The 56,606-nt window shown below is 66.1% G+C and carries 61 protein-coding genes, 1 tRNA gene and 1 pseudogene (1 of these 63 running past the window's edge); 53 read left to right on the top strand and 10 right to left on the bottom strand.

Annotation, left to right across the window (positions count from 1 at the left end):
- Positions 1–320: 320 nt before the first annotated feature.
- The 10 genes and pseudogenes from MSB02_RS00005 to MSB02_RS00045 all read left to right on the top strand — a co-directional run bounded on the left by MSB02_RS00005 (position 321) and on the right by MSB02_RS00045 (position 7,669).
- Complete coding sequence (locus tag MSB02_RS00005; protein WP_267193174.1) at positions 321–743, top strand: hypothetical protein; 423 nt, start codon at positions 321–323, stop codon at positions 741–743.
- Positions 736–897, top strand: coding sequence for a DUF2200 family protein (locus tag MSB02_RS00010; protein ID WP_267193175.1), 162 nt, complete (start codon positions 736–738; stop codon positions 895–897). The genes MSB02_RS00005 and MSB02_RS00010 overlap by 8 nt, the downstream gene beginning before the upstream one ends.
- Positions 898–1,010: 113 nt before the next feature.
- On the top strand, positions 1,011–1,568 hold the full coding sequence (locus MSB02_RS00015; RefSeq protein WP_267193176.1) for a carbonic anhydrase: 558 nt from the start codon (positions 1,011–1,013) through the stop codon (positions 1,566–1,568).
- Between the two features lie 93 nt (positions 1,569–1,661).
- On the top strand, positions 1,662–2,018 hold the full coding sequence (locus MSB02_RS00020; protein WP_267193177.1) for an iron chaperone: 357 nt from the start codon (positions 1,662–1,664) through the stop codon (positions 2,016–2,018).
- Positions 2,019–2,163: 145 nt separating this feature from the next.
- Entirely contained in the window at positions 2,164–2,667 is a 504-nt protein-coding gene (arr, locus tag MSB02_RS00025; RefSeq protein ID WP_267194087.1) for an NAD(+)--rifampin ADP-ribosyltransferase, read from the top strand.
- Positions 2,668–2,689: 22 nt separating this feature from the next.
- Positions 2,690–3,046 (top strand): hypothetical protein, encoded by a 357-nt coding sequence (locus MSB02_RS00030; protein ID WP_267193178.1) that lies wholly within the window; start codon positions 2,690–2,692, stop codon positions 3,044–3,046.
- A gap of 114 nt (positions 3,047–3,160) precedes the next feature.
- Positions 3,161–3,886: an alpha/beta hydrolase gene (locus MSB02_RS00035; RefSeq protein WP_267193179.1), complete on the top strand. Its 726-nt coding sequence runs from the start codon at positions 3,161–3,163 to the stop codon at positions 3,884–3,886.
- Between the two features lie 66 nt (positions 3,887–3,952).
- Positions 3,953–6,751: an esterase/lipase family protein gene (locus tag MSB02_RS00040; RefSeq protein WP_267193180.1), complete on the top strand. Its 2,799-nt coding sequence runs from the start codon at positions 3,953–3,955 to the stop codon at positions 6,749–6,751.
- Positions 6,748–6,813, top strand: a pseudogene (locus tag MSB02_RS10550) (zinc-ribbon domain-containing protein); the annotation flags it as partial. The gene MSB02_RS00040 and the pseudogene MSB02_RS10550, both read left to right, overlap by 4 nt.
- A gap of 376 nt (positions 6,814–7,189) precedes the next feature.
- Positions 7,190–7,669, top strand: coding sequence for a hypothetical protein (locus tag MSB02_RS00045; protein ID WP_267193181.1), 480 nt, complete (start codon positions 7,190–7,192; stop codon positions 7,667–7,669).
- A gap of 42 nt (positions 7,670–7,711) precedes the next feature.
- On the opposite strand, the gene MSB02_RS00050 is transcribed toward MSB02_RS00045, so the two are convergent.
- Together MSB02_RS00050 and MSB02_RS00055 are read right to left on the bottom strand one after the other, a co-directional pair.
- Positions 7,712–8,569, bottom strand: a complete 858-nt coding sequence (locus MSB02_RS00050) for a HEAT repeat domain-containing protein (RefSeq protein WP_267193182.1) — start codon at positions 8,567–8,569, stop codon at positions 7,712–7,714.
- Positions 8,570–8,623: 54 nt separating this feature from the next.
- Entirely contained in the window at positions 8,624–9,001 is a 378-nt protein-coding gene (locus tag MSB02_RS00055) for a YciI family protein (RefSeq protein ID WP_267193183.1), read from the bottom strand.
- Between the two features lie 173 nt (positions 9,002–9,174).
- On the opposite strand from MSB02_RS00055, the gene MSB02_RS00060 reads away from it, so the two are divergent.
- The 4 genes from MSB02_RS00060 (at position 9,175) to MSB02_RS00075 (ending at position 11,905) form a co-directional block, all read left to right on the top strand.
- Entirely contained in the window at positions 9,175–10,125 is a 951-nt protein-coding gene (locus tag MSB02_RS00060; RefSeq protein ID WP_267193184.1) for a magnesium transporter CorA family protein, read from the top strand.
- A gap of 54 nt (positions 10,126–10,179) precedes the next feature.
- Positions 10,180–10,608 (top strand): DUF1801 domain-containing protein, encoded by a 429-nt coding sequence (locus MSB02_RS00065; protein ID WP_267193185.1) that lies wholly within the window; start codon positions 10,180–10,182, stop codon positions 10,606–10,608.
- Positions 10,609–10,797: 189 nt separating this feature from the next.
- Positions 10,798–11,286 (top strand): hypothetical protein, encoded by a 489-nt coding sequence (locus MSB02_RS00070; RefSeq protein WP_267193186.1) that lies wholly within the window; start codon positions 10,798–10,800, stop codon positions 11,284–11,286.
- 142 nt (positions 11,287–11,428) lie between these two features.
- The gene (locus MSB02_RS00075) at positions 11,429–11,905 is read left to right on the top strand and encodes a hypothetical protein (RefSeq protein WP_267193187.1); all 477 of its coding nucleotides are present in this window, start codon (positions 11,429–11,431) and stop codon (positions 11,903–11,905) included.
- Positions 11,906–11,915: 10 nt separating this feature from the next.
- Here MSB02_RS00075 and MSB02_RS00080 read toward each other — a convergent pair whose 3' ends face one another.
- Entirely contained in the window at positions 11,916–12,278 is a 363-nt protein-coding gene (locus MSB02_RS00080) for a hypothetical protein (RefSeq protein ID WP_267193188.1), read from the bottom strand.
- 187 nt (positions 12,279–12,465) lie between these two features.
- On the opposite strand from MSB02_RS00080, the gene MSB02_RS00085 reads away from it, so the two are divergent.
- From MSB02_RS00085 to MSB02_RS00195, 23 genes are all read left to right on the top strand, one after another.
- Complete coding sequence (locus MSB02_RS00085) at positions 12,466–12,972, top strand: GNAT family N-acetyltransferase (RefSeq protein WP_267193189.1); 507 nt, start codon at positions 12,466–12,468, stop codon at positions 12,970–12,972.
- A 36-nt stretch (positions 12,973–13,008) separates the two neighbouring features.
- Entirely contained in the window at positions 13,009–14,895 is a 1,887-nt protein-coding gene (locus MSB02_RS00090; protein ID WP_407653142.1) for an ABC transporter ATP-binding protein, read from the top strand.
- 132 nt (positions 14,896–15,027) lie between these two features.
- On the top strand, positions 15,028–15,381 hold the full coding sequence (locus MSB02_RS00095) for a phage holin family protein (protein WP_267193191.1): 354 nt from the start codon (positions 15,028–15,030) through the stop codon (positions 15,379–15,381).
- 14 nt (positions 15,382–15,395) lie between these two features.
- Positions 15,396–16,313 carry an RNase adapter RapZ gene (gene rapZ / locus MSB02_RS00100; protein ID WP_267193192.1) on the top strand — a complete coding sequence of 306 codons (918 nt, stop codon included), beginning with the start codon at positions 15,396–15,398 and terminating at the stop codon, positions 16,311–16,313.
- Entirely contained in the window at positions 16,310–17,236 is a 927-nt protein-coding gene (locus MSB02_RS00105; RefSeq protein WP_267193193.1) for a gluconeogenesis factor YvcK family protein, read from the top strand. Before rapZ ends, MSB02_RS00105 begins: the two co-directional genes overlap by 4 nt.
- Positions 17,237–18,163, top strand: a complete 927-nt coding sequence (gene whiA / locus MSB02_RS00110) for a DNA-binding protein WhiA (RefSeq protein WP_267193194.1) — start codon at positions 17,237–17,239, stop codon at positions 18,161–18,163.
- 117 nt (positions 18,164–18,280) lie between these two features.
- Entirely contained in the window at positions 18,281–19,282 is a 1,002-nt protein-coding gene (gene gap / locus MSB02_RS00115) for a type I glyceraldehyde-3-phosphate dehydrogenase (protein WP_267193195.1), read from the top strand.
- Positions 19,283–19,366: 84 nt separating this feature from the next.
- Positions 19,367–20,554, top strand: coding sequence for a phosphoglycerate kinase (locus MSB02_RS00120; protein ID WP_267193196.1), 1,188 nt, complete (start codon positions 19,367–19,369; stop codon positions 20,552–20,554).
- Between the two features lie 9 nt (positions 20,555–20,563).
- The gene (gene tpiA / locus MSB02_RS00125; RefSeq protein WP_267193197.1) at positions 20,564–21,334 is read left to right on the top strand and encodes a triose-phosphate isomerase; all 771 of its coding nucleotides are present in this window, start codon (positions 20,564–20,566) and stop codon (positions 21,332–21,334) included.
- The gene (gene gpmI / locus MSB02_RS00130; protein WP_267193198.1) at positions 21,335–22,873 is read left to right on the top strand and encodes a 2,3-bisphosphoglycerate-independent phosphoglycerate mutase; all 1,539 of its coding nucleotides are present in this window, start codon (positions 21,335–21,337) and stop codon (positions 22,871–22,873) included.
- 83 nt (positions 22,874–22,956) lie between these two features.
- The gene (gene secG, locus MSB02_RS00135; RefSeq protein ID WP_267193199.1) at positions 22,957–23,202 is read left to right on the top strand and encodes a preprotein translocase subunit SecG; all 246 of its coding nucleotides are present in this window, start codon (positions 22,957–22,959) and stop codon (positions 23,200–23,202) included.
- 280 nt (positions 23,203–23,482) lie between these two features.
- Positions 23,483–25,144 carry a peptide ABC transporter substrate-binding protein gene (locus MSB02_RS00140; protein ID WP_267193200.1) on the top strand — a complete coding sequence of 554 codons (1,662 nt, stop codon included), beginning with the start codon at positions 23,483–23,485 and terminating at the stop codon, positions 25,142–25,144.
- Positions 25,145–25,263: 119 nt separating this feature from the next.
- The gene (locus tag MSB02_RS00145; RefSeq protein WP_267193201.1) at positions 25,264–26,235 is read left to right on the top strand and encodes an ABC transporter permease; all 972 of its coding nucleotides are present in this window, start codon (positions 25,264–25,266) and stop codon (positions 26,233–26,235) included.
- Positions 26,232–27,221, top strand: coding sequence for an ABC transporter permease (locus MSB02_RS00150; protein WP_267193202.1), 990 nt, complete (start codon positions 26,232–26,234; stop codon positions 27,219–27,221). The genes MSB02_RS00145 and MSB02_RS00150 overlap by 4 nt, the downstream gene beginning before the upstream one ends.
- Before the next feature lie 4 nt (positions 27,222–27,225).
- Positions 27,226–28,239, top strand: coding sequence for an ABC transporter ATP-binding protein (locus MSB02_RS00155; protein ID WP_267193203.1), 1,014 nt, complete (start codon positions 27,226–27,228; stop codon positions 28,237–28,239).
- A complete protein-coding gene (locus tag MSB02_RS00160) occupies positions 28,239–29,300 on the top strand; it encodes an ABC transporter ATP-binding protein (protein WP_267193204.1) in 1,062 nt (353 codons plus the stop codon). The genes MSB02_RS00155 and MSB02_RS00160 overlap by 1 nt, the downstream gene beginning before the upstream one ends.
- 82 nt (positions 29,301–29,382) lie before the next feature.
- Positions 29,383–29,468 (top strand) — tRNA-Leu (locus MSB02_RS00165).
- Positions 29,469–29,595: 127 nt separating this feature from the next.
- Positions 29,596–30,087, top strand: coding sequence for a hypothetical protein (locus MSB02_RS00170; protein ID WP_267193205.1), 492 nt, complete (start codon positions 29,596–29,598; stop codon positions 30,085–30,087).
- 61 nt (positions 30,088–30,148) lie between these two features.
- Positions 30,149–31,042: a metallophosphoesterase family protein gene (locus MSB02_RS00175; RefSeq protein ID WP_267193206.1), complete on the top strand. Its 894-nt coding sequence runs from the start codon at positions 30,149–30,151 to the stop codon at positions 31,040–31,042.
- A 57-nt stretch (positions 31,043–31,099) separates the two neighbouring features.
- Positions 31,100–31,819, top strand: a complete 720-nt coding sequence (locus tag MSB02_RS00180) for a hypothetical protein (RefSeq protein ID WP_267193207.1) — start codon at positions 31,100–31,102, stop codon at positions 31,817–31,819.
- Entirely contained in the window at positions 31,816–33,093 is a 1,278-nt protein-coding gene (locus MSB02_RS00185) for a B12-binding domain-containing radical SAM protein (RefSeq protein ID WP_267193208.1), read from the top strand. The genes MSB02_RS00180 and MSB02_RS00185 overlap by 4 nt, the downstream gene beginning before the upstream one ends.
- A gap of 1 nt (position 33,094) precedes the next feature.
- Positions 33,095–34,264: a pyridoxal phosphate-dependent aminotransferase gene (locus MSB02_RS00190; RefSeq protein WP_267193209.1), complete on the top strand. Its 1,170-nt coding sequence runs from the start codon at positions 33,095–33,097 to the stop codon at positions 34,262–34,264.
- 204 nt (positions 34,265–34,468) lie between these two features.
- Positions 34,469–35,215 (top strand): CehA/McbA family metallohydrolase, encoded by a 747-nt coding sequence (locus tag MSB02_RS00195; protein WP_267193210.1) that lies wholly within the window; start codon positions 34,469–34,471, stop codon positions 35,213–35,215.
- Here MSB02_RS00195 and MSB02_RS00200 read toward each other — a convergent pair.
- On the bottom strand, positions 35,201–36,442 hold the full coding sequence (locus MSB02_RS00200; RefSeq protein WP_267193211.1) for a ferrochelatase: 1,242 nt from the start codon (positions 36,440–36,442) through the stop codon (positions 35,201–35,203). The genes MSB02_RS00195 and MSB02_RS00200 overlap by 15 nt on opposite strands.
- A gap of 124 nt (positions 36,443–36,566) precedes the next feature.
- On the opposite strand from MSB02_RS00200, the gene trxA reads away from it, so the two are divergent.
- Genes trxA through MSB02_RS00215 form a run of 3 tightly spaced genes read left to right on the top strand, consistent with a single transcriptional unit; the run spans position 36,567 to position 37,488 of the window.
- Positions 36,567–36,890: a thioredoxin gene (trxA, locus tag MSB02_RS00205; protein WP_267193212.1), complete on the top strand. Its 324-nt coding sequence runs from the start codon at positions 36,567–36,569 to the stop codon at positions 36,888–36,890.
- Positions 36,891–36,897: 7 nt separating this feature from the next.
- Complete coding sequence (locus MSB02_RS00210) at positions 36,898–37,092, top strand: FmdB family zinc ribbon protein (protein ID WP_267193213.1); 195 nt, start codon at positions 36,898–36,900, stop codon at positions 37,090–37,092.
- Between the two features lie 45 nt (positions 37,093–37,137).
- On the top strand, positions 37,138–37,488 hold the full coding sequence (locus MSB02_RS00215) for a DUF302 domain-containing protein (RefSeq protein ID WP_267193214.1): 351 nt from the start codon (positions 37,138–37,140) through the stop codon (positions 37,486–37,488).
- A gap of 14 nt (positions 37,489–37,502) precedes the next feature.
- Here the strand turns inward: MSB02_RS00215 and MSB02_RS00220 are convergent, their stop codons facing one another.
- Complete coding sequence (locus tag MSB02_RS00220) at positions 37,503–37,805, bottom strand: metal-sensitive transcriptional regulator (RefSeq protein WP_267193215.1); 303 nt, start codon at positions 37,803–37,805, stop codon at positions 37,503–37,505.
- 99 nt (positions 37,806–37,904) lie between these two features.
- On the opposite strand from MSB02_RS00220, the gene MSB02_RS00225 reads away from it, so the two are divergent.
- The 13 genes from MSB02_RS00225 to MSB02_RS00285 all read left to right on the top strand — a co-directional run bounded on the left by MSB02_RS00225 (position 37,905) and on the right by MSB02_RS00285 (position 51,457).
- Entirely contained in the window at positions 37,905–38,843 is a 939-nt protein-coding gene (locus MSB02_RS00225) for a cation diffusion facilitator family transporter (RefSeq protein WP_267193216.1), read from the top strand.
- Positions 38,840–39,853: an EamA family transporter gene (locus MSB02_RS00230; RefSeq protein ID WP_267193217.1), complete on the top strand. Its 1,014-nt coding sequence runs from the start codon at positions 38,840–38,842 to the stop codon at positions 39,851–39,853. Before MSB02_RS00225 ends, MSB02_RS00230 begins: the two co-directional genes overlap by 4 nt.
- 46 nt (positions 39,854–39,899) lie before the next feature.
- Positions 39,900–41,291, top strand: coding sequence for an RNA polymerase factor sigma-54 (gene rpoN / locus MSB02_RS00235; protein ID WP_267193218.1), 1,392 nt, complete (start codon positions 39,900–39,902; stop codon positions 41,289–41,291).
- On the top strand, positions 41,270–42,811 hold the full coding sequence (locus tag MSB02_RS00240; RefSeq protein ID WP_267193219.1) for a two-component system sensor histidine kinase NtrB: 1,542 nt from the start codon (positions 41,270–41,272) through the stop codon (positions 42,809–42,811). Before rpoN ends, MSB02_RS00240 begins: the two co-directional genes overlap by 22 nt.
- On the top strand, positions 42,808–44,157 hold the full coding sequence (locus MSB02_RS00245; protein ID WP_267193220.1) for a sigma-54-dependent transcriptional regulator: 1,350 nt from the start codon (positions 42,808–42,810) through the stop codon (positions 44,155–44,157). Before MSB02_RS00240 ends, MSB02_RS00245 begins: the two co-directional genes overlap by 4 nt.
- A gap of 100 nt (positions 44,158–44,257) precedes the next feature.
- Complete coding sequence (locus tag MSB02_RS00250) at positions 44,258–44,608, top strand: hypothetical protein (RefSeq protein WP_267193221.1); 351 nt, start codon at positions 44,258–44,260, stop codon at positions 44,606–44,608.
- Positions 44,605–44,826, top strand: coding sequence for a heavy-metal-associated domain-containing protein (locus MSB02_RS00255; protein WP_267193222.1), 222 nt, complete (start codon positions 44,605–44,607; stop codon positions 44,824–44,826). Before MSB02_RS00250 ends, MSB02_RS00255 begins: the two co-directional genes overlap by 4 nt.
- Positions 44,827–44,906: 80 nt before the next feature.
- Positions 44,907–45,632: a cytochrome c biogenesis CcdA family protein gene (locus tag MSB02_RS00260; protein WP_267193223.1), complete on the top strand. Its 726-nt coding sequence runs from the start codon at positions 44,907–44,909 to the stop codon at positions 45,630–45,632.
- Between the two features lie 35 nt (positions 45,633–45,667).
- Positions 45,668–48,964 (top strand): GAF domain-containing SpoIIE family protein phosphatase, encoded by a 3,297-nt coding sequence (locus MSB02_RS00265; RefSeq protein WP_267193224.1) that lies wholly within the window; start codon positions 45,668–45,670, stop codon positions 48,962–48,964.
- A 36-nt stretch (positions 48,965–49,000) separates the two neighbouring features.
- A complete protein-coding gene (locus tag MSB02_RS00270) occupies positions 49,001–49,783 on the top strand; it encodes an anti-sigma factor antagonist (protein ID WP_267193225.1) in 783 nt (260 codons plus the stop codon).
- Positions 49,784–49,862: 79 nt separating this feature from the next.
- On the top strand, positions 49,863–50,429 hold the full coding sequence (locus MSB02_RS00275; RefSeq protein ID WP_267193226.1) for a nitroreductase family protein: 567 nt from the start codon (positions 49,863–49,865) through the stop codon (positions 50,427–50,429).
- Entirely contained in the window at positions 50,426–51,136 is a 711-nt protein-coding gene (locus MSB02_RS00280) for an HAD family hydrolase (protein WP_267193227.1), read from the top strand. The genes MSB02_RS00275 and MSB02_RS00280 overlap by 4 nt, the downstream gene beginning before the upstream one ends.
- 168 nt (positions 51,137–51,304) lie before the next feature.
- The gene (locus MSB02_RS00285) at positions 51,305–51,457 is read left to right on the top strand and encodes a hypothetical protein (RefSeq protein ID WP_267193228.1); all 153 of its coding nucleotides are present in this window, start codon (positions 51,305–51,307) and stop codon (positions 51,455–51,457) included.
- Between the two features lie 40 nt (positions 51,458–51,497).
- Here MSB02_RS00285 and MSB02_RS00290 read toward each other — a convergent pair whose 3' ends face one another.
- The 5 genes in view from MSB02_RS00290 to mbhE are tightly spaced (each overlapping or abutting the next) and all read right to left on the bottom strand, a layout consistent with a single transcriptional unit that may run on beyond the window.
- A complete protein-coding gene (locus MSB02_RS00290) occupies positions 51,498–53,048 on the bottom strand; it encodes a proton-conducting transporter transmembrane domain-containing protein (protein ID WP_267193229.1) in 1,551 nt (516 codons plus the stop codon).
- Entirely contained in the window at positions 53,045–54,517 is a 1,473-nt protein-coding gene (locus MSB02_RS00295; protein WP_267193230.1) for a complex I subunit 5 family protein, read from the bottom strand. The genes MSB02_RS00290 and MSB02_RS00295 overlap by 4 nt, the downstream gene beginning before the upstream one ends.
- Positions 54,514–55,995: a complex I subunit 5 family protein gene (locus MSB02_RS00300; RefSeq protein ID WP_267193231.1), complete on the bottom strand. Its 1,482-nt coding sequence runs from the start codon at positions 55,993–55,995 to the stop codon at positions 54,514–54,516. The genes MSB02_RS00295 and MSB02_RS00300 overlap by 4 nt, the downstream gene beginning before the upstream one ends.
- Entirely contained in the window at positions 55,995–56,309 is a 315-nt protein-coding gene (locus MSB02_RS00305; RefSeq protein ID WP_267193232.1) for a sodium:proton antiporter, read from the bottom strand. Before MSB02_RS00305 ends, MSB02_RS00300 begins: the two co-directional genes overlap by 1 nt.
- Positions 56,306–56,606, bottom strand: the final stretch of a protein-coding gene (gene mbhE, locus MSB02_RS00310; RefSeq protein ID WP_267193233.1) for a hydrogen gas-evolving membrane-bound hydrogenase subunit E. 644 nt of this gene lie beyond the right edge of the window; 301 of the gene's 945 nt are visible here — the last part of the coding sequence; its start codon lies off the right edge, out of view; its stop codon occupies positions 56,306–56,308. The genes MSB02_RS00305 and mbhE overlap by 4 nt, the downstream gene beginning before the upstream one ends.

Below are 56,606 nucleotides of genomic sequence, written 5' to 3' on the forward strand. Positions count from 1 at the left end.
AGGCCTAACCCGGGCGTCGAGCAGGAAGCGCGCCCGTGTGCGGTAGACTCGGGTTGCCGGCGTTTGCCGGTGCGGGACGGTCGAAACGGGGGCCTGAGTGAGCGGGGCCTGATCGCGGTCCTCATCAACGCGGGTATCGTGGTCGCCGCTGGCACGTGTGCGTCACGACCTCGTTTCCGAGGGGACCACCTGCTCCGCGTGGCGTTTCTGCGACAACGAATCTGACGCGAATGAACTGGCTGATCGCTTGAGCCCTCATCGCTCGTCGTGTGCGAGTGCTTCGAGGTCGTGTTCGGTGACGCGTATTCAAAGGAGGAGTGATGGTGTTCGCAGGTTGGTACGCCTTCACCGTCGGTGTGCTGATGATCGTGCAATGGGCGTTCTTCATCCTCACTGGCCAGGTGCCCGAGTTGCAGTCCGAGCCGCTCCGTATCGCGTTCCACCTTGCGGCAGAGGGTGTGACCGCCGCACTGCTGATCGTCGCAGGCGTAGCGCTGCTGCGGTCGCGGCGGTGGGCCCGTAGCGTCGGGCTCGTCGCGTTCGGTTCGCTCGTGTACACGAGCATCGTCAGCCCCGGATACTTCGCGCAGCTCGGGCAGTGGCCGTTGGTGGCGATGTTCGCGGCGCTGCTCGCCTCGGCCGTGGCATGCATCGTCGCCCTCATGCGGATCGATGCATCGCCGGGGGCGGCTTCTGGGCGGGACCATGCGAAGTCGCTGCGCGAGAGGGATGCGCATGACTGAACATCGCCTGTTCGCCATGGAGTTTGCGAAGGTCTACCCACTCTACGTTGCGAAGGCCGAGCGGAAGATCCGCTATCTGGACAAGCTGATCGATGAGCTCGCCCGCGGCAAAGCGATGGACAAGATCCTGCGCCGACCCGCCGGTTCTTCCTGAGCCACTTCAGGTCCGAGGGAGACTGGCCAGACTCGTGCGCAGCTCCACGCACTACGCTCGGCCGGGGGCTCCCGGCAGGGTATGCTTCGCGTATGACACATGAAGGGGTGACGGTGGAACGAGAGCAGATTCTGCGCGCGCTGCGAGACGGCAACGAGCGCTACGTCCGCGAACGTGGCACCGAGCTGATTGGCGGCGTGCCCGGTGTGGTACCCGCGCATCGGCCGGTCGCGGTGGTCATCGGCTGTTCTGATGCGCGTGTGCCGGTGGAGCAGGTGTTTGACCAGCCACCAGGCTCGCTCTTCATCGTGCGGGTGGCCGGGCACGTGCTGGAGCCCGCGGCACTCGCCTCCATCCTCTATGCCACGCGTGAACTCGAGGTGCGGCTGGTGATCGTGCTCGGACACCAGGCGTGCGGCGCCGTGCGCGCCACCCTCGCCGGCACGACCGATGAGGCGCTCCTTCCGCTTGTGGCCCCCATCGCCGCGCGGCTTTCCACTGTGGGGGATGAGGGGTTCTGCGAAGACAGCGCCACCCGGACGAACACTCGCGCAGCGGTGGCCGAGGTCGAGGCGTACCTGCGCGAGGTGACGCCGGAGCTGGTCGGGCTCGTGACGGTGCGCGGTGCGGTGAAGTCGCTCGACAGCGGCGAGGTGGAGTGGCTGGAGTAGACTCGGACCGCGAAGCGATGCCCGCGCGCTCATCGTGCGCCCGGCCGCGTCACACGTGCGCGTTCCAGAATCGACAGGCAGGTGGTGGTTCCAGTGGCAGATGCGACAGCTGGTAGCCCGATCGACGAATACATCGCAGGATTCCCACCCGAGACGCAGGCCGTGCTCCAACGATTTCGCGCCATCATCAGCGAGTCGGCTCCGGACGCTGTCGAGACGATGAGCTACGGCATCCCCACGTTCGATCTTCGTGGCACGCACCTGGTGCACTTCGGTGGCTTCACCAGGCATGTGGGCTTCTATCCCACGCCCACTGGCACCGAGGCGTTCAAAGAGGAGCTGTCACGCTTCAAGTCGGGCAAGGGATCCGTGCAGTTCCCACTCGGCCAGCCTCTTCCGGAGGATCTCATCCGCCGTATGGTGGAGTTCAGGGTGGCGGAGCTGGGATGAGGCGCACTCGGTGAAGAACAGCGGCTGCGTGATCGAGCAATACCGGGACGGACGGCTCGTGCGGACCTTCACGCCGTCGGGCGATCAGGTTCGCCCGTGGCGCATGGAGGTCAACGGTAAGAGCTACTTGAGAACGAACGGATGGGTGCTCTCCAAGATCCTGCCGACATTGGTGGAAGGTTCCCGCGTGACCACCAGGGTGGTGCAGTGGACCCCGGTCACGCTGGACCACTGCGATCACGTGGAGGGGCCCTTCTATCACGGAACGAAGTCGGTGCTGCAGGCGGGCGACGAACTCACGCCGGGCTTCGGCTCCAACTTCCAGGACGGGCGCGTCTCCAACAACATCTACTTCTCGGCACTGATAGACACCGCCGCCTGGGGGGCGCAGTTGGCCACCGCGCTGTCCGGAGGTGAGGGCCGTGGGTACATCTACGTCGTAGAGCCTCTGGGCGCGTTCGAGGATGACCCCAACGTCACCAACAAGCGGTTCCCCGGCAATCCCACCAGGTCATACCGGACCCGAGACCCGCTACGGGTCGTCCGTGAACTCGTGGAGTGGGAAGAACACAGCGCCGAGGATCTCAGCGCGATGCTGGAGCACCTCGCCCGTCTCCGGGAGCAGGGGCTCGACACCATCGAAGACTGAAGCACCGCAGGAGGTGTGCAAGATGATCACCACGAAGGAGGGCTCAGAGCTGCAACGTTCCGATCCCGGCACGCATGGCGCGATGCCCCGAAGCGCCGCCGGCTGGTGGGCGATCGTCCTGAGTGTGATCGGCCTCGGTTCATGGATCATCCTGCCGCTCATCACGATCAACTTCCGAGACACGTTCCCGATCACAGACACGGCTCTGATGCCGATCATCGGCATCGTGCTGGTCGATCTTGCGGCGGCGATCGATCTGTTGTGCGTGCTGCGCTGGAAGGAGCGCTCCACGCTCAACATCATCGCCCTGGTGATCACGCTCCCCGCGGCGTTGTTCTTCACCTTCATCGTGGTGGGCGAGGCGTTGGGTGGCGTATGAGCAAGTCCCGTATCGTGAGTGCTCCTCTGCCGCGGGCGGCCCCCGACTATCTGCGGGATACTGTGTGATGTCATCCTTCCGCTGGTCGACCGTCCACTTCGAGACGAGGTAGCGATGCGCAGACTGCTCAAGCCCGTGCTCATCACACTGGCGGCGCTCCTTGTGCTCGCCTCGGCAGGGTTCTACGGCTGGACGCGTGTCGCGCGATACCCGGCCTTTCCCGAGGCGGCGACGCTGGCGCGATCTGCAGAGACGGAGCGTGGCTGGTACGTGTTCCAGCCCGATGGGGAGGTGCGGGGCGGCCTGGTCTTCTACCCGGGAGGACTCGTCGATCCTGCGGCTTACGCGCCCCTGATGCAGCAGGTCAGCGATCGCGGGATCCTTGCGGTCATCGTGCCGATGCCGCTCGACCTGGCGGTGTTCGGCATCGGTCGCGCCGATGACGTCATCGAGGTCTACTCGGATGTGGACACCTGGGCGATTGGCGGCCATTCGCTCGGCGGCGCGATGGCTGCTGAATACGTGAATAGTGGGGCGGACTCCATCGACGGGATCGTGCTGCTCGCGTCCTATCCTGCCGAATCCACGGATCTCTCCGGCCTTCCGATCGGAGCGCTCTCCATCTACGGGACGGAGGATGGCGTGTCCGGGGACGTCTTCGAGGAGTCGCTTCAGCGTCTGCCGGTCGATGCCACGCTCGTGGAGATCGAGGGCGGCAATCACGCGCAGTTCGGCGACTACGGACCCCAGGAAGGGGACGGGGTCGCCACCATCGATCGCACCGAGCAGCAGCGCATGACCGCCAGGGCGATCACCGTGATGGTGGAGGGGCTCGAGTAGCGCCGCCCTTGCTGGCGCGACGCGTGCGCTAGAATCGGAGCACGCGGGTGTGCGCCGGGGGTGTGTATGGCGGGTCGGGCAAGAGATTCCGGATACGCGGGGCGGCAAGCGTGGACGCCTGCGCCGCGGCGACGCACGATCACCGTGCTGGCGTGCACGTTGGCGCTCACGGTAGCCCTGACCGCGGCATTCGCCGCACCTGCGGCGGTAAGCGCAGCTGACCACGATACGGTGGGTGACGCGATATCCTCGGCTGCTTCGAGCTTCGGTGTCACCGGTCTCGATCAGAGCGTGAGCGATCTCAGCGGCCCGACGCACGAAGTGCAGATGGTGTACGACTTCCTGCACATGTGGCGGAGCGGAGGCGGCGCGTCTCCGGACGTGCTCCAGGAATGGACCGCTCACTACAGCACCCCGTCGGGTTGGCCGCTCTACATCTGCGTTTCGAGATTCGACCCCCTGGATTCCGAGGAGGCCTACCGGCTCTGGGCCTCCCGTTACGATGATGAGATCCGCGCGATCTACTCTGGCTTCCAGGGCGAGATGCCCTCAGGGTTCTCGGCCAGAGAGGTCCGCGTAGGCGATACGAAGGGCACCGAGTGGGCGTTCACGGTTCCGGGTGGGATACGCGAGAAGACGCTGGGGTGGCGTCAGGGCCCGCTGGTCATCGAGGTGAATTACGGTGAAGGCGCCAGTTCCAGCGGATTCGCCGAGCTGCTGTTCAACGAACTCGACAGTCTCGACCTGGAGGATGCCTCGCGGCCCGAATCCGCCGACGAGCCGCTCGCTCCAGAGACCCCGACCGAAGGGCTCACGGTCGGCGCCTTCCCGGGCAGCTTCAGCGCGCTGGGAGATGAAGTGCGCATCACGATCGGCCTCTCCGGAGCCGATGCGCAGGATGCCCCGGTCTCGCTCACCGGTCACGGACGCGACCTCCACGCGGTCACCGATGCAGGAGGGTCGGCGTCGTTCGTGGTGATCCACGACGATGAGAGCGTTTCCGAGTACCGCTTCCGCATCGTTGCGGGGGATCGGCAACGCGATGTGGTCATCCCCGTCCTGTCGCTTCGCATCCTGCCCGAGGATGACCCTGGGACGGGTGAGCCGTACGCTGGCGTGGTTGCCGACGGGCGGTCCACGCTGACCCTCAGGATCGAGCTCGGCGCCGATACGGAGGGTGTGCTTCGCGTGGCCCCGCCGGTCGTCGGTTCGCTCGAGGGTGACGGGCTGGCGGATGACGGGACGCTCACGCTGCAGTCTGGCGCGGTGGTGCTTACGTACGCTCCGCCCCCATACGTGACGAGCGATCATCTGGACACGGTGATCACTCCCCCGGCGCCTGGTGACACGCTCATGAGCGCTCGTGATGCGCGAACGGCATACTCCAACGGGGGTAGGATCCATATCGCGACCATCCCGCTGGAATTCACGTTCACGGGCGCGGATGGGCGCGACACCACAGTGAAGCACGACGTCCTCGTGGCGCGACCTCCCGTCATGCTCGTCCACGGATTCACCGGTGACGCGTCCACGTGGTCGCGCCTTCACTCGTATCTGGGTGAACGCGGCTTCGACGGGGTGATCAACGAGTACTACGCCGGGAACCAGGGGATCCACGACCAGGCCGAACTGCTCGGGAGGGACATAGCGCGCGAGAAGGACCGCTATGCCACGGCGGGTCTGAAGATCGCTGCGGTCGACGTGGTGGGTCACAGCATGGGCGGATTGATCGCCCGGGAGTACGTCTATGGCCTGGCGCCGCATCCCGACGACGTGCGCAAGGTCATCATGGTAGGCACGCCCAACCACGGCGCCACATTCACCGACAAGATCCTCGGCAATCTGGCGACCGAGTGGAGCGGGGCACACTCGTTGGCCTCAGAGCAGCTGTACTCCGGAAGCGCGTTCATGGCGCAGATCAACGACGGCGAGGCCGTTGGCCGCCACCTCGCACCCGGCGTGCAGTACGGCAACATCTACGGCGTACGGGATGACTGGGTCGTCACACAGTCGTCCGCCTGGCTCAACGGGGTTGCGGAGCGGCGCATCACGGGTGTCACGCACTCGCCCGCCATTCCGGTGCCCGGTACGCCGATCGCCGAGTCGGCGCAGGTGTTCGACTGGATCCTGGCCTGGCTCGGATCCGATATCCAGCGGGCCGCCCTCAAGGACACGCGGGTCGAGATAGTGGCTGGCCGAGGCGAGGTGTACCTTGCCGGGTGGGGCGACGATGGCGCGCCCACACGGAGCGAGATCGCATCGTTCCCTCGCAGCGTTCCAGCATGGCAGGACGTGGGTACCGGATCGGATAGCGGTGCCCGCATCCGCCTTTCAGTGGCCGGCCTGGCGTGGGGTTCCATCGATCTGGCGCCCGATACCCTCATCACGCTCGGCAATCTCACGCCCGAATCGGTCACCGTGCGGGTTCGGCAAGGAAGCGCGCGTTTCCGTTCGCTGAGAAGGGCTGGCGGAGGACATTTCGAGGTTGTCGTAGGCGAGGGCGAGCCGGGAGCCTGGACCGAGTTCCACCCCGACGCGAAGGTGATCGGACTCGACACCGATTTCGTGGTCTTGGCTGGAGCCACGGGTCAGGGTTCCGTGGAGGCGCTCGTGCTCGAGGGCCGCGCGCTCTTTGACGGCGGTTCTGCGGCTTCAGGCGGGGAGCGGGTCGAACTGAGCGTGCTCCAGGCCGGCGTCACTGGCGGGAAGGCGAGTGAGGTCTCCGCACTCGCTGGTGACCAATGGTGGGCCGACGCGTTCTACCGGCCGTCGTTCACTGAAGTGCTCGGCGAGTGGTGGGCCATCATCCGGTCGCAGTTCGAGTTGTGGTTCGCCGCTCTGCTTGAGGGGGATGGCGCCTCGTGAGCTTCTGCACCGCATGCGGCTCATCTATGAGCGAGACCGATCGGTTCTGCACCGCGTGCGGGGCGCCCCGCACTGAGTCGCCGGCGATTCACGGGTCTCGTGAGCGCTCCCCCCGCACGGCGCGCAGGATCGCAGTTCTCACGGTAGTATTCGTGGTGGCCTGCGCACTCGCGCTGGTCACCGGCTACACGGTGTGGTCGTCGCCGCCGCGGGTGGATCCCGCCGCCGTCGAGGTGAGGATCATCCCGTGACGTGATGGTGACCCCCCAAGGGGCGCTGTGCCGGTCATGGTATGGTGAGCCACGGATGAGCAGGGGGCACCGTTCCGCTGCTTGGTCCGCGGGACGGCCACGGCTGTGCAGACTCCAGCGGCCGAAGCATGGTTGCGTGCCATCTCGTACGAGACGCGGGGGCGTTCGTAGACGAGAGGAGTACGTCATGAGTATCCGTAATCCGATCCGGGTCCTTCTGCTGCTGGTGGCGCTGTTGCTTGCTGTCACCGCTGCGGGGTGCGGTGGTCAGGACGCAGGGTCCACATCGCCGGAAGCTTCTTCCGAGCCTGCCGCAGAGCCGGCTGAGCCAGAAGTCGTTCCCCAGGAGGATGGATCTCTCGAATTCGATGAGATCCCCGGGATCGACGGGTACGAGGTGACCGAGGAAAACGTGATGGGCAACGAGCTGTACGTCAACCTCGTGGGCGACGCCACTGAGGAGCAGGCGTTGGCTGACTTTTCCGAGTGGGCGCTTGACGAGGAATGGGCGCCGCTCGACATGGAGTTTCCCAACGTCGACCTCGTCTACGGCAAGCAGGACCGTGTCTACCCGATGAAGATATCGGTCTTCCCTCAGCCATCCACTGGCGGTGTGGAGGTCCTGGTGATGATGCCCGCGCACGGAGACAAGCTCGGCGACTGGTAGCGTTCGGATCGGGAGATGCCCGATGACAGTGCCGCGCTGTGTTCAGCGCCTCTTCTGGGCCTTGTCGAGGAGCTTCAGTCCCTTGGCGGCCTGCTTCGCAACAGACTTCTCGCCGTCGGCGGAGAGTTGCCGGAGATAGGGCCGGGCCGACTCGTCGGCTCTCTTGGCCATCTTCGCGAGCAGCTTCGCCGTGAGCAGCCGTGCGCTCACGGCGTCATCGCCGATATGCCGCGTGACGGCGTTGACCGTCAGCAGCTGGTCGCGCTCCTTGAGCATGATCTCGGCTGCCGTCGAGCCCTGCATCGCCAGGTCCACCAGCGCTGGTGCGTGTTCCGGGCGGACGTGGTCGTCCAGCTGTAGCAGGAGTGATGCAGCCTTGTCCCGCCACGCGAACTCCTGCTTGTGACGCTGCGCGGGGTCGGTCACGTCCGGGTCGACCGGCACGTCTCCCACGGTGATGAGGTCCAGAAGGGCCTCCGGGTCGGCCACATCGTGCCAGTCGGCAGTCCACCCCTTCGTGCGCTGGCCGAGGGCGACCCTCGCGATCTTCTCGATCGGCGCACTGAGGTCTCCTGCGTTCTGGGTCGCGAGAGTCGCCGCCGCCATGCCCGGCCCGATAACGTGGCCGTCGTACATCGCGAGGTCGTTGAGCGCATCGGTGAAGCCGGGATGCCCCGCGAGACTCACGCGCGCCGGGTCGGCAAGGAGCCGCGTGAGCGCAGGCACGGTCCTGTCATCCCAGTCGATCGCACCAAGGAAGACAGCTGCGGTGCCACGGACCTCCGGTTGGTGGGCCGAGCGGCTCAGCTCCACAAGCGTGTCCAGGGCTTCCGGATCGCGCTCCTCATAGGCGCGTGTCCCCGTGGCGCGTACCTCATCCAGCGATAGGCGGTCGGTCATGACGCGCTCCTTCCAGCACATGTCGCGGCCACGTGATCGCGGTTCCGGGTCGCCTCACTCCGTTGGCGATTCGTCGTCGGGCACGAACAGCCGCCGCACCTCAACGCCGCCGTCACGCGTCGCCGGATGCGCACGCGCTGCGTGCACCGCGGTGTCCATATCCGGTGCCGAGATCACATAGAACGCCGCGGGGACGAGATCCGAATCCACGAGCGGGCCGCTCCGCACCTCGTCGCCGACGATCGTGGTCGCGTCGACGCTCGACTCGAACGCGAAGCCCCGCTGTCCCGCGAAGTAGGAGCCGCCGAGCACCTTGCCGCCCAGCTCCTTGGCGAGGGCAGGGTAGCGCTCGATCTCATCGAGGTGATGCTTGGAGAGCGCCATCGGGTCTGCTGGCGGTGCAGAATACACGAGCACTCCGAACTGCGGCATCCGAGCCTCCTTACGGGTCAGGTCACACGTGTGTCATACCCGAGGCCCATGCCGCACACTCATGGGGTTCAAGAGCACACCCGGTGCGGTATGCTCGTGAGCGGCGCGGACGAGCAGCTCTCCGTGCACTGGCAGTACCCGCCCTGGCGGCAGCACGACGAGCGGAGGCGAACGTGATCCGGATCAGGCGTAAGACGTTCAGCGGCAACGAGGTCCAGGAGTTGCGCAGCCTCCCCGAGGATGGAAGCGCGTGGGTCGATGTGGTCAAGCCGTCCGATGCGGAGCTGGACAAGCTCGCGGAGATGGTGGCGGTCGACCGGGATGTGTTGCGGGCCGCGCTGGATGATGAGGAGCTGCCCCGGCTTGAGGTCGAGGAAGACTATGTGATGGTCATCCTCGACGTTCCGCAGGTGGAGCGGGACATGGAGGACTTCATCGTCTACCAGACCTACCCGCTGGGCATCATCCACACGCCGCGGGCCTTCGTGACCGTACGGCTCTACGAGAGCCACGTGCTCGACCGCTTCGTGAGCGGCGGCTACCGCGGCTTCTCCACACACAAGCGGAGCCGTTTCACCGTGCAGATCGTGCGCGAGGTAGCCGCAGCCTACGTGAACGCGCTGCGCAGCATCGACACGGCCAGCACTCGCCTCGAGATGAGCCTGCGCAAGTCGATGCAGAACGCGGAGCTGATCCAGATGCTCTCCCTCGGGAAGTCGCTGGTCTACTTCTCCACGTCGCTCAAGGCCAACCAGGGAGTGTTGCGACGCATGGCCCGCAATGCGCTCTTCACCGAGTACGAGGAAGACGCCGAGTTGCTCGAAGATGCGGTGCTCGAGACCGAGCAGGCCATGGAGATGGCCGAGATCTACACTAACATCCTCAATTCCACGATGGACGCGCTGGCGTCGGTGATCTCCAACAACCTCAACGTGGTGATGAAGGTGCTCACCTCGGCAGCGATCGTGATGGCCGTCCCCACGGTGATCGCGAGTTGGTACGGCATGAACGTGATCGACATCCCGCTCGCCGAGACTCCCGGGGCGTTCTGGATAGTGGTGGCGATCTCGATCCTCCTCGGCACGGCGATCGGATGGTGGCTGCGCAAACGGAATCTTATGTAGGAGAAGGGGCGCGAGCATCGATATGACCGGCGATCCGTTGAGAGAGGTGCACCCATGGCCGAGTTGAAGACCCAGCCCACCAACGCGAGCGTCGATGACTTCATCGCGGAGGCGTGCGGTGAAGGCAGGAGCGACGACTGCCGTGCGCTCGTGGAGATGATGTCCCGCCTCTCCGGATCCCATCCGGTCATGTGGGGCCCGAGCATCGTCGGCTTCGGGAGCTATCACTACCGGTACGCCAGCGGGCGTGAGGGCGACTGGTTCGAAGTGGGGTTCTCGCCCCGCAAGCGTGACCTCACGCTGTACATCATGTCCGGCTTCGACGGGTACGAGGATCTGCTCGCGCGACTCGGGACGTTCCGCACCGGCGTGTCATGTCTGTACGTGAAGAGCCTCGCCGATATCGACCTGCAGGTCCTTGAGGAGCTCGTCTCAGCTTCCATCGCCCACGTGCGTGCCGAGATGGACACAACCCACCGCTGAGCTGCACGAGGCAGCGGCCGTACGTCAGACGGAGGCGCCTTTCGTCATCTTGCCGCATCCAAGAGGCCTTTCAGACGTTATCGTATGCGGTGGCTCGTGCCTGCGACCTCACACGTCGGCTGGATGTGGGCCACCTGTCACCCCGGCGAATGGTTACCGTGCGCGCCGCGCACGTGCAGCGGAGGGACCGTGATCGGCATGACCGTGGCGCAGTTCTTCGATCGGGCGATCTCCTGGGAGCGAGCAGCCGAGGTCTTCTACTCAGCGCTCGCGGAGATGTTCGTCGCCGATCTTGCTGCACGCGACATCTGGCTCAAGATGGCGGCCGACGAGGCGCTTCACGTGACCCTGCTTGAGACGGGACTTGTCCACCTTGCCGACGACGAGAGGGCACAGGCGCTGACAGCGCATCAGCTCGATGTCGTTGACTCGATCGAGCGCGAGCTCCGGGAGATCCGGAGCGAGAAGATCGCCACGCTCGATGATGCGTACGAACTCGCCAACAGGCTCGAGAGCTCGGAGATCAACAGCGTCTTCCAGATGCTCGTGCTGGACAAGCTTGAGCCGGATACGCGGAGCGAGCTGGTGAGGTCGCAGTTCGAAGAGCACGTGGCACGTCTTGCCGAGTTGCGGCGCGCGTTCACACGCGAGGAGCGCAGAGCGCTCTCGTGCTCCTGAGCGGTGCGCCCGTGGACAGCCGGATGTGCGCCACGCATGCGGCCGGATCCACGCTGGATGTGGTAGCGTAGTCGGCTGTGAAGGGCCGCATCGCGGCGTTCCCGCTCCGCGCAGACCGCTGTTGACCAGAAGGGGATCGACGATGAACAAGAAGGGCCTCACCCGGGCACTCTTCCTCGCGCTCGCGCTCGTGCTTTCACTCGCGCTTTTCGGTTGCGGCAGCGACGAGGCTGACTCGTCGTCATCATGGGGTGAGTCCTCGCAATCCAGCGACACCAGCGGTACCGTCGCCGACGCGGGATCCCAGGCTGCACCGGCCGACTTCGATGACATCCCCGACCTGTCGGACTATGAGATGGTCGACGAGACCGAGATGGGCACCGAGCTGTACGTGACGTTCGAGGGCGATGCGGACCCCGAGCAGGCGCTCGCCGATTTCGGCGCATGGGCGGAGGCGAATGGGTGGACGGCGCTGGACGTCGACTGGCCCAACACCGACCTGGCGTTCGAAAAGGCCGATCGGGTCTACCCCTTGAAGATCTCGGCCTACCCACGCTCAGGCGGCTCGGAGATCCTGCTCATCATGCCTGCCGAGGGAGAGAAGCTCGGCGACTGGTAGGCTGCTCGGCTCAGGGCGTGATCATCACCGGGCCGTCGGCATCGTCGTCGCGCTTCTCGGTCGCACGGGGCCGGTAGTTCGCGGGTACGGCGCGGGCGTTCGACCATTCCACCATCGTGGCATCGCACACGGCACAGAGCACGGTCTCGCCCATGGCCACGATCGACAGCTGCGTGCCGCGCGAGAACTGCGTGAGTGCGTGCGGGCGCTTGACGAGGTCGGTCCCGCCACAGGTGACGCACCGCTCGGGCTCTTCGTCGCGAAGCCATGAACGTCCGCACGCCCCGCAGGTGATACGGATACCGTCGGGTGTCTCAGAACCGCGTATGTCGTCCGACTCGCCGCAGTCCGGGCAGGCGATCGTTCGGGCCATGGCAGACTCCTTGCGTCGTGGCGCGGCCATCATGCGTGTGTGACCCCGAGGGTACCAGCGCGATCTCTCCGCGTCTCGCAGACGGAGCAAGGCGTTGGCGACGGTCCTGCGAGTGTCGCCTCGATGCGCTACCCTGCTGGAGGCCGGTCGAACCGGTGCACGGACAGCGTCAGAAGGGAGCAGGCTTGTGATCATCCGCCTCGAGACCCCGCGCGACGTAGACTCGATACGCGATATCACCATCGCTGCGTTCAAGGACCACCCGTTCAGCAGGCAGACGGAGCACCTCATCGTCGATGCGTTACGAGAAGCGGGCGCTTTGCAGGTGTCGCTGGTCGCCGAGACGGGCGGCGACGTAGTGGGACACATCGCATTCTCGCCCGCAGTGGTGGGCGACGCGCTCACCGGTTGGTTCCTTCTAGGCCCGGTCTCGGTACATCCCGACCACCAGGGGTCGGGAGTGGGCCGCGCGCTCGTCGAGGCAGGATTGGATGTGCTTCGTTCGAGAAGCGCATCCGGATGCGTTCTGGTGGGCGACCCGTCGTTCTACGCGCGGTTCGGTTTTCAGCAGTGCGGAGACGCCACGTATCCCGGTGTGCCGGCAGACAATGTTCTATGCCTGGCACTCGGTGATGAGACGCCATCGGGCGAGATCCGTCATCATCCCGCGTTCGACGCCTCACCCGCAGAGTAGGGGAGCGCCCCTCAAGACAGGAGGCCGTAGGTGTTCGTGGTCCCGGGGTCGAACAGCCGATCGGGAGTCAGTTCGTTCAAGCTGGACCCTTCGGTCAAAGACGCCAAGGTGGCGCCAGGCACGTCCCGGCGCATCCTGGGGCTGCTGCGACCGTACCGCGCCATGGTCGCCGGGTTCCTCGTACTGGTGGCGGTCGATGCCGTTATCGGCGCCGTGGATCCGCTCATCTACCGGGAGATCATCAACCGGGGCATCCTGGGAGGCGACGCGGGGCTCGTCATCTCGCTGGCGCTCCTGATCGCGGGCCTGGCCGTGCTCGACGGCGGCGTCCTGCTGGTCCAGCGGTATCTCGGACTCCGCATCGGCGAGGGTCTCATCTACGACATGCGTACGAGGGTCTATGCGCACGTGCAGCGGATGGGACTCGGCTTCTTCGTGCGAACCCAGACCGGCGCACTGGTGAGCCGGCTCGACAACGACGTCCAGGGTGCCCAGACGGCGCTCACCAACGTGCTTTCAACGGTCATCGGCAACCTGATGCGCGTGACGCTCGTGCTGATCGCGATGTTCGCGTTGTCGTGGAAGCTCACGCTGATCGCGCTCATACTGCTTCCCGTGTTCGCCTTGCCAGCGCGCTGGGTGGGGCAGCGGATGCGCCGCATCACCCGCGAGGGCTACGACCTGAGCGCCGAGATGAACACGATGATGGTGGAGCGCTTCAACGTGGCCGGTGCGCTCCTGGTGAAGCTCTTCGGTCGACGCGCAGATGAGGAGGCCGAGTTCGCCGGGAAGGCGGCCCGGGTCCGCGATATCGCGGTGACCCGGGGAGTATACGGCCGCATGTTCTTCGTGTCGCTCACACTCACCGCAGCGTTGGGCACGGCGCTTGTGTACGGATGGGGCGGCGCGATGGCTGCCCGTGGTCTCGTCGACGTGGGTACGGTCGTCGCCCTCACGGCATACCTCAACCGTTTGTATGGGCCCCTCACGGCGCTGTCCAACATCAACGTCGACGTCATGACCGCGCTCGTCTCCTTCGAGCGTGTCTTCGAGGTGTTGGATCTACCGCTCCTGGTGAAGGACAAGCCAGACGCGGTGACTCTCGATCGCGGTCCGGCGCGCGTGGAGTTCGAGAACGTGGAGTTCTCGTATCCGTCGTCGAAAGACGTGTCGCTCGCCTCGCTCGAGTCGGTAGCCGTCACCGACCTGCCCGAAGGGCAAGCCGTGCTCCGTGACATCAGTTTCGTCGCAGAACCCGGGAAGCTCGTCGCGCTGGTCGGCCCCTCGGGCGCCGGGAAGTCGACCATCAGCTACCTGATCCCGCGTCTGTACGACACCGACAGCGGGGCCGTGCGAGTCAATGGAGTGGATGTTCGCGACGCCACCCTCGAATCGCTGCATGATGTCGTGAGCATGGTCACGCAGGACCCCCATCTCTTCCACGACACCCTTCGAGCGAACCTGCTCTATGCGGATCCCGATGCCACACCGGACGAGCTCATAGCTGCGCTCGAAGGCGCGCAGATCCGCACGCTCGTGGACTCGCTGCCCGAGGGTCTCGACACGCTCGTGGGCGACCGCGGCTACCGGCTCTCGGGCGGAGAGAAGCAGCGGATCGCGATCGCGCGACTGCTCCTGAAGGCGCCCGACGTCGTCGTGCTTGACGAGGCGACCGCCCATCTCGACTCCGAATCGGAGGCGGCGGTGCAGCGCGCGCTGAAGACGGCGCTTGCCGGACGGACCTCGATCGTCATCGCCCACCGCCTGTCCACCATCCGCGATGCCGACCTCATCCTGGTGGTGGATGGCGGAAGGATCGTGGAACACGGGGCTCACGAGAGCCTGCTGGCCGCCGGTGGACTGTACGCCGAGCTCTATCACACGCAGTTCCGCACGGAGCCGGCGGGCGACGAGGGCTCCTGAGTGCTCTAGACGACTGTCAGACGCGGGCGAACGTCCGTCGCACACGTTCTGCACCATTGAGGGTCATACCCCGCTGCTATACTCTCAGGACTGGCAGCAAAGACCCGCATCAGCGGTGAAGGGAGCAGTGCCGTGAAGTTCCTCATTCGTATGCTGTTCAGCGCCGCGGCCATCTTCGGTGTGGCCTACCTTTCCGACGGCGCGCTACTCAAGGTCGACGCCTTCTGGCCCTCCGCGGTGATCGCGGCGCTCGTGCTCGCGGTCGTGAACGCGGTGGTCAAGCCGATCGTGCACGTCCTTTCACTCCCGGTCACGGTCCTCACGCTCGGTCTGTTCTCGCTCGTGATCAGCGCAGGCATGCTCTATCTCGTGGCGTGGGTGGTCGACGGGGTCTCCACCACCGGCTTCTGGCAGACACTTGTCTCAGCGGTCATCATCGCCATCGTCACGTCGGTAGGCACATCGCTGGCTGATTCGGGCAAGTAGTCGAGGAGGCTGAGATGGCCGGAGACATCGACATCGGCGATTCATCGCCCGCGCCGGTTGCCGAGCGCGATCTGGTGCTCATCACCGGGATGTCGGGCGCGGGCCGTACGCAGGCGATCCACACGTTCGAGGACTTGGGCTATTTCTGCATCGACAACCTGCCGCCGGCGCTTCTCGGACAGTTGGTCTCGCTTGCCGCGCTGCCGGGCAGCCGCGTGCGCAAGGTCGCCGTGGTGTGCGACGTGCGCGGCGGGGCGTTCTTCGAGGAGCTCATCAGCGAGATCGACCGTCTTGAGGCCCGCGGCGAGCGGCCACGCATACTGTTCCTCACGGCCGACGACCGCACGCTCGTGAACCGCTTCAAGGAGACCCGTCGGCGGCATCCCCTTGCCGACATCGGGTCGGTCACAGAGGGGATATCCCGGGAGCGCGAGCTCCTACAGGCGGTGGAGCAGCGCGCCGATCTGCTCATCGACACCACGGACCTGCCGCCCAGACGACTGCGCGCACTCATCCGCGAGGAGTTCATCACCGCGGGTCGTGAGACCCAGTTGATGGTCACTGTCTCCTCGTTCGGGTTCAAGTACGGCGTGCCCATCGACGCGGACGTCGTGATGGACGTGCGCTTCCTGCCCAATCCGTACTACCTCGACAGACTTCGCTCCAAGACCGGACTCCAGGACGAGGTCAGGGAGTTCGTGTTCAGCAAGCCGGAGGCGGAGATCTTCCTGGACCGGTGGTATCCGCTGATCGAGTTCCTGCTGCCCAACTACCTCTCAGAGGGCAAGACCGCGCTCCACATCGCGCTTGGCTGCACGGGCGGCATGCACCGCAGCGTGGCGCTCGCGGAAGAGACGGCCGCGCATGTCCAGCGACTCGGCTACACGGTGACGGTCACGCATCGCGACATCTCGAAGGACAGGACGCGATGACGACGGGCGGCTCAGCGGTAGCGATCGGCGGCGGGACAGGGCTCCCTCTGGTGCTGCGCTGCATGCTCCGGGCCGGTCTCGAGCCCACGGCCGTGGTGACCATGGCCGACGACGGCGGCTCCTCCGGGCACCTGCGCCGGGAGCTGGGGATGCTCCCGCCCGGTGACATCCGCAACTGTCTTGTGGCGTTGGCCGATCCCGGGAGCGAGCTCGCGCCGGTCTTCCAGTACCGGTTCGCCTCGGGGGAAGGTCTGGCGGGTCATGCCATCGGGAATCTGATCATCGCCGCGCTCGCGGACCTCGAAGGTGGCTTCGGCGAGGCGGTGGAGGCTGCCGGCCGGATGCTCGGGGTTCGCGGGAGCGTGGTACCGTCCACCCTCGCAGACGTGGTCCTCTCCGGATGGGACAGTGCGGGCCGACGTGTGATCGGACAGGCCAGGGTGGCCGAGACGGAAGGTCCCATATCGCAGGTCCGTCTCGAGCCGCGCGATGCTCCTGCCTATGGCCCGGCTCTTGACGCCATCCGTGACGCCGATGTGGTGGTGATCGGCCCGGGCAGCCTCTTCACCAGCATCATCCCCAACTTCCTCGTGAGTGGCGTGACCGACGCGCTTCGCGAGAGCGACGCGCGTGTCGTGTACGTGTGCAACGTGGCGAACATGCGTGGCGAGACCCAGGGAATGGATGCCGCCGACCACGTGGACGCTCTCGTCGCGCACGGCCTGGAGGGCCTGATCGACGTAGCGCTCGTGGATATCCCTGCCGAGCCGGCGGGTCGTAGGCATGTCCTGGCGGGCGACGATCAGCTTTCGCGGATCCGGGCTCACGGCGTGCGTGTCGTGACCGCCGACCTCACCGACGCCGGTGACCCCGCGCGTCACGATCAGGACAGACTGCTCGCGGCGCTCACGGAGGTGTGGTGAATGTCGTTCACTGCCGAGGTGAAGGAGGAACTCGCCCGCATCGAGGCGGCCAAGGCCTGTTGCGCTCGTGCGGAGCTCTCGGCGCTCATCCGCGTCGAGGGGGCGCTCCATTTCACCGGCCAGGGGCGGGTACGACTTGAGATCGCCACCGAGACGGCGCCCGTGGCGCGCAAGGTGATCAAACTCCTGCACGGCACGTATGACCTTGAGACCGAGTTGACCGTCAGGCGCTCTGTGCTGCACCGGTCGAACAACTACCTGATCACCGTGATCGACCAGCCGGCGTTGCAGCCGGCGCTGACCGAGATGGGTATCATCGACCGCTCGTACGCCCCGCTGTACGAACTGCCCTCGAGGCTGGTGAAGAAGGACTGCTGCGCCATCGCATACCTGCGGGGCGTGTTCCTCGGCGGAGGATTCGTCGCCGATCCCCATGGCGACTTCCATTTCGAGCTCACCGCCGAGTCCGAGCCGATCGCCCACGATCTGGTGCGTCTGATGGCGCGCTTCGACATCCATGCCCGGGTCACCCAGCGGCGGGGAGCGTACACGGTGTATCTCAAAGGCGCCGAGCCGATCGTCACGTTCCTGGCGCTGGTGGGTGCGCACCGGGCACTGCTCCGAACCGAGGATGTGCGTATCCTGAAGGAGATGCGTAACGACGTGAACCGTCTCGTGAACGCCGAGACGGCGAACCTCCAGAAGACCGCGGCCGCGGCAGCGGGGCAGGTCGCTGCGGTCAGGGCGATCGAGCGGGCGCGAGGGTTGGAGTCGCTGCCGCCTGCATTGCGCGAGATCGCGTCGCTGAGGCTCGAGTATCCGGAGGTCAGCCTTCGCGAGCTCGGCGAGCTGGCCGACCCGCCGCTGTCGAAGTCGGCGGTCTATCATCGCATCCGGAGGCTCGAGGAGCTGGCGGAAGAGGGGTAGGTACTAGTCGGGACCGCCCGCCCGGGCGCCCCGGTGCTCACGTTTGCGGGTTACCATGCGGTACGGGCCTTTCAGGTCCGGTCAGTGACGGCACACCGTTCCAAGGAGGGGTACCACGTGACGATTCGGGTAGGTATCAACGGCTTCGGGCGCATCGGCCGCCTCGTGTTCCGCGCGTGCGAGAGCGACCCGAACATCGAGGTCGTCGCAGTCAACGACCTCACCGACGCCAAGACGCTTGCGCACCTTCTGAAGTACGACTCGGTCCACAAGGTGTTCCCTCACGAAGTGAAGGCAGGGGACGACTCGTTCACGGTGGATGGTCGTGTCGTGAAGGTGATGGCCCAGCGCGATCCCGCACAGCTGCCGTGGGGTGATCTCGGCGTGGAGGTCGTGGTGGAGTCCACCGGCTTCTTCACCGACGCCACCAAAGCCGCGGCGCACCGCGACGCAGGCGCCAAGAAGGTCATCATCTCAGCGCCAGCGAAGAACGAGGACATCACGATCGTGATCGGCGTGAACGACGGCGACTACGATCCGGCGAACCACCACATCATCTCGAACGCCTCGTGTACCACGAACTGCCTCGCGCCGTTCGCCAAGGTGTTGCGTGACTCGTTCGGCATCAAAGCCGGGTTCATGAACACGATCCATAGCTACACGAACGACCAGAACATTCTGGACCTGCCGCACAAGGACCTCCGCCGTGCCCGCGCCGCCGCGATGTCGATCATCCCCACATCCACGGGCGCCGCCAAGGCGATCGGCCTGGTGCTCCCCGATATGAAGGGCAAGCTCGACGGTATGTCGATGCGCGTTCCCACGCCCGACGGCTCCGTGGTGGACCTCGTGGCCGAGCTGGAGAAGCCGGCTACGAAGGAGCAGATCAACGAGGCGATGAGGGCCGCCGCGGAGGGTCCGATGAAGGGCATCCTGCAGTACTGCGAGGATCCGATCGTCTCGGTGGACGTGGTGGGCAACGACCACTCCTCGATCTTCGACTCGCTCCAGACGATGGTGATGGGCGGCGAGGGCACGTTCGTGAAGTGCGTGTCCTGGTACGACAACGAGTGGGGTTACTCCAACCGCGTGAAGGACCTCATCAAGATCGTCGGCTGAGCCGGCATCCCGGCGGGGCGTCCATAGCGTTATGGGCGCCCCGCTTCTCGCACGGCAGGAGACCCGTCCGTTCCAGGAGGCCCGATGTTCGCCAAGAAGACCGTCAAGGACGTCGACGTGCGCGGCAAACGCGTGCTGGTGCGTGTCGACTTCAACGTACCGATCGCCGAGGGCGAGGTGACCGACGACACCAGGATCCGCGCCGCGCTGCCTACGATCCGCTATCTGATCGACCACGGGGCGCGGGTGGTGCTCATGAGCCATCTCGGCCGCCCGAGCGGCGCACCCGATCCGCAGTACACCCTCAAGCCGGCAAGGCGCACGCTGCAACGGCTCGTCGGACGTAACGTGGCGTTCTCGCCGGAGATCGTGGGGCCTGAGGCCGAGGAGGCCGTGGGGCGGATGATCGACGGCGAGATCCTGATGCTCGAGAACGTGCGGTTCCATCCCGGCGAGAAGAAGAACGATCCCGGGTTCGCGCAGCAGCTCGCATCGCTCGGCGACATCTACGTGAACGATGCCTTCGGCGCTGCGCATCGCGCCCACGCGTCCACGGCGGGGGTGGCCGAGTATCTGCCCGCGTACGCGGGCATGCTCCTCACCCGCGAGGTGGACACCTTGAACGGCATCCTCATCGACCCCGACCGCCCGTTCGTTGCGATACTCGGGGGTAGCAAGGTGAGCGACAAGTTCGGCGTGATCGACAAGCTCATCGAGTGCTGCGATACCTTGCTGATCGGTGGCGGGATGGCGTTCACGTTCCTCGTCGCGAAGGGCCTCGAGGTGGGAGACTCGATCGTCGAGGCCGACTGGGTGGAGCCGGCGAAGCAGATGCTGGAGAAGGCGCGGACGGCGGGCGTGGACCTGGTGCTCCCCACCGACTTCGTGGTGGCCACGGAGATCGTGGACGACGCCGACACCAGGATCGTCGGCCGGGAGGAGATCCCCGTAGGGATGATGGGCCTCGATATCGGGCCCAGCACGATAGAGCTCTACAAGGGCGACATCGCCTCGGCAAGGACCATCTTCTGGAACGGGCCGATGGGCGTGTTCGAGAAGAAGCCGTTCGAGACCGGCACCCGTGAGATCGCGGTGGCGGTTGGCCGCAACAACCGGGCCCAGTCGATAATCGGCGGTGGCGACTCGGCCGCCGCGCTCAGGAAGTTCGGCCTGGACGACCGCGTCACGTTCGTCTCCACGGGCGGCGGCGCTTCGATGAAACTGCTCGAGGGCGCTGCGCTTCCCGGCGTGGACGCGCTCCAGGACAGGTAGGAGGCTGCCATGACGACCCGGCACATGCTCGTTGCGGGGAACTGGAAGATGCATACCACCTCAGGTGAGGGTGCCGTACTCATACAGGACATCGCGCAGCGAGTCGAGGAGGAGTGGAACGAGGTGGAGGTGGCGGTGTGCCCGCCGTTCACCGGCCTCAAGGCGGCATCGACCGTCATCGAGCTCGACGGACTGCGGATCTCCCTCGGCGCGCAGGACGTGCACTGGGAGGCCGAGGGAGCGTACACCGGCGCCATCTCGGCGCGGATGCTCACCGAACTCCGGTGTGACTACGTCATCGTGGGCCACTCCGAGCGCCGGGAGTTCTTCGGCGACACGGACCAGAGCGTGAACAAGAAGGTGCGTGCGGTCTTCGACGCGGGCATGACGCCGATCATGTGCTGCGGCGAGGCGCTTACGGTCAGGGAAGCCCTCGAGACGGAATCGTTCGTGCGCGCCCAGGTGACCGCCGGCGCCGCGGGCCTCACATCAACCGAGGCGCAGCGCCTTGTGATCGCCTACGAGCCCATCTGGGCGATCGGCACCGGGCGCACACCCACCCCGGAGGCTGCCAACGACGTATGCCGCTCGATCAGGGCCACCATCGGCGCCATGTACGGCCCGCCCGCGGCCATGGCCGTGCGCGTCCTCTATGGTGGCTCGGTCAAGCCGGAGAACGCAGCGATGTTCTTCGCCGAGCCCGACATCGATGGTGCTCTCGTGGGCGGCGCCGCTCTCAAGGCCGACCCCTTCGCCGATATCGTGAAGGCGGCCCGCTAGGTGGCGCCGCGCCAACCGGTTGCGCTGATCATCATGGACGGGTTCGGCATGGCCGCGCCCGGCCCCGGCAATGCCATCTCCCTTGCGCGGACACCAGCGCTCGACCGCCTCTTCGAGACGCATCCCTGGACCACGCTCTCGGCAAGCGGGCGTGCTGTGGGTCTTCCCGAGGGCCAGATGGGCAACTCGGAGGTGGGGCATCTCAACATGGGAGCCGGCCGCATCGTGTACCAGGAGCTCACGCGGATCGATGCGGCCATCGCGGACGGCTCACTGCAGGAGAACGATGTGCTCCGTGAGGCGATCGCTGTCGCGGTGGCCGAGGGACGGGCCGTCCACTTCATGGGCCTGGTGTCCGACGGCGGGGTGCACAGCCACCAGCAGCACCTCTACGCGCTCGTCCGGATGGCAGCGTCGCTTGGCGCCGAGCGCGTCTTCGTGCACGCGTTCCTCGACGGTCGCGATGTGCCGCCCACGAGCGGACTCGGCTACGTGAAGCAGCTTGAAGGCGTGCTCGGTGAGATAGGCGTGGGTCGGGTGGCCACGGTGTCGGGGCGTTACTACGCGATGGACCGCGACAACCGCTGGGAGCGGGTGGAGCGGGCGTGGCGTGCGATAGCGCTCTCCGAAGGCGCCAGGGCAGACTCAGCCACCGGAGCGATAGCGGCCTCGTACGACGACGGGGTGACCGATGAGTTCGTCGTGCCGGCGGTGGTGCATGACGGCGACGAGCCGGTGGCGCGTGTCGAGAGCGGCGACGCGCTCGTGTTCTTCAACTTCCGCCCCGACCGCGCCCGCGAGATCACGCGCGCCTTCACCGACCCCGGCTTCACAGGATTCGCCCGTACGGTGGCGCCGGATGTGCGGTTCGTCTGCCTCACCGAATACGATCCCACGATCCCCGCACCGGTGGCGTTCCCCAAGGACCTGCCGTGCTGCGTGCTCGCAGACGTCGTGGCGGACGCCGGACTGCGGCAGCTGCACATCGCGGAGACGGAGAAGTACGCGCACGTGACGTTCTTCTTCAACGGAGGTGCGGAGGCGCCCAAGGCGGGGGAGGAGCGGATCCTCGTGCCCAGTCCCAAGGTGGCCACCTACGACCTCCAGCCGGAGATGAGCGCTCCCGAGGTCACGCGACGGCTCGTGGACGCCATCCTCGCCGAGCAGGCCGATCTCTACGTGGTCAACTACGCGAACTGCGACATGGTCGGTCACACCGGCATCCTTGAGGCGGCCGTGGCGGCTGTGGAGGCCGTCGATGCCGGTGTAGGCGCGGTGGTGGATGCCATCCGTCAGCGTGGCGGCTCGGCGATCATCACTGCGGACCACGGCAACGCGGAGCAGATGCGCGACCCGGCAGACGACGGTGCGTTCACCGCTCACACGCTGAACCCGGTGCCATTCATCTGTGTGGCCGACGGTGTGTCCGAGGTCCGAAGCGGGGGAGTCCTCGCGGACGTGGCGCCGTCGGTATGCGACCTGCTGGGAGTAGCGGCGCCCGACGCCTGGACGGCCCGTTCGCTGTTGGATATCACTTGAGGGTGTGGGCGGGCGCGGCTATACTGACACGGTTCGTCTGAGACGCCCTATCGCCGCTTTGCGGCGCACGTGAGGAGAGCGCTGTGGATGTAGTCGCATATATCGCCCTTGCCATTCATGTGGTATGCGGAGTCGGCATGATTATATTCGTGCTGCTTCACTCCGGGAAAGGCACCGGAGTGTCATCGATGTTCGGTGCGGGTATGCCCGCCTCGGCCACCGGCACGGGCACCATCGAGAAGAACCTCGACCGCATCACCATCGCGTTCGCCGCAGGTTACGGGTTTACAGCGCTGCTTCTGATGCTGATCTACCGGCCGGGCATGTAGCGGGCATCCGCAGCATCGCCACCGACGCAAGGGCGGCCCTTCGGGCCGCCCTTCGTGATTTTCCCGAGTGTCCTGATTATGCGTGGACGCTTGCACTTCGCGGCAGAGAAGGCCAGACTATTACTTCAAGTAAACGCAAATCCGCTCTAGTGGCATGGTGGCGACCACTGTGCCCGGAAGCCGCGTGAGTCGGCGTAAGGAGGGATGTGCGAGGCGAGAGCTGTCAAGACCGCAACGGATAGGACGACAACGGTCCTAGTTACTGGAGGGAGGCTCTATCTTGTCTGAGCGATTCCGTAAGGGACTTTCGATCATCCTGGCGCTCACTCTCGTCGCTGCCCTGTTCTCAATGGGTGGTTGTGCGGCCGAGGAGGAACCCGCCGAGGAGCCGGTCGAAGGCGAAGAGCCGGCTGAATCTGGTGTGACGAAGGGTGGCACGTTCAACTTCTACATCAGCGAGCCGGCGTTCATCGATCCCATCAACCTTCAGGAGTCTGAAGGAACCCAGGTCGGCCAGGCCGTCTTCGACAGCCTCGTGGAGTTCGACCCGATCACGTCCGAGGTGCTGCCGGCAGCCGCTGAGAGCTGGGAGCCCAACGAGGACGCCAGCGTGTGGACCTTCAATCTCGTTGAAGGCGCCAAGTTCCACGATGGCAGCGACGTGACCGCCGAGGACTTCAAGTTCGCCTGGGATCGCATCTGCAACCCGGAGAACGAGTCGGAGATCTCGTATCACCTCGCAGTGGTGCAGGGCTACGACGAGATGCAGGAAGGCACGGCTACCGAGCTTTCCGGCGTCAAGGTCGTGGATGACTACACCCTGGAAGTCACGCTGAACTACGGTTTCGCGGACTTCGAGTATGTCGTCGGTCACCCGGCTCTCGCGCCGGTGCCGAGCGACGGTGTGACCGAGGCGTTCGGCGACATGCCGATCGGCAACGGCCCGTTCATGATGGCCGAGCCGTGGGCGCATGACCAGTACATCGAGGTCGTGAAGTTCGACGACTACTACGGCGACGAGCCGAACATCGACGGCGTCTACTTCAACATCCTTGCCGATCAGGACACCGCGTTCCTCGAGTTCGAGGCCGGCAACCTGGACTTCGTGCCGATTCCCGTCGGTCAGATCCAGGCCGCCGTGGATACCTACGGCGAGAGCCCTGACGGCTACACGCTCAACCCAGGCGAGCAGGTCAGCCTCGGTGCCGAGCAGGCCATCTACTACCTGCTCATCAACAACACCGATCCCGCGCTGCAGGACCCCAAGGTCCGCGCCGCCCTGTCGCTGGCGATCGATCGCCAGGACATCTGCGACAAGGTCTTCGAGGGTACCCGCGAGCCCGCAACGGGCATCGTGCCTCCGGGCATCGTAGGCCAGAGTGCCAACGCATTCCCGTACTCCAAGTATGATGTCGAAGCCGCCAAGCAGATGCTGGCCGACGCCGGCTTCCCGAATGGCGAGGGCTTCCCGACCATCAGCCTCGAGTACAACACCGGCTCCGGTCACGAGGACATCCTGCAGCTGGTCCAGGAGGACCTGAAGGCCATCGGCGTCGACGGCGAGCTCGTCGGCTCCGAGTGGGCGCAGTATCTCGACAAGCTGGGTGCCAAGAACTACCAGGTCGGTCGCCTCGGCTGGATCGCCGACTACCCGATCATGGACAACTTCCTGTATCCGCTGTTCAAGAGCGACAGCAGCGACAACTACTCGTTCTATATGAACGAAGACGTCGATGCGATGCTCGATGAGGCCCGCACGACCGTCGATGACGACGCGCGTGTCGCCCTCTATCAGGAAGCCGAGAGCATCGTCGGTGAGGACTCCGCGGTGATCCCGATGTTCTACTACCGTCACACGCGTGTCGCATCCGATCGCGTGAACGACGGTGTGTACAGCGCCAACGGTCTGTTCACGTTCGACACGGTGTGGCTCTCCGAGTGATCGAGGGTCACGACCGGTATTGCTGACAGGCTCTGACGTGTGTGCCGGGGCGCCCCGGGCGCCCCGGCACACCACCTCTCACACCGTTCTGATGTACACGTGGAAGACGGTCCCATCTCATGTTCAAGTACGTTGTACGACGCATATTCCAGATGATCCCGGTGTTCCTCGGCGTCACCCTCATCCTCTTCGTTCTCCGCGTCCCCGGTTTGTTGCCGGGTGACCCGATCCAACTGATCGTCGGCGAGAAGCCGCTGACACCTGCGCTGAGGGCCCAGATCGAAGAGAAGAACCACCTCAACGAGCCGCTGCACATCCAGTACGCCTACTACGTGAGCGGCATCGCGCAAGGTGACCTCGGCGAGTCCTATCAAAAGGGCCGCGCTGTCACCGACATCCTGTTCGACAAGTTCCCCAACACGTTCAGGCTTGCGCTGGCCGGTATCCTCGTCGAGATCGTGATCGGCATCAGTGCCGGTATCATCTCGGCGATACGGCAGTACTCGTTCTGGGACGTCCTGGTCACCTTATCGACGTCCATACTCGTGTCCGTGCCGGTCTTCTGGCTCGGACTCTTGCTGCAGATGTTCTTCGGCATCCGGCTGAAGGAGTGGACCGGAGGGGCGGTGTTCCTGCCGATCTCAGGCATGGGCAACCCGCCCGACTTCGTCCACCTCATCCTCCCTGCGATAACACTGGCTTCCGTCTCGACGGCATACGTGGCGCGTATCATGCGCTCGCAGATGCTTGAGGCAATGGGCCAAGACTATATACGCACCGCGATGGCAAAGGGCCTTACCGAGCGAGCGGTGGTCTTCAAGCACGCGCTCAAGAACGCGCTCATCCCGGTGGTCACCTACGTCGGCATCGACCTTGGCGTCCTGATGAGCGGCGCCATCCTCACAGAGACCGTGTTCTCGTGGCCGGGCGTCGGCCGTGAGATCTACCTTGCGGTCATGCAACGCGACTGGCCTGTGGTGATGGGCGGCGTGATCGTGATCGTTCTGATCGTCATGTTCATCAACCTGTTGGTGGACATCAGTTACGCCCTGCTCGACCCGCGGATCCGATATGGAGGTGCGGCCGAATGAGCGCCAGACGACGCAAGCCCGGCTTCCCCCCTGATGCGGATCCCGACTCCCCTAAGACCGCGTTCCGGGACGGATCGGAAGGCGAGCAGGCGGGAGGATCGTTCGACTATGTCGGCGACGAACTGGCGAACCGCCCCGAGCGTACCCTGTGGGGTGACGCCTGGATCCGCCTTCGCAAGAACAAGCTGGCGATCATCGGTCTCATTTGGATCCTGATCGTCGTGACGCTGACGCTCTCGGCCGACCTGTGGGTGCCACAGAACTTCGCGTCGCCAACGTCCACCGAAGCCGGAAGCCTCGAGGCCCCCTCGGCAGCCCATCCGTTCGGCACAGACCGGATCGGTCGCGACGTCTTCTCACGGGTGATCTACGGAGCGCGCGTGTCACTCGCTGTTGGCGTGCTGGCCGTTGGCATCTCGCTCGTCATCGGCCTGCTGATGGGAGCGCTCTCAGGCTATTACGGCGGCCTCGTGGACACGCTGGTGATGCGCACCGCCGACATCTTCTTCGCGTTCCCGTACACGCTCTTCGCGATCGCGTTGCTGGCGGTCCTGGGGCCGAGCTACCGCAACGTGTTCATCGCCATCGGTATCCTCGGCTGGCCATCGGTGGCCCGTGTGTTCCGCAGTTCGATCCTCTCCGTGAAGGAGAACGAGTACGTGGACGCCGCACGCGCCATGGGCGCGTCCGACTCGCGGATCATCTTCCGCCACATCATGCCCAACGCCGTCGCTCCGATCATCGTCTACGGGACCATGAGCATCGGTGGCGCGATCATCGCCGAGGCTGCACTCTCGTTCCTCGGTATGGGCGTCCAGCCTCCCACTCCCTCGTGGGGCGCGATGCTCTCTGAGGCCAAGGCGCTGATGGTGGCCGCACCGTGGCTCACCATCTGGCCGGGCTTCGCCATCCTGACCACCGTGCTCGCGTTCGTGCTCATGGGCGACGGGCTGCGCGATGCGCTCGATGTGAAGATGAAGGACTGACGACATGGCCCTGCTTGAAGTCACGAACCTCAAGACGCACTTCACCACGCGGGACGGCGTGGTGCGAGCGGTCGACGGGGTCACGTTCGAGGTGAAGGAGGGGCATACCCTCGCGATCGTTGGCGAGTCCGGTTCCGGCAAGTCGGTCACCGCGCTCTCGCTGATGCGGCTGATCCCCGATCCCCCCGGAAAGATCGTCGAAGGCCAGATCATGCTTCGTGGTGAGAGCGTCCTGGGCATGAACGAGAGTGCGGTGCGCTCCATGCGCGGGGACCGGATCGCGATGATCTTCCAGGACCCGATGACCTCGCTCAACCCCGTGTTCAGAGTCGGCTACCAGATCGGCGAGGCGCTCCGCATCCACAAAGGGATGACTCGCAAGCAAGCCGATGCGCGGGCGGTGGAGATGCTCGACCTCGTGGGGATCCCCAACCCTGCACAGCGCGCGCGGGACTATCCCCACCAGTTCTCGGGTGGCATGCGCCAGCGCGCCATGATCGCGATGGCTCTGGCATGCGACCCGGACATACTGATCGCCGACGAGCCCACCACGGCGCTGGACGTGACGATCCAGGCGCAGATCCTCGAGCTCATGATCGAGCTCCAGCAGCGCCAGGGCACCGCGATCATCATGATCACCCACGACCTTGGCGTCGTGGCCGACATGGCCAACGACGTGATGGTGATGTATGCGGGCAAGCAGGTGGAGTACGGCAAGGCCGACGAGGTCTTCTATCGACCCCTGCATCCGTATACCTGGGGGTTGCTGGCGAGCCTCCCGCGGCACGACGTCGACGAGAAGGGCACGCTGCTTCCCATCGAGGGACAGCCTCCGAGCCTGATCGACGTTCCGCCGGGCTGCGCGTTCCACCCCCGGTGTCCGTACGCACAGGAACGCTGCAAGCGCGAGATACCGGAGTTGCGCGAGGTAGCGCCGGCGCATCTGGCCGCGTGTCACTTCGCCGGGCAGGTCGGCTTCGGCCAGGGTGCCGCGGGCAATGGCGAGGGGGTGGCGTGATGGCCGAGCTTCTTCGTGTCGAGAACCTCGTCAAGCACTTCGCGGTCGACCAGGGGATCATCGCGTCGCGCCTGAGCAAGAAGGTACACGCCGTGGACGGCGTGTCGTTCGGCGTGCGTTCCGGCGAGACTCTGGGTCTGGTAGGGGAGTCCGGCTGCGGAAAGTCCACCACGGGGCGATGCATCATCCGTTTGACCGAGCCGACGGACGGACGGGTCGAGTTCGATGGACGTGACGTTCTCGCGCTCAAGGGCAAGGACCTGCAGCAGTTCCGCCGCGAGGTGCAGTTCATCTTCCAGGACCCGTATGCCTCACTCAATCCGAGGATGACGATCGGCGAGATCGTCACCGAGCCGCTGGGGGTGCACCGGATCGGCACTCCGCTCGAGCGCCGGAATCGCGCGAAGGAACTGCTCGACGTCGTCGGCCTGAATCCCGAGCACATCAACCGCTACCCGCATGAGTTCAGCGGCGGTCAGCGACAGAGGATCGGCATCGCTCGTGCGCTCGCCCTCCAGCCGCGCCTGGTGATCTGTGACGAGCCCGTCTCGGCGCTCGATGTGTCGATCCAGGCGCAGGTCATCAACCTGCTGGACGACCTTCAGGACCAGTTCGGCCTCACGTATGTCTTCATCGCTCACGACCTGTCGGTCGTGCGTCACATCTCGGATCGCGTAGCGGTGATGTACCTGGGCAAGATCGTCGAGACCGGTGACTGGCGCGGGCTCTACGACCAGCCACATCACCCGTACACGCAGTCGTTGCTGTCGGCGGTGCCGGTGCCGGACCCCGACAAGCAGCGAGCACGCCAGCGCATCATCCTGGAGGGTGACGTCCCGAGCCCGATAGACCCGCCCAGCGGGTGCCGCTTCCATACCCGTTGTCCGATCGCGCAGGAGCGGTGCTCGATCGAAGAGCCTGAGCTGCGGGATGTGGGGTCGGGTCAACAGGTGGCGTGCCACTTCGCCAAGCCGTTCCCGATCCCGGAGAGCCTGGGTGTGTCGAGTGGCTATGCCACCGCGGATACCGCTGAGGCGCCATCTACCACGAGCGGCGCATGACCGGCCCACGATGGGAATCGGTCTAGGCAGTCTCGGAACGTCTTGTTATACTCTCGTTCGCTGCCCCCACGGCAGCAGCTCTGTCCGAGTGGCGGAATGGCAGACGCGCTAGGTTGAGGGCCTAGTGTCCTTAGGGACGTGCGAGTTCAACTCTCGCCTCGGACACCAGAAACGATCAGGGCCTCTTCCCGGAAACGGGGAGGGGCCCTGTCTCTGTCCGGGGTATCATGGCGCCCCTGCCGGCCACGTGTGGGTACAGTGACCACAGGGAGACAGGCGCGCAACGGGGGTGGGGATGATGCCCGAAGGGGCCAAGAACGATTGGCGGACGCTGCCGCTCGGCTGCACCATGACGTTGCTCTGGGGCTTGATCGGGATAGCCGCGCTCGTTGCGGCGGTCTACTTCCTGGTGCTCGCGCCTGGCGCCGAGTCGAACGATCTGCGCCGCTACAGCATCTACGGGGTCACGGAACGCGGTGCGAACCACCTCTACACGTTCGAGTTCGTCGGCGAGGGCGATTCGGGAACCATACGCGTGCTGGAAGACGAGACCGGGGGCGGGACGTTCGAGATCGATGGCGGTTCGATCCGCATCGACATGGAGCGCAAGGTTCCCGATCCGGGCACGCAGGAGCGACAGCCCAACGTCTTCGAGGGCACGATCACGCCCGATGGCTCACGTATCGAGGGCACGTGGCGCTCGGCGGACTACGAGGGATATGCCGATGGCACCTTCGTGGTGTTCGACGAGTGGGTGGAGTGCCCGTTCTACGCGGAGCTGGAGTAAGGCGGTAGCCGCCGCTACGGTGCGGGGCGCACGTGGTGTACCCTTTCGGGAGGGGGTGACCATGCGCACGCAGCAGCGACTCACCGAGGCCTACCAGAACGCACGCGTGATCTCGTTCGATGACGAGTCGAGATTCGTCTTCATCAGCGACTGTCATCGCGGCGACGGCAGCCTCTCCGACGAATTCATGCGCAACGAGAACTCGTATCTGCATGCGCTCAACTACTACTACCGCAACGGTTTCGTCTACGTCGAGGTGGGCGATGGTGACGAGCTGTGGGAGCACCCTCACTTCAAGCACATCCGCGGCGCGCACCACGACACGTTCCGCGCGATCGAGCGCTTCTTCGACGACGGGCGGTATGTCCTCATCTGGGGCAATCACAACAATTTCCTGCGAGACACGTCGTACGTGGAGAAGAATCTGCACGTCCACCACAACGAGTACACCGGCGAGGTGTACGAGTTCATGCCGGGCATCGAGCCGATCGAGTCGGTAGTGTTCCAACACGACCCGAGCGGGCAGGAGATCGTGGTGCTCCACGGGCACCAGGGGGACTTCGCCAACGACCAGTTCTGGTGGCCCACCATGTTCGCGCTGCGCCACTTCTGGCGGTACGTACATGCGCTCGGCGCCAGAAACCCCGCCAGTCCCGCGAAGAACACGCTGAAGCGGCACAAGATCGAGCGGCACTATACCAAGTGGATCAAGGCGCACAAGAAGGCGCTCATCTGCGGTCACACGCATCGGTTCAAGTATCCGCGCGACGGAGAGGTGCCGTACTTCAACGCAGGCTGCTGCGTCTACCCCACGATGCTGACCGCCATCGAGCTCTCGCGTGGTGAACTGCGGTTGGTCCTGTGGCACGTGGTCTCCGACGCCGATGGACATCTCAAGGTCGAGCGTCGTGTGATCGGCGGACCCGAGCCCGTGGGGCGGTTCGCGATGGGGTGAGGCCGTCAGGCTCGCATCGTGCTACGGTTGTCCGACGAGGCTCCCTGAAGGAGTTGGGTGATCGATCTCGTTCCCATATTCGTGGGTGACGGCGTTCCTGCCGGGTGTGTCCGGTGCGGGGCGGCCGGCGCTTCCACGTACTTGCCCGTGGAGACGATAGCCGCAGCGATCGCAGAGACCGCGACGGCCGATGGCGTGGTGCTGACCGGGCCTGAACCGTTCGCCCATCCTGACTTGCCCCGCGTGGTTGCTGCGTGCCGGGATGCCGGCGTCTCCCGGATCGCCATCGAGACGGATGGCGGTGCGCTGTCGGTCCCGGGCAACGCTCACGGTGTCCTGCTCTCGGGCGTACGGCATCTGTGGGTGCGTGTGCTGGGCTCCTCGGATGAGATGCACGATACCCTCGCGGGGAAACGTGGCATCGCTCAAGCGATGCGGGCCGGTGTCGCGGGCTACCTCGCGAATGCGGAGGCGGAGCGCCTCCAGGTGGCGGTGACCGCGGTCGTTCCGGTGTGCGAGCACGATCTGGCCGAGTTGCCGGCGATCGTGGCGTACTGCGCCGCACAGGGCTTCCATGCGGCGCGGCTCGTGGCGGCCGGGGCGCTCCCTTCGTCCGCGGAGACGATCGTGGCAGCCGCATGTGACACGGGCATGGTGAACCATCTGTGGGTCGCCGTGGATGAGTCTCTGCCGCTTCCGCCCTCCCATCGTCTTCACGGCGAGGTCGACGGCGGCCCCGGTGCCTCCTCCCGCTCTGAAGCGGGTGAGTCGTCGTGACCGCGCCTCTCAAGGTCGTGTTGCTGGCGATCAACTCGCCCGGCTATCAGTCGCTCGCCCTCGGCTACCTGCGGGCCTACGCTCAGGCTGACTCCAGGTTGCAGGGCCGCGTGGGCTTCCAGACGCTCGACCTCACCACCTCGGATGACCCCTGGTGGATCGCGTATCGCGTGATCGCGCTCGAGCCCCAAGTGCTCGCCGTCTCGGTGTTCTGCTGGAACGCGAGCGCGGTTCACGATGTCTGCCGCATCGTCAGGCAGGCGCTGCCCGGTATCCGCATCGTTCTCGGCGGACCTGAGGTAGGGCCCGTGGCGGACGAGGTGCTGCGGGCGCACCCCGAGGTGGACGCGGTGGTGAGAGGCGAGGGCGAGGCCGCCTTTGCCGACGTCCTCGATCTTGCGCGTCGGGAGAAGCCGTTCACGCGTGCGGATGGGGTCACCGCACGCAATGCCGCGGGCGAGGTGGTGGCCGCCCCGGACAGGCCGCTCATCGCCGATCTCGACACCATCCCGTCGCCATACCTCACGGGTATCGTGGAGCCGCGCGAGGGGAGCGCGTACATCGAGACCTTCCGGGGTTGCCCGCATGCCTGCGGCTACTGTTTCGAGGGTAAGGGTTACGGACGGATCCGATCGTTCGGGAAAGACCGTGTGGAGGCGGAGATCGCCTACCTGGCAGATGAGCGGGGTGTGCGGCAGTTCTCGTTCATCGACTCGGTCTTCAACCTCACCCCGGGCAGGCTGGAATGGCTTGCGGGTGCGCTCGAGCCCTACGCACGACAGGGGCTCACCCTGCATACCGTGGAGGTCGATATCGAGCGCGTGGATGATGAGGCGGCCGCCCTGCTCCGGCGGGCGGGGGTCATCTCTGTCGAGACCGGGCCCCAGAGCGTGGGGGAAGCGGCGCTGGCGGCATGTCGTCGACCGTTCGACCCGACGCGGTTCACGGCGGGTGTGGAGGCGCTCAAGCGGCACGGCATCTCGGTGGAGTGCGATCTCATAGCGGGGTTGCCGGAAGACACCGCGGATGACTTCCTTGAGGGACTGCGGTTCTGTCTCGACCTCGACCCTGGCAAGATCCAGACCTCCACCTTGCACGTACTCCCGGGCACGGACCTCTATGCACGTGCCGATGAGCTCGGCCTGCGGTTCGACCCACGACCACCGCACGAGATCGTGGCCACCGACGATATCGGCTTCGCCGACCTGCGGCGCCTGGAGGCCCGCTCGATCTACATCGCCCGCCTGTACGGCTCCCGGATCGAAGGAGCGTGACGTGTCCGCGATATCACAACGCGCACTGTCCATACGCCCGTTCATCGTGATGGACGTGGTTGCCCGGGCGCGCGAGCTCGAGGCGTCGGGCCGCGACATCGTCCATCTCGAGATCGGCGATCCCGACTTCAGCACGCCCGAGGTGATCGTCCGTGCCGCCGAGGCGGCGATGGACGCTGGTGATACGGGCTACACGCAATCGCTCGGACTGCCCGGCTTGCGCGAAGCGGTGACACTGCGGGCACGGGAGGACTACGGGGTCAGTGTGGACCCGAACACGGTCGTGGTGACGCAGGGCACGTCGCCCGCGATGCTGCTGCTCTTCGGCTCGCTGCTCGATCCGGGCGACGAGGTCATCATGCCGGACCCCTGCTACCCCGCGTACCCCAATTACGTGAACTTCCTGGGCGGGGTACCCGTGTCGGTGCGGGTGCGCGCGGAGGACGGGTTCCGCTTCCGCATCGACGAGGTGGAGCGCGCGATCACGCCACGCACGAAAGCCATCATGGTGAACTCCCCTTCGAACCCTACGGGCGGGGTCCTTGGCGAAGCCGACCTGCGTCATCTTGCCGCGTTGGCCGAGCGGCACGGCATCTGGCTCGCCAGCGACGAGATCTACCACGGACTCCAGTTCGAGGGCCGCCCGCGCTCCGTGCTGGAGTTCACCGACCGGGCGTTCGTCCTCAACGGCTTCTCCAAGGCGTACGCGATGACCGGGTGGCGTCTCGGCTACCTGATCGCGCCTCCGGAGTTCGTTAGGCCCGCCGAGAAGATCCAGCAGAACTTCTTCCTGTGCGCGAGCAACTTCGTACAGGTGGCCGGTACCACGGCGCTGTTGGAGGCCCAGGACGACGTTGCGAGGATGCGCTCGGTGTACGACGAACGTCGGCGCTATCTTGTTCCGGCCCTGCGGGAGGTGGGGCTCACGGTGGCCACTAAGCCGCTCGGCGCGTTCTATGTGTTCGCCGACGCCACGGCGTGGGGTCGTGATTCGGTTGCGCTCGCGGGCCGTCTGCTCGAGGAAGCGGGTGTGGCGGCGGCTCCCGGCGTGGACTTCGGCCCCGGAGGGGAAGGCTTCCTGCGGTTCAGCTACGCCACGTCGATGGAACGTCTGCACGAGGGTGTCTCGCGGCTGGCCGGGTGGGCGTCAGCGAACGGATCGGGCGGCTGATGCAGGAGCGTCCGTGCGCCCGTCGAAGACCACGGAGTGACCGTTCGGCGCCGTCCGGCGCCGGAGGAGCCGCCGAACGGTTCATCGGCGCCACTCATCGGTCAGTGCTGGAGTGGACCGTGGACTTTGCCGATACAAAGAACGTCAACGGTACGGCGCTTGCTGTAACCGCGTGGGTATCCACCGACCGAGGATAGGGGCAGTGTGAGCACACAGGTCTGGAGCAAGGCCGACCTCCACATCCATTCGATGCACAGCGACGGGCTCGCCAGCGTGCCGGAGATCCTGGAGTACGCCGCCAGCGAGACCGACCTCACGGTCATCGCGATCACCGACCACAACACCATCGAGGGCGCTCTCTTCGCGAAGGAGCTCGAAGAGATGTACGACATCGAAGTCGTAGTCGGCGAAGAGGTGTCCACCACCGAGGGGCACGTGCTCGGACTGTTCCTCACGGAGGAGATACCACCCGGACTCACCCCCACCGAGACGATCCGCAGGATCAGCGAGCAGGGCGGCATCGCGATTATCCCGCATCCGTTCTCCGCGCGCGGTGTCTTCGGCCCGTTCGGCAGGAGCAAGCTCGCCGACGCCGTCCGCGACATGGCGTTCAACGCGCTTGAGGTCTACAACTCCGTCCCGGGTCTGATCTGGGCCAACCGTCTCGCGGCCAAGATGTTCAGCGGCGGCCTCGGGGTGGCAGCGGTAGGCGGTTCCGACGCCCACGTCCTGAGGGCGGTAGGCAAGGGGTACACGGTCTTCCGTGGCAGTACCGCGGAGGAGCTGCGCGCGAGCATCGATGCGCTCGAGACACATGCCGAGGCGGACCGCGGCGGACTTGCGCTGGCGTTCCGCTACATGCGCAGCATCCCCCAGATCCGCAGGCGGCAGGCGTTCAATCAGGAGCGCTGCAAGGTCTCGCGCCGAAGCATGGCCTCAGAGCGGGCGTAGGTCGTCTTCCTGCGGCTCGAGTGCGGCGCTCGCGGCATCGACCACCGCCTGCACGATCGTGTCGTCATCACCCCACGCATTCAGGGTGATCACCCGCACGTCACGCGGGACCCTCGCGTACGTCGCCGCGCGCTCGAGGTCGAGCATCGTGTCCAGGGTGGGTAGCACCGTCGTCGACGGGGCGAGGATGATGTGACGGCATCCGAGGGCGGCGAGGTGCCGCACCACCTCGGTCACGTCGGGAGCCTGCCAGTCGAGCGATCCGCAGCGTATGCGGTCGCCCTCGATCCCGGCCTCCATCAGCGCCATCCGCACACGCTGGTCGAAGTAGTTCTCGGTCTCGGCCGCGGCAGGGTGGCGTCGGGCCCATTCCTCCGGCATCCCCATCCCGACGAGTGCGACACCCACGTCCGCGAGCTCGGCTCCGGTGGTGGAGGCGAGTATGCGGTCGGCCATACGCCTCACAAGCGATGCGTCGTCCCATATCGCTCCGGCGGTGACCACGGTGGGCGTGTCGGCCTCGTGTTCCAGGGGGCCGAGTGTGGCGAGCGCCGCTTCAGCGGTGATCGTCCCCGGCGGATCCAGCGCCACGACCGCGATGCAGGCGACACCCGAGCACGCCTGGGCGGCCACCGTCTCGACCAGACCGCCTGGGCGGTGGCACGGTGCGAGATCCACGCGCACCCCGGGTATCGTTGCTGCGCGCCGGCCGATCTTGTCGAGGAGCGAGCGTGCCACCGGTGCTCCCGGAGCCGTGTTGCCCACCGCGCGATAGCGGGCCTTCTCGGCAAGGAACACGAACGGTACCGCAGTGAGGGGCAGGTCGATCGCCGCCTGCTCACGGAGTATCTCCTGGCGGTACGCGATCGCGCGGGGATCGTAGTGGTCGGGCTCCGTGCACGTCAGCACGATGATCCCGGTGCCGTCCCCGTCTTCAGGGCACCGGACGGTTGCGGGGCGGCGAGCTCGCACCAGGTTGGGGATGGCCGAGGTGAGGATCGTGTAGCCGAGCACGACCCCCGCGATCAGCGTTGCGATCGCCGCAGCGATCGCCAGTGGGGTAGAGTAGTCCTGGGAGAGGGTTCCCAGCACGTAGAGTCCTCCAAGGAAGCCGGCCGCGCCGAGCGGGACCGTGGCTGCGGCGTAGTGTCGGGGCAGCACCATGGCGGCCACGAGACATGCTCCGGACACGAGACCGCCCGCTAACAAGGCGAGCCAGTACAGCATCAGACCTCCTTCACCTCCCCACGACGATAATCGAACTTCAGGAGGGACGCCACAGACGGTTGACAGAAATACCCCTTGGGGTATACTTGGCACTGTACGATGTCGTTCCGAGGAGGAGATATCCTTGAGCAGTACCGTCCGTGAGATAAGTGAATCGCAGTTCCAGGCTGAGGTCCTCGAGGCCGACAAGCCTGTGATCGTGGACTTCTGGGCGCCCTGGTGCGGCCCCTGCCGCATGGTGGCTCCCGAGCTGGAGAAGCTGGCGGGGCGTGTCGGTGACACCGCGGCGTTCGTTAAAGTGAACGTCGATGAGGCCCGCGATGTGGCCATGCGTTACGGGATCATGAGCATCCCCACCATCGCGAAGTTCGAAGGTGGTAATCTGGTGACGCAGGTCGTTGGCGCGCGGGGCGCGGATGCGCTCGGCCGAGAGTTCGGTCTGGTCTAGAGGCGCCATGCCAACCTACGAACTGCACTGTGTCGACTGCGGGCACGTGTTCGATCGTTTCCTGATGCGCTTGCTGAAGGAGTCGGACAAGGTGTGTCCGGAGTGTGGCTCCACCCGGGTGGAGACCGGCGTTGGCGGCGGGTTCGCGCCGAAGCGTTCGGTCTCCAGCAGCGGGTGTGCGCCGCAAGGGGGGTTCGGCTGAGGCTAGCCGCACCGCCCGTGAGGCCGGTCCGACATGGTGGTGATGATGGATTTCACCTATAGACGGGAGGGGAGCAAGACCTTCCCGCAGATGGTCGAAGCCGTCGAGCGGTCTGTCCGCTCGCACGGCTTCGACGTCGTCAAGAGGCACGATCTGCAGGCCACGCTGGCGGCGAAAGGGTTCGAGATCCAGCCCCTGGTGGTGCTCGACATCGCTGTCCCCGGTGGCGTGATGGACGTCTGCAAGATGCATGTGTATGCAGACGGTGACGCGGTGTGGGTGAGCGCGATCAGGCCGATCTCGCTCTGGAATGCCGAGGACGGGTGCACGGCGGGGGAGATAGCCGACCTGGACGCATCGGTGGCGGCACTGATCGACGCCGCGTGCGCCCTGTAGCGCGTCCGCGGACCCTACTGGACGCAGCTCGAGTACTTCAGGAAGACCTTGATGGCCTCATCGATCAGCTCGTCCTTGTCGGTGACGCTGTCATCCACGAGGCAGGTCTTCATCGAGTAGCCGATGATGTGCAGGCCCACCTGATTGAGCGCCGACTTGGCGGCCATGATCTGGGTGAGCACCGCCTCACAGTCCTTGCCCGATTCGATCATGGTCTGGAGGCCCCGCACCTGACCTTCAAGCCGCTTGAGACGGTTGACGATCTTTCGGCGTTCTTCCTCGGTGGGGGTGAGGTTCGTGACCGGAGTCTGGCTCATGAGGGGGCTCCTTGCGCGTACGAGGCTTCGGCGTAGAATCGAGTGAATGTTCGGCACAAATATACCCCTAGGGGGTATGTTGGGCAAGTCGGAGGGGCAGTGGGTTACACCCAGTCCAAAGGCAGAGGCGTCAGTCGTACCCGGGCGGTCCGTCGGGTCTTGTGGTGGGTGCTCGCTCTCAACGTGGCAGTGGCTGTGGCGAAGCTCTTCTACGGCGTCCTCATCGACTCCGTTTCCATCACGGCCGACGGGTTCCATTCCCTGTTCGATGGCACCTCCAACGTCATCGGTCTCATCGGACTGAGCGTCGCGGCGCGGCCTGCCGATCGGAGCCATCCGTACGGACACGCCAAGTTCGAGACGTTCGCCTCGGCGGCCATCGGAGCGATGTTGATGCTCGCGGCGTGGCGTGTGGGCTCCTCGGCCTTCGAGCGGCTGCAGAACCCCGGCAGCGGCCCGTCCGTCGATACGGTGAGCTTCGTGATCATGGTCGCCACGCTCGTGGTGAACATCGTGGTGACCACGCTCGAGCGACGGGCCGGGCGGCGGCTCGGCTCGGATGTGCTGCAAGCCGATGCGAGCCACACGGCCAGCGACGTGCTGGTGACCGTGAGCGTCATCGGCGGGCTTGTGGCGGTGCGTCTGGGCTACCCCATCGCCGACCCGCTCCTCGGGCTCGTCGTATCGGCGTTCATCGTCGTTACAGGGCTGCGCGTCCTCGCGTCGGCGGGAGAGACATTGGCGGACACGGCGCAGATCGATCCGGCGGACGTGTGCGCGTTCGTACTGGAGCTGGACGGCGTGCGGGGCTGCCACGATGTGCGCACGCGGGGGAGCGAGAGCGGGGTGTATGTCGACCTCCACGTGCAGGTGGACCCGACGATCACGGTGGCTCAGGGACACGCGATCGCCGAGCGGGTCGAGGAGGCGATCGGCAACGGCTTCGACGAGGTCGTGGACGTGATCGCGCACCTCGAGCCGCTCGACGAGTACCAGATGCGCAAGACCGAGCGGCAGGAACGGGACGGCTTGCTGTGACGGCCCGTGAACGAGAGACGGCAGCGGGCCGGCGCGCCGAGGGATACACGCTGGTGATCCTCGCCGCATTCTGTTGGGCCGGCGGGGGGCTTCTCGCGAAGTGGCTGTTCTCGGCGGCGGGTCCCGAGACCGCGGGATGGCCGTTCCCGCCGATGGGGATCGAAGTCGACCCCCTCATATTGTCGGCGGCTCGCGCGCTGGTGTCCTTCTCCGTGGCCTTCGTCTACCTGTCGGCGCGGCGGCGTCACCTGCTCCGCGTGCGGGTGCGGGACCTGCTGTTCCTTGCGGCGTTCGGCGTGTTCGGGCTTGCGATGGTGCACTTCGCCTACTTCAAGGCGATATCGCTTACCGGGGTCGCCACTGCGATCCTGCTCGAGTATCTCGCGCCGGTGATCGTGCTGGTGTTCTCGGTGACCTTGCTGGGGGAGCGGCTGACCCTGGCTCTGCCCACCGCGGTCTTCCTGAGCGTCTCCGGCTGCGCGCTGATGGTGGGGGCCTTCGGTGCCGAAGGCATCGTGGTGCCGCGTGACGGGCTGCTGTGGGGGCTTGCGTCGGCTGTCTTCTTCGCCACGTATTCCTTGATGGGCAAGTACGCCGCAGGCAGGTTCGCGCCCTGGACCTTGCTCACGTATGGTCTCGGTGCGGCGGCGGTGTTCTGGATGGTGGTGCTGGGAGGTCCGGGAGAGATCATCGCGCTGCTATCTGACGCTCGAACCGCTGTCGCCGTGGTGGTCATGTCGGTGGTGAGCACCGTGATACCGTTCGGAGCGTTCCTCAAGGCGCTCACGCTCATCGAGGCGACCCAGGCGTCGGTGACCTCCACCATGGAGCCGGTGATCGCCGGCGTGGTGGCCTGGTTCACCTTCGGCGAGCATCTGACGCCGCTGCAGCTGTTCGGCGGCCTGCTGGTGATCGCGGCTGTGATGCTCTCGCAGGCGCGAACACGCGTGCCGGCGGAGATGCCGGTGGTCGAGACGGACCCGCCTGACGGCCTCGAAGACGGCTCATGACCTACGTGGTACGCTGTTTGCTGGAGCGCCGACCCGCGGGGGCCCCATGGACCTCACCCAACACCCAGAGCTACGGCAGAAAGTCACCCTCTCACCCCAGGTCTACCAGGGGCTGAGCATCCTCGCCATGCCCGTGGCGGAGCTTCACACGCTCATCGAGAACGAGATCCTGGAGAATCCCGTCCTCGAGGTGGAGGAGGATGACTACGAGTCCGTCGAGAGCGAGGAGCGGCTCGAGACCTCCGAGGAGGAGCGGGCCTGGGACGAGTGGCTCGACCAGTACGAGGAGCTCGAGCGGATGGACGGTCCCTCCACGCGCGAGCCCGTGGCCGATGATGTGAACACAGAGGAGTTCGTGGGCGGTGTGGTGTCGTTCACGGAGTACCTTCTCGAGCAGCTCGCGATGATGGATATCGATGACGACCTCGAGGTCGCCGCCAAGGCGGTGATCGGATCGCTGGATGGCGATGGCTTCTTCGTGGGGACCGAGGACGAGATCGCCGCGATCGCCGGAGTCACGCTCGAGGTCGCGGTGCAGGCGCTGGGGGTCGTCCAGCAGCTGGATCCCCCGGGCGTGGGCGCCCGGTCCGTACCGGAGGCCTTGCGCATACAGGCTGAGACGGTGGGGCTCGACACGCCGCTTCTGCTCGCGACGGTCGACGGCCATCTCGATGACGTGGCTGCGAGCCGGTACAAGAAGATCGCGCGCGCATTGGGAAGCGATGAGGCGTCGGTGCGGGAGACGGTCGAGATGCTCCGGACCCTGAACCCCCGGCCGGCGGGCGCGTTCTCGCCCGGTTCGGCGCCGGCGTACGTGGTGCCGGATGTGACCGTCAGACGATTCGACGACGAGTGGCTCGTGCTGCCCAACACCGAGGCGGTGCCAGGGCTGCGCGTGAACTCGCGCTATCGCTCGCTGCTGCGCTCCGACTCATCGGCAGACGACGAGACCCGTCGCTATCTCAAGGACAAGGTCCGTCAGGCTGAGAGCTTCATGCGCAACGTGGACCGGCGGCGGGACACGGTAAGCCGGATCGCCGAGATCGTGCTCGAAGTGCAGCGCGACTTCTTCGAGGACGGGCAGGGTGATCTGCGCCCGCTGCGCCTCGAGGACGTGGCGGTGGAGCTGGGCGTCCACCTCTCCACGGTGAGCAGGGGCGTGACCGGCAAGTACATGGCTACTCCGTACGGGCTGTTCGAGCTCAAACACTTCTTCTCGGGGGGCTACCGCACCTCGACAGGGATGGACGTGGCCGCCACCACCGTCAAGAAGCGCCTGAAGGAGCTCCTTGAGGCCGAGGACCCGGAGAAGCCGATGTCGGACCAGCGTCTCGCCGACGCCCTCTCGGAACAGGGAGTGGACGTGGCGCGGCGGACGGTGGCCAAGTACCGGGAGGAGCTCGGGGTCGAGCCTTCGTGGGCGAGAAAGCGGCGATGATCATGCGCGGGCGGGGATCCGGACACGAACGGCGTGTCACGCGGCCGGGTGAGGCGGTGCGGCACGATGTGGTGCTGATCGTCCTGCTCCTCGCCATGGTGACTGCGCTGCACCTGTTCACCACGAGCGCCCCTGAGATGATGTCGGTACACCTGCTGTACCGCAAGCTCTACTACGTGCCGATCATCTACGCCGGTTTCGTGTTCGGATGGCGCGGGGGCCTCATCGTGGCCGTTGCCGCGTCACTGCTGTTCGGTCCGCATGCCCACACGTCCATGGGCGGACTCGTGGGTCCTCACGTCGACAACCTGTACGAGATGGTGATGTTCCTCGCGGTCGGCTTCCTGTTCGGATGGTTGCGCGACCTCGACGAGCGCAAGGCCTTCGACCTCCGGCGTGTCAGCCTCGAGCTCGAGGACGCCTACCACACGCTGGAGGAACGGGCGATTCAGCTCGTCACGATCCAGCACTACATGCAGGCCATCCTGCAGTCGATCACGTCGGGGGTCATCACAGTAGGCCCCGACGGCTCGGTGGCGACCGTCAACAGTGCCGCTGAGCGTGCGCTCGGCATGAGCGAGGACGAGATGGTGCCCAGGCGGCTGGGCGCGTTGTTCAGGGACGGCGGCGGTCTCGACGCCGCGTTGCGCCACGTCCTGCGGGGTATCGCCGACAGGCTCGTGAGCGAGACGACGCTGGAGACCATGAGCGGCAAGACGTTGCACGCGCGCGTGTCCATCGCGCGCATGAGGGACGACCAGGGGCGGGTTCTCGGCGCGGTGGTGAGCATCGAAGACGTCTCCGAGGTGCGCGCGCTCACCGACCAGCTGATCCGCGCCGATCGGCTTGCGGCGATGGGCGAGCTGACGGCAGGCGTGGCGCATGAGGTGCGCAACCCGCTTGGGATCATCAAGGCGTCGGTGCAGCTGGTAGAGGAGTCGGGCGGGGACCCCAAACGCATGGCCGAGGTCACCCGCGTCATCAAGCAGGAGATCGACCGCCTCGACCACGTGATCAAGGCGCTCCTCGACTTCGGGCGCCCCTCGGCTCCTGCGCTGCGTCCGACAGACGTGGGCGCCGTGCTGGACGACGTGGTCCTCTTCACCCGGCGGTTCGCGCGTGAGGCCAGCGTGGCGATCGAGGTGGAGCGCGCCGAGGGCCTGTCACCCGTGATGGCCGACGCGGACCAGCTCAAGCAGGTGCTCGTCAATCTCGTCTCCAACGCCGTACAGGCCATGGGCGAGACCGGTGGCACGATCCGTGTCACCGCCTACGACGACGCGCGCGACGTGTACATCTCGGTCGCCGACTCGGGTCCCGGGATGGCCCCGGAGGTCATGGAGAAGGTGTTCGACCCGTTCTTCTCCACGCGCGACGGCGGTACCGGCCTCGGGCTCACCATCGTGCATCGCATCATCGACCAACACGGGGGCCACATCGAGGTCGCGAGCGCACCGGGTGCGGGGACCACGTTCACCGTGGCCCTCCCGGTTGCGAAGGAGAGAGGGGAAAGCCGATGAATGGTCGTGTGCTGATAGCCGACGACGAGAAGAACATGAGATGGGTGCTGAGCCAGGCGCTCGAGGCGGAGGGCTACGAGGTGGTGGAGGCGGTCGACGGCAAGGAGGCGCTGTCGGCTATAGCGGAGCAGGAGCCGGGGCTGCTCATCCTCGATCACAAGATGCCCGCGCCCGACGGCATGGAGGTGCTCCGGCGGCTGCGCGCGAAGGGTCATCGGTTCCCCGTGATCATGCTCACGGCGCATGGCAATGTGCAGACGGCTGTAGAGGCGATGAAGGCTGGCGCCAACGAGTACCTCACCAAGCCGTTCGACCTGGACGAACTGAAGCTGGGTATCGAGAAGGCGCTCAGGGTGGAGGCGCTCGCTGCCGAGGTGGACCGGCTGCGGGCCGAGCTCGATCGGGACTGGGACATCGAGGGCATCGTGGCCGCCGACCCCACCATGCTCGAACTCCTCGGCACGATCGAGAAGGTGGCGCCGACGAACGCCACCGTCATGGTCTACGGCGAGTCGGGCACCGGTAAGGAGCTCGTCGCCCGAGCGCTTCACCGTCTCTCGGGACGGTCGGCCAAGCCGTTCATCTCGATCAGCGCAGGGGCGTTGCCGGAGACGCTGCTCGAGAGCGAGCTCTTCGGTTATGAGAAGGGTGCGTTCACGGGCGCCACGACCGCCAAGCCGGGACGTTTCGAGATGGCCAACGGCGGCACCCTGTTCCTCGATGAGATCGGCGACATCACTGCGGCGGTGCAGGTGAAGCTCTTGCGCGTGCTGCAGGAGCGCACCTTCGAGCGCCTCGGCGGGACCCGCAGTATCGAAGTCGATGTGCGGGTCGTGGCCGCGACCAATCGCGACCTGCAGCAGCTGATCGCTGAAGGCGCCTTCCGCGAGGACCTCTTCTACCGGCTGAACGTGGTGCCGCTCACCATCCCGCCGCTCCGGAAGCGGCAGGCGGACATACCGCCGCTTGTCGCCCACTTCCTGGAGAAGTTCGGTGCCGGAGAGCGCACCATCTCACCGCAGGCCATGGAGGCGCTCGTCGCCTATCAGTGGCCCGGCAACGTGCGGGAGCTCGAGAACACCATGGAGCGGGTGACGATCCTGTCCCACAGCGATGTGATCGAGGCGGAGGACCTGCCCGCCGAGGTGCGTGCCGGCGTCGGCCTTGCGGGGGCGGGCACGCGGTGCTTCGTCCTCCCCGAGGACGGTCTCGACCTGGAGGAGACCGAGCTCGACTTCATCCGTCAGGCGCTGGAGCGAGCGGGGGGCAACGTCCCCAAAGCGGCGAAGCTGCTGGGGCTCACCACCAAGACCCTCGAGGTGAGGATGGAGCGGTACGGCCTGTGATCCCGGGATGCAGGTCACGTTGTGGATGCGGATGCGCGTCCTTGGCACGTCGCTTGCACCTCGGGCGACGTACGGCCGAGCGACTCGCTGGAGCAACCCTGTGAAGCATCTGCGTACCTACAAAGTGGTCGCCCTTGCAGCTGTCGCTCTGCTCGCCGTCACCGTGGCAACCGTGTCAGCCGTGAATCATGCGTCGGAGCACGCCGGCTGCGCGGTACTCACCCCCTTCAGCGGCAGCACCATCGCCACGTCGCTCATCGTCCTGGCGGTTGCCGGGCGGGCGCTCATGCGGCAGCGCAGGACCGGGTCGGACGGGCTTGACGAGCGCACGGAGCGGCACGCGTGCGGTTCGTGCGGTCATGAGGTCTACGGCGCGTGGCGCATGTGTCCCTACTGTGGCGCGATGCTTGAGAGCGGCAGACGGATCGATGGAAGCGAGGTCGGCTCATGACCACCACACAGCGGTTCGTGACGACGGGCATGCACTGCCACTCGTGCTCGATGCTGATCCAGATGGATGTGGGCGGTATCGACGGCGTCGAGGCCGTCGTTTCGGATCATCGCACGGGGATCACCGAGGTCACCTATGATGACAGCGTTCTCGACCCTGAGCAGATCGTCGAGGCGATCGTGAAGGCCGGATACGGGGCGGAGCTCGCTGGGGACTGATCCCTCCGGGGTGGACGAGCAATACCCCCACGGGGTATAAGTGAAGTGCTCCACATCCCGCCCCGAAGGGAGCCGATCCCGTGAGCGAGACCGCTTCGCTGTTCGCGGCGCTGGGCGCCGGATTCATCACGTTCCTCTCACCATGCGTCCTGCCGTTGATCCCCGGGTATGTCGCGTTCATGACCGGCATGACATCCGCGGAGTTGACCTCTTCTGAGCGAAAGACGTCGCAGGTCCTCATCCCATCGCTGCTGTTCGTTCTCGGTTTCAGCATCGTCTTCGTGGCCCTTGGCGCGTCCGCGTCGGTTGTGGGCTCCTTCCTGAGCCAGTACAGCTCGGTGCTCGAGAAGGTCGCCGGGGGCATCATCATGCTGCTCGGGTTCTTCATGCTCGGCATCATCAAAGTGCCGTGGCTCTATGGCGAGGCGCGGTTCGAGATGCACAAGGCCAAGCGGTTCGGCGGGCTTGCCGCACTCGTGATGGGTATGGCATTCGCATTCGGCTGGTCGCCGTGCGTGGGTCCGGTGCTGGGCTCCATCCTCATGGTCGCTGCCAACAGCGCCGAGGCGGGCCGTGGCGCCCTGCTTCTGGGCGTGTACTCGATCGGCCTGGGCGTACCGTTCGTGCTGGTGGCGCTGCTGTTGGGCAAGGTCAAGCCGGTGCTCAACTGGCTCAACCGGCACGCTCTGATGATCAACCGCATCGCCGGCGTCGTGCTGATGACCCTCGGACTGCTGATCCTGACCGGGTGGATCGGACCGGTCGTGGGGTGGCTCTCGATGTTCATCCCCAAGGTCGGTGGCTGAAGCCCGCGTTGCCGCTGAGGTGACCGTGCTCTAGGATGGATTCCCGGGTCCCGTGGCGTCCGTTCCAGGCAGGAGGCGGCGTGCAGGCGCGCGAGCGGTTCACTCTCACCAACCGGCTGCTGCTGCTTGCGGCGCTGATCGTCGTGAGCACCACGGTGCTCCTGATCGGTACCTCGGCCGGTGGCGTGTACCGCATGGCTCAGCGGCAGGAGTCGGTACGGCATGCAGCCTACGGCGATGTCGTCATCTCCCGCCTTGGGAGCCGTTTCGCCAACGTGCGCGCCACGATGCGGTCGGCCGCTGAGAATCCTGCTCTCCGGGACGAGGACGAGCGTGTGGTGCGACAGGCGCTCTCCTCGCTTGCGTTGAGCGATGCCGCCTACATCGAAGGCGCCGCGCTTCTCGCGGAGCCTACAGCCACGCCGGTGGCCTGGCCTGCGGAGTCGCTTGACGATGCATCGCTGCGGGCTCTCAGGTCGATAGACGCCTCCTCGGCGACTGATTCGGTGTTGTGGGTGCCCCCGGGGGGTACGAGCAGGGGCGCTCTGTGGGCGTACGCGCCGGTCCGCACGCCGGGTGAACGTACCCGTGTGCTGGCCGCCAGGGTGCGCACGTCGTTCATCGACGGGGAGCTGGCCGAGGTGGGGAGTCTGCCCGGCTCACCGCTTGCCACAGTGATCGACGAGGCAGGCGGTCTGCTCTTTGCGAGTGTGCCGCTCTCCTCGCTTGAGGGGCTTGACGTAGAGGTCACGCCCGAGGATGAAACGGGCGCCACCGGCGTCGTGAGCATCGAGGCTTCAGCCCCTCTGGTGGGGACCTACTCCCGGATCACGGAACCGGCGGACCTGGGGTGGAGCGTGGCCGTGCTCGAGCCGGAGATGCGGGTATGGCGTGAGACGTGGACCGCCCTTCGGCCGGGGCTGGTGGGGTGGATCGTCGCGCTTGGTGTGGCGCTCGTGGGTGCGCTCTGGGTGGTCACCCGCTCCACGCGGCCGCTGCGGCAACTCGAGCGGCGCGCACGCGCGATCGGCGCGGGCGATCGGCTGGAGCCCGAGGAGGTCGTGGAGCACGACGAGGTGGGGCGGCTCCTCGATGCCTTCAATGGTGTCGTGCGTCGGTTCAACAGGCTGACCGACGCTGCCGAACTGCTCGCCAGGACGACCGACCGCCGTCAGGTGATAGTGGGCGTGGCGACCTCGGTGGCGCACATGTTCGATCCGGCCGATGTCGATGTGCTGCTGTTCGGCGAGTACGGTGATCTCGAGTTGGCGGTCGTCCGCGGCGGCCTCTCGGGCCGGCACGACGTGCGGATCCCGGCACCGGCGGAGGGCTGGATCGCTGAGTGCCTGAGCACCGAGCAGCCGGTCTCAGCGGTGTTCGATCCCGACGATCCCGTGTTCGCTCTGCACGGACGCACGGCGACCGTGGGTATGGCGGCGCCGTTGTGGGCGGGAGGCGACTGCATCGGTGCGATAGCCGTGGTACGCCACGAAGGAAGAGCGTTCACTGCGGGCGAGAAGGAGACGCTGCGTTCCTTCATCGCGCAGGCGGCCGTGGCTCTGCAGAACTCGCGCCTCTTTGAGAACGAGCGCCGTTCCCGACGCGAGGCGGAGGCGTTGCGCGAGATCGCCGAGCGGGTAGCCTCTCCGGTTGGGGTGGAGGAGACGCTCCGATACGTGGCCGCATCGGAGGCCGAGCTGCTCGGCTTCGACGGATCGGCCGTGGCACTGCTCGATCCACCCGCAGAGTACGGCTTGTCGGGGGATCTCGATCCCGGCGGGGCGGCCGTGTGGTCACAGGTGTGGTCCGCGGTGGACCGCGATCGCTCGCGGGCGGAGCCAGTGTACGTGGAGGACGGCACGCGCGATCCGGACGTGCAGGCTGCGCTCAGATCGGCGGGCGTCCGCTCTGCCCTGCTGACTCCGCTGATGCGTCAGGGGCGTTGTGTCGCTGTGCTCGTCTGCACGTCGGACGATGAGCGCCGGCCTCCCGGGACCAAGCGCATGGGGCTTGCGCGCACCATCGGCGCCGAGGCGTCGCTTGCCCTGGAGAACGCGTATCTGTTCCAGGCGGCCAAGAGCCGTGCCGACAATCTTGAGACCATCTTCAGGATCTCGCACGCGGTCGGCTCGTCGCTGCAGACGCGGGTGGTGCTCAACCGCGTGCTCGATGTGGTTCAGAAGATACTCTCGGCCGATGCGGTCATGCTCATGACCTACGACTCGGCGCGCAAGACGATCTCCATACCGATGGCGCGCGGCATCCTGCACCGCGACATGCTGGAAATCACGTTCCGGCCGGGCGAGGATGTGCCGGGCCGGGTCTTCGAGACGCGTGAGCCGGAGCGGTATGACCGCATCTCCGAGGCGGACACGCGGCTTCTCAACGCGGCATCGGGGCAGGGCCTCGAATCGCTGCTGGCGGTGCCGCTCCTGGCCCGCGGTCGCAGCATCGGCGTGCTCGTGGTGTTCGCCAAGGAGCCGGGCATGTTCAGCAGCGACGAGATGGACCTGCTCCGCACGTTCGCGGCTCAGGCCGCCTTGGCGATCGACACGGCCGAGTTGTTCAGCAAGGAGCACCATGTGGCATCGGTGCTGCAGGCGAGCATCCTGCCGTCGGGGCTTCCGCGGGTGCCCGGGCTCGACACGGGCAGCGTGTACCAGCCGGCAGGAACCGACGCGGACATCGGCGGTGACTACTACGACCTGTTCGTAGGACCGGACGGCACCGTGTCTATCTCCATCGGTGACGTATGCGGCAAGGGCGTCGTCGCCGCCACCAAGACGTCGATGATCAAGTACGCCATCCGGGGCATGGTGGCCGCCGGCCTCGCTCCCTCGCGCATCCTGGAGGAGCTGAACCGCATGCTGCTCGAATCCGGCGACGCCACGAGCATCGTCACGCTCTGGCTGGGCCGGCTCGACACGTCCACTGGCGTTCTCCGGTACGTCGACGGTGGTCACCCTGCCGGTCTGCTCCGGCACGGCGATCCGGTGGAGATCGAGCGCCTCGGGACCACGGGTGCGCTGCTCGGTGCGGTGGCGGACGGCGTCTGGGAGGAGCGGGAGGTGCGATTGTCTCCCGGGTCGACCCTGCTGCTCTACACGGATGGGGTCACCGAGGCCCGTGATCAGGCGCGATTCTTCGGAGAGGGCCGAGTACATCGCGCCCTGCGGCCGGGAGGATCGGCGTCTGCCGTTGCCCAGCGGCTGATGTCGATGGTGCAGCGCTTCAGCCAAGGCGAGATGCGTGATGACGCCGCGATCCTCGTGGTCCGATACGAACCCGATCCCGGGCCGGATGTTACGGATGAGGCCGGCAGTGGAATGTGAACCGTTGTGCCTGCAGGAACCCCCGGGAGCGTGTGGATGAAGATCGTCACGGACCATCATGGAGACGGCCGCGCATGCGTGGTCCGCATCCATGGCGAGATAGACATGGTCACCGTGCCCGAGGTGCAGGGCGCGCTTGAGTCGGTCATGAACAGGGGTTGTCTCAACGTGGTGCTCGACCTGCAGAAGGTCTCGTACATGGACAGCTCTGCACTCGGGCTGCTCGTATGGGCAGATCGGGCACTGCAACCCAAGGACGGTACGCTCGTGCTTGCCGGGGCGGACCGCAACGTTTCGCGGATCCTGGAGATCTCGGGCCTTGTGACGGCCGCACCGACCCTCACCGCAGCCGCAGACGCTGCTGACGCGCTCTCCGGCCTGGAGCTCTCGGACGCGCCTGATGAGCCGCTATGGGTCAGGGAGATGGCGTTTCCTGCCCACTCGGCCTCTCTCGCACGCATGAGGGCCGATGTATGCGAGGTCCTCGAGCCGCTCGAGATCGCCGAGTCGGCATCGTTCGATATCAGGGTCGCTGTGGGAGAGGCGCTCTCCAACGCGATACGTCATGGGTCACCACACGGCGAGGACGATGCCGTGTCGGTCACGGTGACGGCGTACGATGATCGTGTGGTACTCGTGATAGCGGACTCGGGGGCCGGCTTCGACGGGGAGTCCTCTTCGAACGGGGATCCGTACGCATCGTCCGGAAGGGGCGTGATGTTCATGCGTGCCCTGATGGACCACGTGGAGTTCTCGCCGTTGCCGGGGGGAGGCACGGCCGTCACGCTGGTGAGGCATCTCGGTAAGACGGCAGGGTGAGTCGTCTGACACCGGGGTGTGCGAAGCTCGCTCCGGACGGGTATCCTGTTTAGGGTGCGAACCTACGGAAGGGTGTGTCATGGAGCTGGCTGAGGCCATACGCGGCAGACGATCGATACGGATGTTCGATGGGCGCGAGGTCGAGAGGGATCTCATCGGCCAACTCATCACGGCCGCCACGTACGCGCCGTCCCGCATGAACACGCAGCCATGGCACTTCCACGTGTCGGTGGGCGAATCCCGCAAAGAGGTGGCCGAAGTCATGGCCATGACGACCGCCTACCTCGAGGAGTACCTGGACATACTCGGCCCCGAGGGTGTGGAGCACGCCGCCCGGTTCTACGCGGATCTCGGCTCAGCTCCAGTGGTCATCGCGGTCGCTTCGCCTGTCACGGGGGATCCCAACGTGGACCGAGACAACGCCATATCGGTGGGAGCGGCCATCCAGAACCTGCTCCTGACCGCCCATGATCTCGGCCTGAGCTCGTGCAGCATCTCTTCTCCGCACTGGATCCGCGACCGGCTCCGCTCGGTGTTCAAGATGGTCGAGGGGTGGGAGATCATCTCGCTGATCGTGCTTGGCTACGGGGCCGAGGAGCCGCATGAGCGCAATCGTCATACCGATGTGGTGACGTATCTCACGTGAGCGGATCGGCGCTACGGGCTGTCTTCTTCGACGTGGGCAACACCCTGCTGTACGCCTCACCGAGCGTCTCGGAGGTGTGTCGTTCGGTTCTGGAGCGTGCCGGGCATTTCCGCGATATCTCGGTCATCGATTCGTACATGCCGCTCGTGGACGCGTACTACGAAGAGCGGTACGCGGAGGACGACGGATTCTGGGCCGACGAGGAGCGCACCTCGTCCGTATGGGTGGGCATGTACTCGCTGCTGTGCCGTCAGCTCGGTATCGAGAACGAGGCGGTCGCCATCGCGCGTCACGTGTACGACGAGTTCGGCCGCCCGGACAGGTGGGCGTTGTACGACGACGTCCGCCCGGCCTTCGAGCGACTCAGGGAGCGCGGCCTCGCCGTGGGCGTGATATCCAACTGGGACTCGCGGCTGCAAGGCCTTCTTGAGGGCCTTGGCCTTGGCGATGTGCTGTCCGACATAGTGGGGTCCGCCGATGTCGGCCTCCACAAGCCCGATCCACGCATCTTCGCTCTCGCCTGCGAGCGCCTGGGGGTGCAGCCCGAGGAGGCGGCGCATGTGGGCGACCATCATTACGCCGACTATCTCGGTTCGACCGCGCTGGGCATGCGTGCCGTCCTGATCGACCGGCACGGCGTGAAGGCGGACCATGGAGTGACGCCGATCACCACGTTCGATGTCCTCGAGGGGGAGTTGGGCCTGTAGTGGCGTGTACCGGTCGGTGATCCTGACCGACGGTCGCGGATGGCAGTCAACCTCGACCGGCACTTGACGGTTTGGCTCCACCGGCGCACAATCCTGAGTGTCAGGCCAGTACGGCAGAAGCAGCAGTAGTCGCAGCAGTAGTCGCAGCAACCAGAAGGAGCACAGGCCATGACCCTCAGAGAGGCGCGCAAGCGCTATCCCCTGGTACCCCATGAGATCTTGAAGTGGGCCGTTGAGAACATCGCGGATCCCAAGGATCTCGAGAGGGGACTCTTCCGTCTCGACCAGGCGAAGCGCATCCAGGTCAAGTACGGCGTCTAGGGATCCGGATCGCTCGTGATGCCGTATGCCCGACAGCGCCCTATCGCGTCGAGAGCAGGATCAGCAGGATCGCCAGCGCCACGAACAGCGTGGTCGCGGTAGTCCACGCCACCAGTCGACGCTCGGTCGACATGAGCAGATCGCGCAGGCGCCGACGCCTATCCGTCGATGGTTCACGTGCGGACCGCCGTGAGGCGCTTACGAGTGCGTCGAGTCCGCGTATCCAGCGGGTCGCCGTGTGCAGCACGTCGCCAGGCGGAACCGAGCCGGCGAGACGACGGACCCGGCCAGGCGCGAATCGGAGGATGTACGCGCCCGCGATCGCCGCAAGCGCCGGCCATATGGCGCTCCACATCGAACCGACGTCGAATGCGCTCTCGATCGCGTGGGTGTTCCACTGCGCGGGCCAGATCCACACCGCGACGACACTCACGGTCAGCATGACAGCCCACAAGATGGTCGGGATGCGCGCAGGCGTGGCCGGCTGCTGTGGGCGGTGCCGGACGAGCAGGTAGAAGCGGATCATCAGGGCGGCGGTGCCGATGGCCGTGAAGGGGATGAGCGCGTAGACGGCCTCGGGCACCGGGCCATGCAGCGCATGCACGGCGTCCTTAAGCGCGTACTTGGCAACGAACCCGCTCGAGAGCGGCACTCCCACCAGCGATATCGCGGGCACGGCCAGAGCGGCCAACGCGACGGTGCGCGCGCGGCCCGAGAGGCGTGCCACGACATCGTCGCCCAGCATGAGCGCGCCCTTTGCGAGTCCGTGATGGAGCGAGAAGGCCACGACAGCGCCGTGCGCGAGACCGATGGCCTCGGGTGTGCTGAGGCTCGCCGCCGCCGCAACGAGCACTAGTCCCATCTGGCTTGCGCTTGAGTAGCCCAGCACGGCCCGGGGCGTGGTGGTGAGCACGCCGAGAACGGCTGCGCCGAACGCCGTGGCACAACCGATGAGCATGACGGCCGAGGTCCAGCCCTCCGGCATGACGCCTGCGGGGAGCAGCCGAACGAGCGCAAGGGCGCCGACCTTCGTAGAGGCCCCCGCGAGGGCCGCCGCGGCGCCTGAGGGCCCGTGTGCGTACATGACCGGGAGGATGCCCGACGCCGGGAGCGTACCGATCTTGAGCCCCAGCGACAGGAGCAGCAGGGTGGTGACATAGCCGGCCGTAGGCGTCCCGCCGACCGCGCTCCGAAGCGCGGTGAGTGCGAGGCCGTCCGCCTCGGTCGCCATGAGGACGAGCGCTGCGAGCAGGAGCGCCTCGCTCACCGCGGTGAGCGTGAGGTAGATCGCCGCGGCGCGCCGGGATGCGTGAGTCCGGGGATGGGCGATGAGGCCCCAGACGGGGATGGCCATCAGGGCGAAGCACAGGTAGAACGAGACCGCGTCGGCCGCAGCGGCGACAGCGATGCCGCCGACCGCCGCCGGCAGGTAGTACACGAAGAGCCGTGCACGGTCATCGGCAGGCACCGTGAACCACGCGTAGACGCCCGACAGGATCCAGACGAAGGCGAACAACGCGATGAACGACGTGCCCACATCATCCAGCGCGAACGTCAGGCCGCCGATGCCCGCAGGCAGTATCTCCGTCATGGCGTCCACCCCCCGAACGACGGGGCGATGGCGGTGAGCGCCCAGTGGGCCGGTGATCCGGGAAGACCGGCGGTCACGCCGAACGCGATCGTCAACGCGGCGACCACGACGATCGGCCACATCATGCGGCGATCGCTCTCGGGGCCGGCGGCCTCAGGGAACTCGCCCGGGCGGATCGATGCAATGAGGATCGGGAACATGTAGCCGATGGCGAGCGCTCCGCTCGATACGTACACGAGGAGCGCCCACACCGAGCCGCCCTCACTGGCGCCGGCTCCCAACAACCACTTGCTCGCGAATCCCGCCAGGGGCGGGATGCCCGCCAACGCGAACGCTGCTACGGCGAACGACGCCATCGTCACGGGCATGCGCCGGGCCACACCCGGGAGCTCGCTTACCTTCTTGACGTGGAGCGTCTCGGCGAGACTTCCGGCGGTGAAGAACATCGTGATCTTCATGACGGCATGGTGCGCCAGATGCGCCACCGCGCCAGCTGCCGCCAGCGGCGTGCACAGTGCGGTGCCGAGGGTGATGTAGGAGAGTTGCGCGATGGTGGAGTACGCAAGGCGCTTCTTGAGGTCGTCCTGCCGCAGTGCGATGACCGATGCCACGACGATCGTGACAGCGGCGGCAACGGCGAGCGGGGTGGCAACGCCGAGCGAAGTGCTCAGCGCGGGACCATAGAGCTCGTTGACGAGTCGGACGATGCCGAAGACACCCGCCTTCACCACGGCCACCGCGTGCAGTAGCGAGCTCACCGGAGCCGGGGCGACCATCGCGCCGGGAAGCCATCCATGGAGCGGCATGATGGCGGCCTTCACGCCGAATCCGGCGACCATGAGTCCGAAGATCACGCGCAGCTCGGTGGTGCGGCCGGACACCGCATCGAGCGCGCCGCCGGGGGTGAACGGCGTCGACCCCGCGATGGTGGCAAGCCACGCCACACCCACCAGCAGTGCCGCCCCGCCCCCGAGCGCGTAGTAGAGGTACTTCCGTCCCGCCGCAAGCGCCTCGGGTGTTCCCGAGTGCACGACGAGGGGGTATGTGGTGAGTGTGAGGATCTCGTAGAAGATGAAGAGGCTCACCGGGTCCTCGGCGAGAGCGACACCGTTGGCGGCGGCTATACACCACGCGAAGAAGCCGAAGAACCGTGCACGGTCGCGGGCATGCTCCATGTAGCCGATCGCGTACACGAGCGTCACGCCCCAGAGCACCGTGGCCACGGCGGAGAACAGCAGGCCAAGGAGGTCGCCGCTCACCCCCAGCGTGAAGCCCGGGACGATCGCGATGCGCGAAGCCGCCTCCGCTCCACCCGTGTAGGCGGCGCGAGCCATGAGGAGCACAACAGCCGAGGATGCCAGGGCGGCACCCAGGTTCACCACGTTGCGGGCGCGCGAACGCTGCTCGCCGAGAAGCAGTGTGGCGACCCCCGCACCGGCGGGAACGAGCACCGGAAGCCACGCGATCACGGCGTCACCCCCTGGCCCAGAACGAGCACGCTGGCGTTGACGAGCTCGGTGACGAGCGGGCTTGCCAGTACGAGCAGCGCTGCTCCCGCCGCAAGCGAGAGGGGCACCCACTCTGTGCGTATCGCGCCGGACGGCGGGTTCAACGCCGCGGGGGAGTCGCGCAGCAGCACGCCGAGAAGGCGGAACATGTACGCGGCCGCAAGCAGTCCGCCGGTCACCAGCACCAGCGCCCACCACCACTGACCAGCCGAGAGCGCCGCCGAGACCAGCATCCACTTGGCCGCGAAACCGCCGCTCGGCGGTAGGCCCATCATCGTGACGCCTGCGAGCGCCAGCGTCATCACCAGCACCGGGGCGGAACGGGCGGCCCCCGCCATCTCGTCGATCCTCTCATAGCCGAAGCGCGACGCGAGACTGCCCGCTGCGAGGAAGAAGCCCGACTTGGCGAGAGCATGCGTGATCGCATGGAACAGAGCGCCACCAAGAGCAAGCAGGAAGACATCGGTGCCAGCCCGAGCCAGCGGGAAGACGATGAACAAGTAGCCGATCTGCGCGACTGTGGAGTAGGCGACGAGCTGCTTTATGCGGGTCTGCACGAGCGCTTGCAGCGAACCCCAGATGATCGCGGTCGCCCCCAGGACGCCGAGCACGATGTCGACGCCGGGCAGGAATCCAGGGGGTGCGACACTGATCATCAGGCGCAGGATCGTGTAATAGGATCCCTTGACGACGAGGGCCGACAGCACCGCGCTCACCGGGGAGGGAGCCGAGCCATGCGCCGAGGGCAGCCAGAAGTGCGCGGGCACGAGGGCGGTCTTGAGCAGTAGCGCCGCGACCATGAGCGAGAGTCCGGTGGCCGCAGCGGGGTCAGGCACGAGGGTCGAGCGGAGTATAGCCATATCGAGACTACCGGTGGCCGAGTAGACGATCGCCACGCCCAAGAGATAGGTCATGGCGGCGAGCATGCTGGAGAAGAGGTAGCGTGCGCCCGCACGCAGCGCCCGCGAGCCGCCGTTGAGCGTCACCAGGGCGACCGCGGAGATGCCCACGAGTTCAAGGCACACATATACGTTGAAGATGTCGCCTGTGAGGAACAGGGCGTTCAGGGAAGTCCACATGAACAGCCACAGCGTCCAGAACATGCCGTGACCGTACACGCTCGCCCGGGGTCCCCGGAAGTAGTCGGTGGCATAGACGGTGACGGCAAGGCCCACGACAGCGCTCAACAGCACGAAGAGCGCCGAGGCTCCATCGGCCACGAGGTCGATGCCTACGGGCGCGCCCCAGCCGCCGATCTCGTAGCGGAAGGGCCCCACCGCGAGCACCCGTACGACGAGGCCGATCGAGAGCCCGAGTATCGTGAGGCCGGTCAGGACCGCGACGACCGGGTCACGCCGCCGCTCGGTGACGAACGTGAGTGAGGCTCCCGCAAGAGGGGTCATGACCAGGAGTGCCGGTAGGTGGTGGGCGATGCTCATCACGCATCAGCCTCCGGCGGGTCGTCATCGAGGGTGGTCAGCCCTGTGACGGTGTAGTACCGCTTGACGATGGCCAGGCCGAGGGCGGTGAGCGCCACCGTGACGACGATGCCGGTGAGCACCATCGCCTGGGGCACGGGGTCGGGTCGCCCCTGTGCGCGGTTGCCGAGACCGATGAGTATCAGGAAGACGCCGCTTCCCATCAGGTTGGCGGCGACCACCTTGTGCAGGAGATGCGGCCTCGCGAGCATGCCGTAGACGCCGATCGAGAAGATGAGCGCGCCACCGAGGCCGTACACGAGGTAGTGGTTCATGCGATCCCACCGTCCGGACCCGGCGAGGCGGAGGCGATGAAGAGGCTCACCAGGCTCGCCCCGATGGACAGTGTCAGCCAGGTCTCCATCGCGAGGATCAGTGTCTTCCGGGTCTCGTCGGGGTACTGGAGCAGCGTCCCGCCCAGGAACAGCGGATACAGGGCGATCGCGATGAATACGAGCAGCCCCACAGTCAGCGAGAGGCGGACCACGCGCCGCCCCGCCCACCGGGGGGATGCGAAGCCCGAGAGCGCGAGAAGGATCCCCGCTGCCCCCAGGACCGCTCCCGCCTGGAAC

Source organism: Anaerosoma tenue, assembly GCF_023161965.1.
Taxonomy (GTDB): Bacteria; Actinomycetota; Coriobacteriia; order Anaerosomatales; family Anaerosomataceae; genus Anaerosoma; species Anaerosoma tenue.

What these genes read in the sequence shown, in the direction of transcription:
- MSB02_RS00030 (WP_267193178.1), top strand. Translation starts at nt 2,690, where the DNA reads ATGATCACCACGAAGGAGGGCTCAGAGCTGCAACGTTCCGATCCCGGC.
- rapZ (WP_267193192.1), top strand. Translation starts at nt 15,396, where the DNA reads ATGGCCGGAGACATCGACATCGGCGATTCATCGCCCGCGCCGGTTGCC.
- tpiA (WP_267193197.1), top strand. Translation starts at nt 20,564, where the DNA reads ATGACGACCCGGCACATGCTCGTTGCGGGGAACTGGAAGATGCATACC.
- whiA (WP_267193194.1), top strand. Translation starts at nt 17,237, where the DNA reads ATGTCGTTCACTGCCGAGGTGAAGGAGGAACTCGCCCGCATCGAGGCG.
- MSB02_RS00255 (WP_267193222.1), top strand. Translation starts at nt 44,605, where the DNA reads ATGACCACCACACAGCGGTTCGTGACGACGGGCATGCACTGCCACTCG.
- MSB02_RS00245 (WP_267193220.1), top strand. Translation starts at nt 42,808, where the DNA reads ATGAATGGTCGTGTGCTGATAGCCGACGACGAGAAGAACATGAGATGG.
- MSB02_RS00045 (WP_267193181.1), top strand. Translation starts at nt 7,190, where the DNA reads ATGAGTATCCGTAATCCGATCCGGGTCCTTCTGCTGCTGGTGGCGCTG.
- MSB02_RS00210 (WP_267193213.1), top strand. Translation starts at nt 36,898, where the DNA reads ATGCCAACCTACGAACTGCACTGTGTCGACTGCGGGCACGTGTTCGAT.
- MSB02_RS00005 (WP_267193174.1), top strand. Translation starts at nt 321, where the DNA reads ATGGTGTTCGCAGGTTGGTACGCCTTCACCGTCGGTGTGCTGATGATC.
- MSB02_RS00055 (WP_267193183.1), bottom strand. Translation starts at nt 9,001, where the DNA reads ATGCCGCAGTTCGGAGTGCTCGTGTATTCTGCACCGCCAGCAGACCCG.
- MSB02_RS00105 (WP_267193193.1), top strand. Translation starts at nt 16,310, where the DNA reads ATGACGACGGGCGGCTCAGCGGTAGCGATCGGCGGCGGGACAGGGCTC.
- MSB02_RS00080 (WP_267193188.1), bottom strand. Translation starts at nt 12,278, where the DNA reads ATGGCCCGAACGATCGCCTGCCCGGACTGCGGCGAGTCGGACGACATA.
- MSB02_RS00175 (WP_267193206.1), top strand. Translation starts at nt 30,149, where the DNA reads ATGCGCACGCAGCAGCGACTCACCGAGGCCTACCAGAACGCACGCGTG.
- MSB02_RS00265 (WP_267193224.1), top strand. Translation starts at nt 45,668, where the DNA reads ATGGATTCCCGGGTCCCGTGGCGTCCGTTCCAGGCAGGAGGCGGCGTG.
- MSB02_RS00065 (WP_267193185.1), top strand. Translation starts at nt 10,180, where the DNA reads ATGGCCGAGTTGAAGACCCAGCCCACCAACGCGAGCGTCGATGACTTC.
- MSB02_RS00220 (WP_267193215.1), bottom strand. Translation starts at nt 37,805, where the DNA reads ATGAGCCAGACTCCGGTCACGAACCTCACCCCCACCGAGGAAGAACGC.
- MSB02_RS00155 (WP_267193203.1), top strand. Translation starts at nt 27,226, where the DNA reads ATGGCCCTGCTTGAAGTCACGAACCTCAAGACGCACTTCACCACGCGG.
- MSB02_RS00010 (WP_267193175.1), top strand. Translation starts at nt 736, where the DNA reads ATGACTGAACATCGCCTGTTCGCCATGGAGTTTGCGAAGGTCTACCCA.
- MSB02_RS00170 (WP_267193205.1), top strand. Translation starts at nt 29,596, where the DNA reads ATGATGCCCGAAGGGGCCAAGAACGATTGGCGGACGCTGCCGCTCGGC.
- MSB02_RS00075 (WP_267193187.1), top strand. Translation starts at nt 11,429, where the DNA reads ATGAACAAGAAGGGCCTCACCCGGGCACTCTTCCTCGCGCTCGCGCTC.
- MSB02_RS00215 (WP_267193214.1), top strand. Translation starts at nt 37,138, where the DNA reads ATGGATTTCACCTATAGACGGGAGGGGAGCAAGACCTTCCCGCAGATG.
- MSB02_RS00035 (WP_267193179.1), top strand. Translation starts at nt 3,161, where the DNA reads ATGCGCAGACTGCTCAAGCCCGTGCTCATCACACTGGCGGCGCTCCTT.
- MSB02_RS00275 (WP_267193226.1), top strand. Translation starts at nt 49,863, where the DNA reads ATGGAGCTGGCTGAGGCCATACGCGGCAGACGATCGATACGGATGTTC.
- MSB02_RS00285 (WP_267193228.1), top strand. Translation starts at nt 51,305, where the DNA reads ATGACCCTCAGAGAGGCGCGCAAGCGCTATCCCCTGGTACCCCATGAG.
- MSB02_RS00200 (WP_267193211.1), bottom strand. Translation starts at nt 36,442, where the DNA reads ATGCTGTACTGGCTCGCCTTGTTAGCGGGCGGTCTCGTGTCCGGAGCA.
- MSB02_RS00150 (WP_267193202.1), top strand. Translation starts at nt 26,232, where the DNA reads ATGAGCGCCAGACGACGCAAGCCCGGCTTCCCCCCTGATGCGGATCCC.
- MSB02_RS00270 (WP_267193225.1), top strand. Translation starts at nt 49,001, where the DNA reads ATGAAGATCGTCACGGACCATCATGGAGACGGCCGCGCATGCGTGGTC.
- MSB02_RS00120 (WP_267193196.1), top strand. Translation starts at nt 19,367, where the DNA reads ATGTTCGCCAAGAAGACCGTCAAGGACGTCGACGTGCGCGGCAAACGC.
- MSB02_RS00300 (WP_267193231.1), bottom strand. Translation starts at nt 55,995, where the DNA reads ATGAGCATCGCCCACCACCTACCGGCACTCCTGGTCATGACCCCTCTT.
- MSB02_RS00050 (WP_267193182.1), bottom strand. Translation starts at nt 8,569, where the DNA reads ATGACCGACCGCCTATCGCTGGATGAGGTACGCGCCACGGGGACACGC.
- MSB02_RS00160 (WP_267193204.1), top strand. Translation starts at nt 28,239, where the DNA reads ATGGCCGAGCTTCTTCGTGTCGAGAACCTCGTCAAGCACTTCGCGGTC.
- MSB02_RS00290 (WP_267193229.1), bottom strand. Translation starts at nt 53,048, where the DNA reads ATGACGGAGATACTGCCTGCGGGCATCGGCGGCCTGACGTTCGCGCTG.
- rpoN (WP_267193218.1), top strand. Translation starts at nt 39,900, where the DNA reads ATGGACCTCACCCAACACCCAGAGCTACGGCAGAAAGTCACCCTCTCA.
- MSB02_RS00145 (WP_267193201.1), top strand. Translation starts at nt 25,264, where the DNA reads ATGTTCAAGTACGTTGTACGACGCATATTCCAGATGATCCCGGTGTTC.
- MSB02_RS00040 (WP_267193180.1), top strand. Translation starts at nt 3,953, where the DNA reads ATGGCGGGTCGGGCAAGAGATTCCGGATACGCGGGGCGGCAAGCGTGG.
- MSB02_RS00305 (WP_267193232.1), bottom strand. Translation starts at nt 56,309, where the DNA reads ATGAACCACTACCTCGTGTACGGCCTCGGTGGCGCGCTCATCTTCTCG.